Here is a 56,900-nt window from a genome sequence, read left to right as displayed (position 1 = left end):
GGACGGCGAGGACGGCGGTCGCCTCCTCCGCGTCGCCGTCCGTGACGGCTACGACGTGATCAGCGAGTCCGCCGACTGCGGCGCGGGCACGGAAGCCGTACTCGACACCCTGCGGGACACGCCCCTCGGCGCCCTCCCCGCCACGGCCCGGGAAGCGGTACGCGCACAGGTCACCGAGACCCTCGCCGGTCCGGGCCTCGGCTGAGGCGGTGCGGGGAAGCCGAACCGGCGCGCCCCGCCCGTTCCTCCCGCGCAGCGAACCCCCCGTCACCCGGGGCTGTTTGACGTGCGGGTGAGCGGCAAGGCGGAGTTCATGACTGCATCGAACTCCAAACCCAACAACACCACGCAGGCGAAGTCCGGGGCGGCCGCGGCCACCCGTGCCAAGGCCCGGGGGACCGCCGACAAGGCGACCGCCCCCGCCTCCGGGGCCGCGAAGGCCGCCGCGGGCAAGGCGTCCGACGCCGCGTCGGCCGCTCGGGCCGGGACCGAGCGCGCGGCCGGCGCGGCCGCGCAGGCCGCCCAGACGGCGGCCAAGGGCGTCGAGGCGGGCCGGCAGGCGGTCGTCGCCACGACCGGGCAGGTCGCGGCCACCGCGCGGACGGCCTGGACGGTCATCGCCCAGCGCAAGGCCGTCGCCGCCGGCGTCGGCGCCGGGCTGACCGCGCTCACCGCCGCCTCGTACGCGGTGGGCCGCCGCTCGGCACGCCACACCCACGGCCCCCTGACCCGGCTCACCGGCGGCCGCTTCTGAGGGGCCGCCCCCGGGGCGTGCCCGGCGCTTCGCGCTCTGCCCCGGTCCCTCCGTCCGGCCGCCGGCGGGCCCTGCCCGCCGGCGCCCGGCCCCACCCGCGCCACGGCCGGCGTCCGCCCCGTACGTGCACATCACCCCGGCGGGGGAAGATGAGAGCGCGAGCGAACGCACGACCGATGCGGAGGAGTGGGCGCATGCTGCACGAACGAGCCGGCAAGCCGGCCGAGCCCGAGGACCTGATCGACGTCGCCCGGCTGGTGACCGCGTACTACGCGCTGCACCCCGACCCGGCCGAGCCCGGGCAGCGCGTCGCCTTCGGTACGTCCGGACACCGGGGATCGTCCCTGGCGACGGCGTTCAACGAGGACCACATCGCCGCCACCAGCCAGGCCATCTGCGAGTACCGCGCCGACCGGGGCACCGACGGCCCGCTCTTCCTCGGTGCCGACACCCACGCCCTGTCCGAGCCCGCCCGGGTCACCGCGCTGGAGGTGTTCGCCGCCAACGACGTCACCGTCCTCATCGACAGCGCCGACGGCTACACCCCCACCCCGGCCGTCTCGCACGCCATCCTCACGTACAACCGGGGCCGCACCTCCCACCTCGCCGACGGCGTGGTCGTCACCCCCAGCCACAATCCGCCCGCCGACGGCGGCTTCAAGTACAACCCGCCCAGCGGCGGCCCGGCCGGCTCGGACGCCACCTCCTGGATCCAGGACCGCGCCAACGAGATCATCGCCGCCGGCCTCAAGGACGTACGCCGGCTTCCCTACGCCCGCGCGCTTGCCGCCCCCGGCACCGGCCGTCACGACTTCCTCGGTGCCTACGTCGCCGACCTGCCGAGCGTCCTCGACCTCGACGCGATCCGCTCGGCCGGGGTCCGCATCGGCGCCGACCCGCTGGGCGGGGCCTCCGTCGCGTACTGGGGCCGTATCGCCGAGGAGCACCGGATCGACCTCACCGTGGTCAATCCGCTGGCCGACCCCACCTGGCGGTTCATGACGCTGGACTGGGACGGCAAGATCCGCATGGACTGCTCCTCGCCGCACGCCATGGCCTCCCTCATCGCCCAGCGAGACCGGTTCCGCATCGCCACCGGCAACGACGCCGACGCCGACCGGCACGGCATCGTCACCCCGGACGCCGGGCTGATGAACCCCAACCACTACCTCGCCACCGCGATCTCCTACCTCTACGCCCACCGCCCCGACTGGCCCGCCCACGCGGGCGTGGGCAAGACGCTGGTGTCCTCCAGCATGATCGACCGGGTCGCCGCCGACCTCGGCCGCCGGCTCGTCGAGGTGCCCGTCGGGTTCAAGTGGTTCGTCGACGGGCTGGCCGACGGCTCGCTCGGCTTCGGCGGCGAGGAGTCCGCCGGGGCCTCGTTCCTGCGCCGGGACGGTTCGGTGTGGACCACCGACAAGGACGGCATCCTGCTGGCGCTGCTCGCCTCCGAGATCACCGCGGTCACCGACCGCACGCCCTCCGAGCACTACGCCGCGCTCACCGCGCGCTTCGGCGAGCCCGCCTACGCCCGCATCGACGCGCCCGCCACCCGCGAGCAGAAGGCGCGGCTCGGCAAGCTGTCCCCGGCGCAGCTCGGCGCCGACACGCTCGCCGGGGAGCCGGTCACCGACGTCCTCACCGAGGCCCCGGGCAACGGCGCCGCGCTCGGCGGCATCAAGGTCGTCACCGAGAACGCCTGGTTCGCGGCGCGCCCCTCGGGCACGGAGGACGTCTACAAGGTCTACGCGGAGTCCTTCCGCGGCCCCGACCACCTGCGGCAGGTCCAGGAAGAGGCCCAGTCGGTGGTCAATCAGGCACTGGACGACTGACACGCAGGCGCCGGGCACCGTGCGGCACCCCCGCACGGTGCGGTGCGGCGGTCAGTCCCCGCCCGGCAGGGTCACCCGCAAGTCCCGGATCTCGTACCCGTCGATCGCGGGTCTGAGGGCCGCCCGGGGATGGCCGGTCATCCGTACGCCTTCCAGGGCGAACAGGCGGCCGAGGAACACGTCCGTCTCCAGGAGGGCGATGTGGGCGCCGGGGCACCGGTGCGGCCCGTCCCCGAAGGAGAGTCCGGCCCGTCCGGGGCCGAAGGAGAGCGTCCGGTCGGGGCGGACCCGCAGTGGCTCGGCGCCCACCGCCGTCGGATCGGCGTTCGCCTCGTCCAGCAGTACCTCGACGCACTCCCCGGCGCGCACCGCGACCGGACCGCCGGACGCGGGCAGCTCCAGGTCCGCCGTGGCCCGGCGGCGCAGCGAGCCGACCACCGGCTCCAGCCGCAGCAGCTCCTGGAGGACGACGAGGCGCCCGGCCTCGTCCGCCGCCCGGTACCGCGCGCGCAGCGCGTCGTCCGTGAACAGGTGCCAGGCCGCCAGGCAGACGAACTCGCGCGTGGTGACCATGCCCGCCGCCGCGAACGTCAGGCACTCGCCGAGGATCTCCACGTCCGAGCAGCCCTCCGAGAGGAGGTGGGAGATCAGGTCGTCGTGCTCCCGGCGGCGGTGCGCACGGATCGCGGGGCGCACGTCGGCGAGGTGGATGCGCAGCCAGTTGACGTTCTGCCGGACCAGCCAGTACAGACCCCGCGCACTGGTCAGCCCCGGCTCGCCGAACTCCTCGGGAAAGAACCGCTCCAGCCGCCGCCGGATGCCCGGCCGGCCGTACCGCAGCCCGACGACCTCGCTCACCACGCCGATCGCCAGTTCGAAGGCGAGCTCCGGCAGCGCGGCCTCCCCGGCCGTGCGCAGCACCGCGAGCTGCTCCTCTGCCAAACGTTCCATCACCGGGCGGTAGTGCGTGTCCACCCGGCGGGGAGTGAAGTAGCGGGCGGTCTGGCGCCGGTGCTCGCGGTGTTCGGGACCGTCCCGGTAGAGCACGGGCCGCCGTACGCGTCGCGGCAGCTTCTCGACGGTCTCCACGCCGAGCCCGGCCTGCACGGTGCCGGGGCCGCGCAGCAGGGCCCGGGCCGCGCCGTACTCGCGCACCTGCCACGTACCGTCGTCCGCCCGCCCGACCGGGCACGCCGCCGGGGAGCGGCCCCGGTCCGCCTTGCGCGCGCCACCCCGTCCGTCGCCCTGTCCGCCGTCCCGCCCGTCGCCTTGCGCGTCGTCCACCGGAGCACCCCCTGAGCAGGGCCCGGCCGGCCGCCGGCCCCGTACGCCATGTGACCCACAGGATCGGGGACGGACGGGTGCGGCGGCCAGGTCTGTTTCCGGCCGCCGCCGACGGAGACCGTCTCAGACTGGGGCGGGCGCGGCGACCAGCGCGCCGAGGACGAGGGACGCGTCGCGCCGCCGCGTGGCGACGAGCACCCTCTCGTCGCCGTTCCGGCACTCGATGACGATGCCGTTCACCTTGTACACGCTCGACCAGCCGGCCGGATCGTCGGGCCGGAAGGACCGTACGCGCTGGACGACGAGCGACGGCGCGAGCGGCACGAGGCCGTAGCGCCCGGACGGATCCGGGGTGACGGCCGGGCGCCCGTCGCCCACCAGCAGGTACCCGAGGCCGGCCACGCCTGCCATACCGTCGGCGACGTCTCCCCGGACGCTGGCCCGTACGCACTTCCTGCGCACCGGCACCATCGGAACGATGTCCCGCACGTCCGCCGCCCGCCGCAGCCGGCGCCGCGTCCACGCCACGAACAGACCGCCCACGGCCGCCGCCGGGAGAACACCCACCGCCGTGATCAGCAGCGCGTGCGGGACGTCGCCGCCGGCGGCGCCCGCGAAGAACCCCACGGGGCACAGCACCGTCGCGGTCACCCAGGCCCCGACCAGCAGCCACGGCCAGGACCGGTTCCCCCGGGCGCGGTAGCGGCGGAACCCCCATGCGGACCACAGCATGACGAGGCCGAGGGGGAGCACCGCGAGACCGACGCCCAGGGGGATCTGCCAGTCGTCGACGGGGGAGAGGCGGGTGTCCTGGACGGCATTCCCGGACCGTACGGACCGGATCGCGCCGTGCCAGGAGGTGAGCGTGACCGTGTCACCGGCGCGGACCGCGTCGTACACCGGAGCGTGTCCGTCCATGTGCAGGCGTCGCTCACCGCCGGGACCGGGTGAGGTGACCACGAGGTAGTAGTCGGGGGTCTTCCCGTCGTGCACCTCCACCTTCTCCTCGACGGAGGCCCCGACCGCCGCCCGGCAGTCGGCGGACCGTGCGCCGGCCGGGCAGGCGGGCGCGGAGAGGTAGGCGTCCTTGTCCGCGATCTTTCCGGGCACCAGCGCGAACATCCCGGCGGACAGCAGGAGCAGCAGCACACCGAAGCCGTACCGTGCCCGCGTTCCCCAGTCGCGCGGCGTGCCGCTCGCCGTCCCCGCCATCGCCGTCGCTCCCTCCGCGGCCCCCTTGGCCGATGGGTGCATCATGCACCCACGGCCGGTCCGCGCTCGCTGCCGGGACCCGGCAGTCTTCACCGCCGCCGGTTGCCGGGAGGAGCCTCGCGATGCCGGGGTCCGGCGGCGACCGCCTCAGCGGGTCACGCGGCGCCCCGAGCGGCGTCCGAGGCGGAGCCCGCCCAGGAACAGGGCACCGATGAACACGACGATGCCGATGATCAGCAGATAGATCAGACCCTCGACGAGTGTGCCGATCAGGCCGAGGGCCACGGCGACCAGGACGAGGAAGAGGAAGACGGCCATGGCCGTGCCTTTCTTGTTCGTGTCGGGGACGGAACCCGCGGGCCCGGACCCCGTGGGCGGTCAGCGCCGGGCCAGCCGGCGTTCCCCGGTCGCGCCGGGCCGGTGTTCGAGCTCGTAGTGGGCGAACACGGCGGGCTCGTCGGTGGCGAGCAGCTCACCGTCGGTGTCGATGCTGGGCGCGCCCTTGATCTGCCTCTTGTCCCAGGCCACCCGGATGTACTCCGGCCCCACCTGCGCCTTGGCCAGCGGTACGAAGGCCAACCGGTGCCGGGTGGGCATCCCCACGCGCACGGTGGCGAAGGCGGGCTCGTCCGTGGTGGTGTCCACGTAGATCGCCTCCAGCGTGCCGAGCTTCTTGTCGGATGCGTCGAGGACGTCACGCCCTCGCCATTCGCGGATGTCGGTGACGGTGAACACGTCCACGCCTTCCTTTCTGCTGCCGGGATGCACCTGGGTGCACCGGAACACGCACCGGGGGTGCGCGGGTACCGCACGACGGCGAGTACCTCGCCACCCTCCGGTTACCCCGATCCGCCGCCGGGACCCCGCCGGCCTGCACCGGACACCGCCGGGACCGTCCGGCGCGGCCGGGTCCGGCGGTGCCGCCAGTAAACGCGCGCCGGACGCACGACGCATCCCGGGCGGCACGCCGCGCACGTCGCGGAAGCGGCCCGGAACCGTGCCCGTACGCCCCCAACTCCCCTCGGTGCGCACACCGTTGTCAGTGCCGGCCGCTAGTGTCCCCGGCAACAGGAACGACCAGGGACCGACGCCCGGGAACGGCCGGGCGGTGGCCCGCACAAGCGTGAGGAACCGCAGATGGACTCTGCCTTCGCCGTATTCGCCGATTTCGGCTCCCGCCCCGCCGAGCTGTCGAACGCCGTCGTGCGCCACCACCGCTGCGCGGTGGCCTCCTCGTACGTCGTGGTGACGGCCGGCGGCCACCTCAAGGCCGACTTCGTGGTGCCGGACCAGCTGGACACCGCCGAGGCGGTCCTGCGGCTGGAGACGCTCGGCACCACCGCGCCGGTGGACGTCGTACTGAACGGCGAGACGGTGGCCAAGGAGCTCCGGCTGCCCGAGGCGGACACCCCCGACGCCCCGCGGGAGTACGTCCTCACCGTGCCCCGCGCGGCCCTGCTGCTTGGCGTCAACGTGCTGCACATACGCAACGCCGACGGGGGCGGCGGCCTGATCCGGCTGCGCTCGCTCGCACTGGACCCCGTCGAGACCGCCGAGCGCGCCCAGCGGGCCCGCGCGGGCGGCGCCCCGGCGCGGACCTATGCCACCGAGCGGCGCCCGCTCGGCGCGCCCGTCTGGCACCCGGGGCCGCCCCTGCTGCTCCACCTCGACCAGGGCGAGACCCCCACCGGCGGGACCGGCCCGGCGCAGCAGCCGCCGACCCGGCTGTCCTGGCGCGGCACCGACGGCGCCGAGTCGGCCGTCGCGTTCCGCACCGACCTGTCCGGCTTCCACGGCCACGTCCGCGCGGCCGACGGCTCCCTCGGCGAGGTGCGCGGCACGCTCGCCGGGCAGCAGGCCGGCCCGGACGCCGCGCTCGCGGCCCGGTCGCGGCACTTCGTCACCGAGGAGGAGCACGACGGCGTCTGGCGCCCGGCCGGCCGCCTCGCCCTGCTGCTCGACGACGGCGGCGCCCCGGTGGAGCGCGTGACCTGGAGCGACCGCCGGGGCGGGGCCACCTCGCTCTCCCTGGTCACCGGGGCCGCCGGCGGCGCCGGCACGCCCGCGGGCGAGCGCCGTGACATCACCGGACAGGTGCGCGAGGTGGAGGCCAGCGACGAGTTCGAGGCGGCCGGCGAGATCGCCCAGAACCTGCTGCGCACCGCCCGCACCAAGTGGCTCGCCCACGAGGACGACCCCGAGGTGACCTTCACCTTCGAGAACCCCGTCGCGGTCACCGCCTACAGCCTGACCTCCGCCAACGACTTCACCGGACGCGACCCCTCGGACTGGACCCTGGAGGGCTCCCACGACGGCCGCACCTGGACGACGCTTGACACCCGCGAGAACGAGCACTTCCAGCGGCGGTACGACACCAAGGAGTACGTCCTCGCCACCTCCGGCGTCTTCCGTCACTACCGGCTGAACATCAGCGACAACGCCGGTGACCATCTGACCCAGCTCAGCGCCGTGCGGTTCTTCGACGGGGGCGAGGCGCCCGCGACGCCCGGCACGTCCGACTTCATCGGCTACCGGCAGGAGCCCGGCGCCGAACCGGTGGGCTACCGCGGCACGCGCGTCCCCGCGCCCGCCACCGGGACCCCGCTGGAGAAGACGGACGGCGAGGACGGGGAGGAACTGCTCGCCGGGGACTTCTCCGACACCGCGCAGAGCCTCCAGGAGGCCGCCCAGCTGCTGGAACGGCTGACCCGCTACCTGCGCCACTGAACCGGTCCGGCACCGGAAGGCCGTGCCGCACCCCGCACGAGGCGGGGTGCGGCACGGCCGGTTCAGCGGCTCGCCTCAGTCCTGCTCAGCACTGACGCAGACCGGGCGCCGGGTCGACCCGGGTGTGGACGTCGGCCGCCGGGACGTTGCCCCACTGGCCGTTGTCCAGCTTCGTCCAGTACCAGACGTTGTTGCCGCCGAGGTGGGTGTCGCCGGGGCCCCAGCACTGGAACCAGCTGAAGCCCGTGGTCAGCGTCCCGCGCACGTTCGAGCCGTAGGAGCGGTGCTCGTACCCCTTGGCCCCGACGCGGTTGCCGCACCACAGCTTGCCGTCGGAGCGCACCCCGCACTCGGCGGCCGGCGCGGCGTGCGCGGCCCGGGCGGCGTGGCCGGCCGGGGCGGCCGCGGCGGGGGCCGTGACGGTCAGGCCGCCGAGCAGGGCGGCCCCGGCGAGGGACAGGGCGATCTTCTTGAACGCGGACATGCTTCCTCCTGGAACGTGGCTCCCCGTGGAGCCGGGTGAGGTGGTTGTGGTGGAGCGGAAGGAGTGACGGTGCTCGCCGTCAGCGGCAGGTGGGCACGCCGTCCAGCCAGGCGGGGCCCTTGAGGTAGATGTTGGTGATCCACGCCCGGTACTCGGGCAGATAGGACCAGGCGTCGTTGGTGTAGCCGTCCGCCGTCACGGTCTGGGCGTGCTTCTGGCATTCCACGCGCACCATGGTCGGCCCGTCGAACCGGTGCACCCGCGCACTGGTCGTGGACGCCTCGGTGTGCGTCCACACCCCCGTGCCCCACGTGCTGAAGGTGCCCGAGGGCGCCGAGCCGGTGCCGATGCGGACGGCGCCGGCGTAGTCGCCGCCCAGCCGCACATCGCTGACCATGACATGGGTGCCGGACTGCCGGGCCTCGACCATCTTCCCGGCGCCCAGGTAGATCGCGATGTGGTGGATCCTGCCGCCCGAGCCCCAGGCGAGCAGGTCGCCCGGGAGCAGCGGGGCCGTGCCCTGCCCGGCACTGAACCGCTGGGTCACCCGCGAGGAGTGGAACTGGTGGTACGAGTTGCCGTTCAGCGGGTCACCGCCGAGGGCGCGGGCGTAGGCGTAGCGGACCAGCCCCGAGCAGTCGAAGCCGCGCCGCTCCGGGTCGTGGGCGCTGGCCGGGTCGCTCGGGTCGACCTGGCCGTACGTCGGCCCCGGCTGCGCCCCGTGGCCGCCGCCCCACGTGTACCAGACGCCGATCTGCTCGCACGCGGCCCGCACGGCGGCCTGCGCGGCGGCGGAGGCGCCGGGGGAGAGCACGGCGCAGTTCCCGGCCGCCGCCGGGGCGGCGGGCGCCGCGGCGGCCACCGGTGCCGTCAGGGCGGCGCCCCACAGGGTGAGCACCGCCGTCGCGGCGGCGGCCGCTCTGCGGGGCAGCGGCTTCGCCCGCGCCGCCGCGAAGACCTCGCGTGTCGTCATGTCCGTTCCCCGTTTCCCGCGCTCACGGCTGCCGTGAGCGTCGTGGGTGTCGTCGATGTCCGGCCGGGCGTACGAGACCGGCCCGGCCGGCCGCGGCCGGCGGTCACCGGTGGTGTACCGGCGACTGCCGTCCGTCGGCATCTCGAGACTGGGGCGCCGCCGGGCCCGCTGTCGAGGGAGCACGGGTCGCCCACCGCGACGGGAAACGGGAAACCCCCGGGAAACCCACGGGCTCCGGGGTGCCGACGAGGGCCCGGATCGCCGCCGCGCGTGCGGCCGGGTCGAGGGACCACCGGCGGACGGCGCCGTCGGTGCCGCAGCTCACCGGCCGCCTCCCGCCCGGGGCGAACGTCACCCCCCACACCGCCCCGCCCCGCCCGACGAGCACCGCACCCGGCCGGTACCGCACGGCGTCCCACAGCCGCAGCGTGCCGTCGATCCCGCCGGAGGCCAGGGTGGAGCCGTCGGGTGAGAAGACCACCGCGCGCACGGAACCGGTGTGCCCGGTCAGCCTGGCCACCGGGCGACCCGAAACGGTGTCCCACACCCGGATCGTGCCGTCGTTGCCGCCGCTCGCCAGACGGCGCCCGCCGGGGGCGAACGACACGCTCCGTACCGCCCCGCGGTGCCCGCGCAGCACGGTGCGGGGCGTGCGCGAGGCGACGTCCCACAGCCGTACGGTCAGATCGTCGCTGCCGGAGGCGAGCGTGCGTCCGTCCGGGCTGAACGCCACCGCGTTGACGAAGTCCTGGTGCGCGGCGAGCGTGCCCAGCTCCCGGTGGCGGCGGACGTCCCACAGCTTCACGGTCCGGTCCGCGCTCGCCGAGGCCAGGGTGTGCCCGTCGGGGGAGAAGGCCACGGCGAACACCGAGCCGTCGTGCCCGCGGAGCGTGGCCACCGGCCGGCGCCGGACCGGGTCCCACAGCCGTACCGTGCGGTCCGCGCCCGCGGCGGCCAGCAACCGCCCACCGGGGGAGAACGCCACCGTGAACACCGCGCCCCGGTGGCCCCGCAGCACCCCGGCGGGCCGGTGCCCGCGCCGGTGCCACAGCCGTACCGTGCCGTCCGCGCCCGCCGCCGCGAGCAGCCCGCCGTCCGGGGCGAACGCCGACTCCCGCAGCTCGGTGAACGGACGCGCCGTCCACGCCCCGCGCCCCGGGTCCCACAGCGCCGCCGAGCGGTCGAAGCTGCCGGTGGCCAGCCGGTTTCCCGGGCCGACCGCCACCGCGAGCACATAGTCGGTGTGGCCCGTGAGGGTTTCGGTGACCCGGTCGCCCGCCGTGTCCCACACCTTCGCCGTGCCGTCGCCGCTGACGCTCACCACGGCGGTGCCGTCCCGGGTGTAGGCGACCGCGTTGACGTCGTCGCTGTGCCCCCGCAGCACCGTCTCCGCACCGGGGTGCGCGCCGCCGGTGACGTCCCAGATCCGTACGGTCCGGTCGGCGCCGCCCGACGCCACGCCGTGCCCGTCCGGGGCGAACGCCACCCCGAGGACCGCGTCGGCGTGACCGCGCAGCACGGTGGAGCGCCCGTCCCGCACCCGCCACAGCCGTACGGTGCGGTCGGCCGAACCGGAGACCACCCGCCGCCCGTCCGGGCCGAACGCCACCGCGTGCACGGCGTCGGTGTGCCCGCGCAGCACCGCCCGCTCCTTCCGCGTCCGTACGTCCCACAGCCGTACGGTGCCGTCGGCGCCGCCCGAGACGAGGGTCGAGCCGTCCGGGGAGAAGGCCACCGAGCGCACCGCCCCGGCGTGCCCGTACAGCACGCCCGCCGCACGCCGCTCGGGCAGCCGCCACAGCCGTACCGTGCCGTCCCCGCCGGCCGCCGCCAGCGTCCGGCCGTCCGGCGCGAACGCCACCGACAGCAGGGGAGCGCCGTACCCGGTGAGCGTCGCCACCGGCGCGCGCAGCCCGGGGCCGCCCCACAGCCGTACGGTCGCATCGGTACTGGCGGTCGCCAGCAGCCGTCCGCCGGGGGAGAAGGCGACCCCGTTCACCGGCCCGGTGTGCCCGGAGAGCCGGCCGGCGAAGGCCCCCGACTGCGTACTGAGCAGGGCACCGCGCGCCTGCGTGGTGGGCGCGGTCCGGTAGGCCCGGGCCGCCATCAGCATCGACGCCTCGGGACGTCCGGCCGCCATCGCCAGCGAACGCACCGCCAGCGCCTGCGACTGCGCCACCCGCCGCTCCGCGAGCGCCCGCGACCGCTGGTGGAAGGCGAGCCCGCCCGCACCCACCGCCAGGGCCAGCAGTACGACCAGCGTCGCCAGCAGCCTGCGCTGGGCGCGGGCCCGGCGCAGCGAGGCCAGCCGCCGGCCGCGTTCCGCGCCGCGGCTCGCCGCCAGGAACTCCTCCTCCACCGGACCCGGCGGATCGCGGTCGCCCCGCGCGCCCGCCCACTCCTCCGCCGCCGCGAGCCGGTTGCCCCGGTAGAGCAGCTCCGGGTCCCGTCCGGCGCGCACCCAGGCCGCCGCCGCGTCGGCGAGCTGCTGGCGCAGCAGCAGCCCGGCACGGTCGGCGTCGATCCACTCCCGCAGCCGGGGCCAGGCGCGCAGCAGCACCTCGTGGGTGATCCGCACGGCGGACTCCCCGGCCGTCACCAGCCGGGCGCGCACCAGCGCGTCCAGCGCCGCGGCCGCCGCGGGCCGCTCCCGCACCTCCGCGAGCAGCCGCTCCGGGGCGACGGCCCTGCGGGTGGCCGCCTCGCCCTCGCGGACGTGCACCAGGCGCAGCAGCACCCGACGGGCGGCCTCGCGGCCGGCCCGGTCGAGCCCGGTGAAGACCTCCTCGGCCGTACGGGCCACCGCGCCGTGCAGCCCGCCGGTCGCCGCGTACCCGGCCACGGTGAGCGTGCGGCCGGCGCGTGCGTCCCAGGTGGCGAGCAGGGCGTGCGAGAGCAGCGGCAGCGCCCCGGCGGAACCGGCCGCCGTGCCGTCCTCGGCGCTCTCCTCGGCGCCCGCGTCGCGCGCCAGCAGTTCCAGCAGCCCGGGCTCGAGGAGCAGCCCGGCCCGCTCGGCGGGGCGGGCGACGGCGGTCCGCAGTTCCTCGGGCGTCATCGGGCCCAGGACGAACAGCCCGCCGGTGAACACGGAGGCCAGTTCCGGACGGGCCAGACAGTGCCCGCTGAAGTCGGCGCGGAGCCCCAGCACCACGCGCGCCGGTGCCTTGGGCCCCGTGCACAGCGCGGTCAGTTCGCGCAGATAGGCGCGGCGCTCGGCGTCGTCGCGGCACAGCGTGAAGAGTTCCTCGAACTGGTCGACCACGAGAACGAGCCGGTCCGGTCCCGCTCCCGGTGTCCCGACGTCCGCTGGTGTCCCGACGTCCGCTCCCGGTGTCCCGACCAGGGCGCGAAGATGGGCCAGGGGGCGCGCGGTCGGTGTGCACACCACCACGCGCGGCGCGGGCGCTCCCTCCGCGCCGGTCCGCGTGAGCGCCGGCACCAGACCTGCCCGCAGCAGCGACGACTTCCCCGCCCCCGAGGGCGCCACCACCGCCAGCGGACCCCTGCCCGACTGCCGCCCGAGCCGTTCGAGGAGGGCGGCCGTGGCCCGCTCCCGCCCGAAGAACCAGTCCGCGTCCTCGGGGCCGAAGGCCGCCAGGCCCCGGTACGGGCACTCGGTGGACGGCTGCTCGGGGCTCCGCGCCCGCGGCACCCCCGGGACCAGCCGGGAGAGCGCCCCGCCCGCCCGCAGCGCCTCGTCGCAGCGCCGTGCCAGGTCGGCGGTGGGCGGTTTGCCTCCGTTCTCGATCTTGCTGAGGTACCCCTTGCTGTAGTGCACGAGCCGCGCCAGCGCCGACAGCGACAGCCCGCGCTCGGTCCGCGCCCGCCGCAGCGCCGCCCCGAACGCCTCGGCGTCCGCCGACGGTTTCCGTCCCCCGCTCATGGGTGCCCTCCCCCCCCGGATGCGGGCGCTCACGCTAGCGGGGCCGGGCCCGCAACCGCGCGGGTCAATCACTCGTTGGGCTGAGGTGACCACCCTGTGGCGTGAACGGAGAGCCCCTTGCGCATGACCGACATCCAGCATTGCGAGATCCGTCCGGGACGGCTCGTGGAGTGGGCGCTGCACCCGGAGACGGTCGAGGCGGCGGCGGCCCTCCCGGAGGACTCCCGTCCACCGGCCTACGTCCAGGAGTCGCACGTACGGACGGCGCGAGCGGTGCGGGAGGACGGCCTCTTCGTACCGACCTGGACCGGCACCGCGTTCGACCTCCCCGGACCGGTCGACCTCGATGCGCTCGGGCGGGCCCTGCGCGCCTGGACCCTGCGGCACGAGACGCTGCGCAGCGGCTTCCGCTGGGCCGGCGACGAGATGCGGCGCTTCACCCTGGACGCCGACGCCGTCGCCCTGTACCGCGAGGACATCGGCGACTTCCCCGACGCCGCCGCGCTCACCCGCCACCTGGAGCGCCGTTTCGACGCCGCGGCGGACGCGCTCGTCTGGCCCAACTTCCTGTACACGGCGGTCCTCCGGCCGGACGGCGCGAGTCTCTACCTCGCCTTCGACCACAGCAACGTCGACGCCTACTCCCTCTACCGCATCCCCGCCGAGATCCACGAGCTCTACGCCGCGGCCCGCGCGGGCACGACCGTGCCGGAGCCCCCCGTCTCCAGCTACGTCGACTTCTGCGCCCTGGAACGCACCAACGCGGACCGCATCGACGACACCCACGCGATCGTCGCCCGCTGGCGGGAGTTCGTCGCCCAGTGCGACGGCAGGCTGCCCAACTTCCCCGTCGACCTCGGCCTCGAGCCCGGCGGTCCGCTGCCGGAACAGCGGCTGATGCGCGACATACTCGTCGACGACGCGGACGCGGCCGGGTTCGAGGCGTACTGCCGCCCGTACGGCGGGAGCCTCGTCGGCATCCTCGCCGCCACCGCGCTCCTCGTCCACGAGATCGGCGGGCAGCCGGTGTACCGCACGGTCGTGCCGTTCCACACCCGGGCGAAGTCGCAGTGGCGGGACTCGGTCGGCTGGTACGTGGGCGGGGCGCCGATCGAGGTGCCGGTGGCGCGGGCGCCGGACTTCGACAGCGCGCTGGCGATGGTCCGCGCGGAACTGCGCAAGAACCGTGCCCTGTCGTGGATGCCGCTGGCCCGCGTCCTCCAGCTGCTCGGCGACGACTTCCGGCCCACGTCACCGGACCGCTACTCGATCGTCTCCTTCGTCGACACCCGCGGTTTCCCCGGCTCGGACCGCTGGCAGGAGATGCGCGCCCACGGTCTGATCCGCGTCTCCTACGGCGATCAGGTCTGTGCGTGGATCTCCCGCTTCCACGACGGCCTCCACTTCGCCGCGCGCTACCCCGACACGGAGATCGCGCAGAAGAACATGCGCCGCTATGCGGAGGGCCTGCGGGAACACATCGTGGCGGCGGCGAGGGCGGGCCTCGACGCGCCCCGCCCGGCGGTGCCGGCCTGAGAGCCCCCGCGCTCCTGCTTCCAGGGGCGCGGGGCTGTGTTTGTCTGCGCGGCTCTGCCGCGGGGGCGCGAGTCACCGACCGTGCCCCGGCAGGGGCGCGGGGAACTGCGCGATCAACCCCCACCCACCCGCACGTGACACACAACCCCACCCACCCGCACGTGACACACAACCCCACCCACCCGAGCTCTTCCGGGGTCCAAGGGGCGGAGCCCCTTGTCAAGGACGGGAAGGGTAGGGGCGGCGGGGGCGAAAAAACCGGGCGCCCGCCGCAACGTGAGGTCAGCCCTCGGACGCCCGCTCCGCGTCGCGCGCCTTCAGCCGGGCCGCCTCCCGGCGAACCTCCGCCTGCGTCGCCCGCTCCTTCTCCAACCACTCCGGCCGCTCGGCCTTCAACGCCTCGATCTGCTCCGTGGTGAGCGCCTCCGTCACCCCACCCCGAGCCAGCCCCGCGATCGAGACCCCCAGCTTCGCCGCCACCACCGGCCGCGGATGCGGCCCCTCACTCCGCAACGTCCGCAGCCACTCGGGCGGCTCGGCCTGCAGCGCGTCGAGCTCGGCGCGCGTGACGACACCGTCCTGGAACTCCGCGGGAGTGGCGGGGAGGTACACACCCAGCTTCTTCGCCGCGGTGGCGGGCTTCATCGTCTGGGTGGTCTGCTGCGACTTCATGCCTCCCAGACTATCGGCCCCCCGCCGGGCCCCCGACCACGGTGGGTAACCTGGCGGCGTGACAGGCTCGGAAGAAACACCCCCCGCGTTCCGCCTCGCGTACGTGCCGGGGGTGACGCCGGCGAAGTGGGCGCGGATCTGGACCGAGCGGCTGCCCGGCACCCCGCTCACCCTCCTCCAGGTACCCGCCGCCGAAGCCCCCGGCACCCTGCGTGACGGTACGGCCGACGCGGGCTTCGTACGGCTTCCGGTGGACCGCGAGGTCTTCAGCGCGATTCCCCTCTACACGGAGACGACGGTGGTCGTCGTCCCGAAGGACCACGTCGTCACGGCGGCCGAGGAGGTCACCCTCGACGACCTCGCCGACGAGGTCGTCCTCCACCCCCTCGACGACGTCCTCGGCTGGGACACCCCGCCCGGGGAGCCCGCCTTCGAGCGCCCCGCGACCACCGAGGACGCCGTCGAGCTGGTGGCGGCCGGCATCGGCGTGCTCGTCGTACCGCAGTCGCTGGCCCGGCTGTACCACCGCCGGGACCTCACCTACCGTCCGGTCACCGACGCACCGCGGTCCGGCGTCGCCCTGTGCTGGCCGGAGGAGGCCACCACCGACCTCGTCGAGGACCTGATCGGCATCGTCCGCGGCCGGACCGTCAACAGCACCCGGGGCAGACAGCGGCCGCAGGAGGAACAGAGCGCACAGCGCAAGCCGGCCACGGGCGGAACCAGGACCGGCGGCGGCACCGGAGCGAAGGCAGGCAAGGCGAAGGCAGGCGGAGCGAAGTCCGGCGGGGCGAAGGCGGGCGGCGGGAAGTCCGGCGGCGGCCCCCGCACGGGCCGGACCGGCGGCGGCAAGCGCGGCGGCCGCCCACGCCGCGGCTAGACGCCCCTACGACGCTCAACCCCCGCGCACCTCACAGCGACCGCAGCCACTCCGCCGTCGCCCCCGGCCGGGGGAAGCGCAGTGTCCGCAGGGGCGCGAAGCGCGGGTCGCGCGTGCGCCGTTCGATCTCCCGCCGCCGGCCCGCGTGCTGCGACCACGCCCACCAGGCGGGATGCTCACGGCTGAACCACCCCGCCCACGTCTCCCGGTTGCCGCCGAAGAGGGACTCGCGGGTGACCGTGCGGCGCAGCGAGCGGCGCAGCACGCGGGGCATGACGACGCGCCGGGGGTAGTCGAGCCAGAGCACGGTGTCGGCCCGCTCCCAGAGCAGGTCGCGGACCTCGGGGTAGCCGAGCGAGTCGACGATCCAGCTCGGCCCGGCCGCCAGCCGCGCCACCGTCTCGGTCAGCTCACCGTTGACGGCCCAGCCGGGGCCCGTGAAGTAGAGCGCGTCCATCTCGTGGCACGGCACGTCCAGACGCCGTCCCACGGCCCGGGCGAGCGTCGACTTGCCCGCGCCCGTGACCCCCACCACCAGTATCCGCCGCACCCGCACACCCTATGGGGCAGGCCACCACACGCCGTACGCGGTGGCACTAGTCTGAGTGCCGCCGAACAGACGTATGGGTCACGTGGGGCACGAGCGCAGTGCAAGGGGAGAGGCGACCGGCGATGCCGTTGAGCACCGGGGAATCGGATTCCGTCGGGTCCGTGGGCGGTTACGAGCTGGTCGAACGGCTCGGCAGCGGCGGCATGGGCGTCGTGTATCTGGCGCGCGCGGCCTCGGGGCGGCTCGTCGCCGTCAAGGTGGTGCACGCGCAGTACGCGCAGGACGAGGAGTTCCGGGCCCGGTTCCGGCAGGAGGTCGCGGCGGTCCGCCGGGTGAGCGGGGCGTTCACCGCGCCCGTCGTGGACGCCGACCCGGACGCCGAACAGCCCTGGATGGCGACGATGTACGTGCCGGGCCGCACACTCGCCGGCGTCGTCGCCGAGGACGGGCCGCTCGGCGGACGGGCGCTGCGGTCGCTGGCGCTGGGGCTCGTCGAGGCGCTGCGGGACATCCACCAGGCCGGTGTCGTGCACCGGGACCTCAAGCCGAGCAATGTGCTGATGGCCGAGGACGGCCCGCGCGTCATCGACTTCGGCATCTCGCGCGCCGCCGACAATCAGGCGCTCACCGCGACCGGGCGGCTGATCGGCACCCCGCCGTTCATGTCCCCGGAGCAGTTCGCCGCGCCCCGGGACGTCACCGCCGCCTCCGACGTGTTCTCGCTGGGTTCGCTGCTCGTGTTCGCGGCGACGGGCAAGGGGCCGTTCGACGCCGACAGTCCGTATCTGACGGGATATCAGGTGATGCACGAGCAGCCGACCCTGGAGGGGGTCGCCGAGCCGTTGCGTTCCCTCGCCGAGCGCTGCCTGGCCAAGGACCCGGCGTCGCGGCCCCAACTGGCCGAACTGCACGAGCTGTTCCGCTCCCTGCCGGACACGCCCGCCGCCCCCGGCACCCCGGCCCCCGTCCCGCGGCCCGCGCCCCGCGGAGGCAGGGGCCGCCGTCTCGCCGTCCTCGGCGCGGCCCTGGTCACTGTCGTGGCGGGGGTGACGGCGTACCGGCTGGTGTCCGGCCCGGAGGACGACGACAAGACGCCCGCCGCCTCCGCCACCCACCCGGCCGCCGTGCTGCCCGCCGGCTGGCAGCCCTGGCGGACCGGTCTCACCCGCCCCGTGACGAACGAGTCCCCGAGCCACGACGTGGACGCGGTCGACGCCGGCTGCGTGGCGAGCGGCACCGCGCTGTACTGCGCGGGCACCGGCTTCACGGTCGCGCGCGTCGACGCCGCCACGGGCCGCCTCGGCTGGACGTACGGCAACAGCGCGGAGGCCGCCGAACGCCCCCTCGGCGTGCGTGACGGGCTCGTCTACACCTACGAGCAGCCCGACGAGAGCGAGGTGTACGCGGCCCGGACACTGGTCGCCCTCGACGCCGGCACCGGCAAGCGGGTCTGGAGCCGCGCCATCGACGCGAGCCACACCGCCGCCCTGTTCAACGGCGGCATCCTGGCGGTGCCGCGGGGATCGTCCGACGTCATGGCCCTGGACGCCAAGACCGGCAAGCCGAAGTGGCGGACCCCGGCCAAGTCGTCGGCCGGCACCGGCTGCGGCCCCCTGGTGCTGGGCGGCGCCCCCTACGCCGTCTGCGTGGACGCCGAGAATCCCGCCACGGGCCCGGCGGCCCTCGTCCATCTGGACCCGGGCGACGGCACGGCACACGAACTCACGCACCTCTCGCAGCGGGCCGTGCCGCTCGGCGCCGTCAGCGCACAGCCCCTGTTCGCCCTGCGCAAGCACACGGACACCGAGTCGGAGGGCGGGCGGGACGAGGAGTACGACGACCTCATCCGGGTCGACCCGATCAGCGGCGCCCTCATCCACGTCCGCCTCCCCGACACCCCGCGCGGTACCCCGACCCTCCTCAACGGCATGGTCTACTTCGTCCGCCCCGACGGCACCGTCACGGCCTACTCCTCCAACGGGCCCCGGCTGTGGCAGCGCGACACCGGGATCGAGAACCTGTCCGCCCCGGCCCGGTCGACGACCCGCGACGCCCTCTACCTCGCCAACCGCTACGGGCGCCTGGTCGCACTCGACCGCACCACCGGCGCCGTCCGCTGGACCACGGCCAAGCTCGACGGCCTCGGCACCGCGGCCGAGAACACGCTCCCGAACGTGCTGACGGTGAAGGACGCGCTCGTCGCGGTGGCGGGCGACACGGCCTTCTCCGTCGACCCGGACCACCCCTCGCACACCGCCGCGAAGTGAATCCCCCGGCGGTCCCGGCCCGGTTCAGCCGAGCAGCGCGGCCGCCAGCCGGCGCCACTGCGCACGCGGCAGGGCGGCGAGCGGGTCCTCGGTGACGACCTGGAGCGCGAGGTGGTCCGCGCCGGCCGCGAAGAACTCCTCCGCCTTGCGGACGACGGCCCCCTCGTCGCCGAGCGCGAACACCGCGTCCACCAGACGGTCGCTGCCGCCGTCCCGCACGTCGTCCTCGGTGAAACCCGAACGCAGCAGATTGCCGGTGTAGTTGGGCAGCGCCAGATAGCGCCCCAGGTACGCGCGGGCGGTGGCGCGGGCGCGGTCGGGGTCCGTGTCCAGAACGACCTTCAGCTCCGGTGCGAGGAGCGGCTCCGGGCCGAGCGCCTCACGGGCGGACGCCGTGTGCCCGGCGGTGACGAGGTACGGGTGCGCGCCGGCGGCCCGGTCGCGGGCCAGCTCCAGCATCCGCGGGCCCAGCGCCGCCAGGACCCGCCCGTCCGCCGGTACCGGCTCGGCGGCGCCGTCCAGCGCCGTCAGGTAGTCCCGCATCGCGGAGTACGGGCGCGCGTAGCGCGGGGCGAGCGCGCTGTGGCTCACGCCGAGCCCGAGCAGGAAACGCCCGGGGTGCGCCCGCTCGACCTCGGCGCGTCGGGCGGCCACGTCCGCCGCCTCGTGCTCCCAGATGCTCAGGATGCCGGTCGCCACGGTGATGCGGGGCGTCGCCCCGAGGACCCGGGCCGCGTACCCGACGGACGGGTTCCCGCCCAGCCAGAGCGTGCCGAAGCCGAGCGTGTCGAGTTCGGCGGCGGCCTCGTCGTAGGCGCCGGTGTACGCCGGGCCGTCGCCGCCGAGCGCACGGCTCCACGCGCCGCTCCACACGCCGATCCTGCCCATACGGTCACGCTGTGCCATGAAGGTTCTCCTTGTCGGTGTCCAGGCCGGGGGAGGTGGCGTCCGCCTTTCCCACCTCCACAACACCCGTGTCCCCCGATGTGTGCCGGGGACGCCGGAGGTGCGCGCCCGCGCGCGGGCCCTCAGGCTGGGTACCGGGGAGCGGGGGGCCGACACCGAGGGAACGGAGCAGGACCATGGCGAAGAGCCGGGACCAGGGCAAGAAGCTGAAGAAGGGCGACAAGGTCGCCTGGAAGAGCCACGGCAGCGAGGCCGAGGGCACGGTGGAGAAGAAGCTCACCGAACGCACCGAGGCTGCCGGACGCACGGTCGACGCCTCCTCCGAGGACCCGCAGTACCAGGTGCGCAGCGAGAAGTCCGGCAAGTCCGCGGTGCACAAGCCGTCCGCGCTGAAGACGCCGAAGAAGAAGTGAGCCGGACGTGGACGACAAGGAGCGCGAGGAGAGCCGCGAGGAGTTCCACGAGCTGGTGAACATGAAGCCGGCCGAGCTGGAGAAGTGGCTCGCCTCCGAGCCGTCCCGCGGCGCCGGGCAGCACAAGGACGGCGGCGAATCCACCGGCCACGCCTCCGGCCGCCGCATCGTGGACATCCTCCGTACGAAGCAGGGCGACCTGTCGGACGACGACTACCAGCACATGCGCAAGGTCGTCGGCTACATCCGCCGGCACCTCGCCCAGCGGCCCGACGGCGACGTGCGCGAGACCCGCTGGCGGTACTCGCTGATGAACTGGGGGCACGACCCCCTGGCGTGACGGTCACGGCTTGGTACCCGCCGGTATGCGGGCGCTGTGCGGTCACTAGGATCGGAGCCCGAAACAACCGATCGACCGGCAACGGGGTGAGTGCCGTGCGTGCCGGTCGGGGTCGCCGATGCCAGGGACCGCTCCCCGGGCTGCGGTGATCTTCCTGCCTCTGGGAGGACCTTCCGCATGTTCCGACGCATTGGGAACACCGTCGTCCGACATCCTGTCTGGACGATCGTGGCATGGCTGATCGCGGCGGTGGCGATCGTCGCCACCGCGCCGAGCCTGCCATCGAACAGTGACGAGAGCAGCTTTCTGCCCAAGAGCTACGAGTCGATCAAGGCCGCCGACCTCCAGGAGAAGGCGTTCCCCAGCGCCTTCACCCCGTCCGCGATCGCGCTCTACCAGCGCACCGACGGCGGCAGGCTGACCGCCGCCGACACGAAGGACGTCGCCCGCATCACCAAGGAACTGGGCGAGAAGCACATCGACCAGGTCCAGAAGGTCGTCCCCGGCCAGCCGTCCAAGGACGGCAAGTACACCATGACCCTGGTCCAGATGGACAGCAAGAGCGCCGGCCAGCCCGAACAGGCCGACGCCGCCAAGGACCTCCGTGACTCGGTCAAGGCACTGACCAAGGGCACCGATCTGGAGGCCAAGCTCGGCGGCTCCGCCGCGCAGGCCCTCGACCAGCAGGAATCGTCCACCCGGGGCGAGGCGCTGATCGGCATCGGCACCTTCGTGATCATCCTGGTGACGCTGCTGATCATCTTCCGGGCGCCGATCCTGGCCGTACTGCCGCTGATCCTGATAGGCGTGGTGTCCGCGATCGCCAACGGGCTCATCGCGTACGCCACCAAACTCTTCGATCTCCAGGCCAACAGCTCGATCTCGTCGATCCTCATCGTCGTGCTCTTCGGCGTGGGCACCGACTACTTCCTGTTCCTGATGTTCCGCTACCGCGAACGTCTGCGAGCCGGTGACGAACCCAAGCAGGCCATGGTCAACGCGGTCGCGCGGGTCGGCGAGGCGATCGCCTCGGCGGCGGGGGCGGTCATCATCGCCTTCCTCGCGCTGGTGCTGTCCACGCTCGGCTTCCTCAAGCAGATGGGCCCGGCGCTCGCCATCGCGGTCGCCGTCACCCTGGTCGCCGGCCTGACCCTGATCCCGGCCGTCGTCTCGCTCATCGGACCCAAGGTCTTCTGGCCGTCCAAGTCCTGGCAGACCGAGCCGGAGAACGCCCGCTTCGCCGCGCTCGGCCGCGGGGTGCGCCGCCGGCCCGGGCTGACCGCCGCGGTCTCCGGGCTGATCCTGGTCGCGCTGTCCCTCGGCACGCTCGGGTTCAATGCCACGTTCGACCTGGCCTCGGGCTCCATGCCCAAGGACAAGGAGTCCATGGTCGTCCAGGACGAGATGCAGAAGGCGTACTCGGCCGGCGCGGCCGCGCCCACCGACGTCTACCTCTCCAGCACCGACGGCAAGCCGCTGGACAAGGGCTCCTTCGACGCGTACGCCAAGAAGCTCGGCGCCGTGGACGGCGTCAGCAGCGCCAAGATGACCCAGGTCAGCAAGGACGGCGCCACCGCCGACTTCACCGTCACCCTCAAGTACGAGGCCTCCGCGGACAAGGCGATCGACGCCGTCGGCGACGTGCGCGACGTCGCGCACTCCGCCGCGCCCGAGGGCACCGAGGCCCTCGTCGGCGGCATGTCCTCGATCTACAAGGACATCGACACCGCGGTCAACCACGACTACCGCACGGTCTTCCCGGTCGCCGCACTCCTCATCATGGTGATCCTCGGACTGCTGCTGCGCAGCGTGGTCGCGCCCTGGTACCTGATGGCCTCGGTGGGTCTCGGCTTCGGCGCCACGCTCGGTGCCACCGTGTGGATCTTCCAGAACGGGCAGGGCCACTCGGGGCTGATGTTCATGCTCCCGGTGATCATGTACCTCTTCGTGGTCGCCATCGGCACCGACTACAACATCCTGATGATCGCCCGGCTCCGCGAGGAGGCCCGCGAGGGCCGCGACCCGCGCGAGGCCGCCGGCATGGCCCTGCGGCACGCCGGGCCGACCGTGGCCGCGGCCGGCTTCATCCTGGCCGCGACCTTCGCCACGATGATGCTCGCGGGCAACGCGCTGCTCACGGAGATGGGCTTCGCGGTCTCCTTCGGCATCGCGGTCGCCGCGTTCGTGATGTCGATGTTCTTCACCCCGAGCCTCACCGCGCTCATCGGGCACGCCGCCTGGTGGCCGGGCCACGGCGACCGGATCGAGGGCACACCGGACACCGCGGCCCCGGCCGTCGGCATGGACCGCGACACGCCCGCCCCCGACCCGTCGGGCCGCACCCACTGACCCTCCCACCCGCACCACACCACCGGCCCGCTCCCTCCCGGAGCGGGCCGGTGTGCGTCGTACCGTCGCGGGGCGCGGGACCACCCGGGTAGCGTGCGGCCATGACGAGCCACCCGCGCCACCGACTGGCCGCCACCGTCCTCGACGCACCGGACGCACGCGAACTGGCCGCCCACTACCGCGCACTGCTCGACTGGCAGGCGACGGAGGACGGACCCGACTGGGTCACGATCACCCCGCCCGGGGGCGGCACCGGCCTCTCCTTCCAGACCGAGCCGGACTACGTGCCGCCCCACTGGCCCACCACCCCCGACCGGCAGCAGATGATGCTGCACCTGGACATCGAGGTGGACGACCTGACCGCCGCCGTCGACCGCGCCGTCGCGCTCGGCGCCACGCCGGCCGAGTTCCAGCCGCAGGACGACGTGCGGGTGCTGCTGGACCCCGTGGGGCACCCGTTCTGCCTCTTCGTACGGGAGGCGGAAGCCGGTGGCTGAGGGCGCCCGGGGCCCTCAGATCCTGCGGCGCCTGTCCCCGTTAGGCGGATTCCTCACAAACTGAGGGGATACGGTGTGAGGGGTGAAGGTCACCCACGTGAAGCGGGCGTTCAGGTACCGCTTCTATCCGACTGATGCGCAGGCAGCGGAGCTGTCGCGCACGTTCGGCTGCGTGCGGAAGGTCTACAACCTGGCCCTGGCGGCGCGCACGGAAGCGTGGGTGCGGCAGGAGCGGGTGAACTACAACCAGACGTAGGCAATGCTGACGGCCTGGAAGAAGACCGAGGAACTCGCCTACCGCAACGACGTCTCCTGCGTCCCGCTCCAGCAGGCGCTCCGCCACCTTCAGACGGCGTTCACGCGTTTCTTCGGCAAGCGGGCCAAGTACCCCCGCTTCAAGTCGCGGAAGAAGTCGCGGAAGTCGGCGGAGTACACCACCAGCGCGTTCCGGTTCCGGGACGGCACACTGACACTGGCGAAGATGACGGAGCCTCTCGACGTCGTGTGGTCCCGTCCGCTTCCGGAAGGCGCCTCCCCCTCCACGGTGACCGTGTCCCAGGACGCGGCCGGACGCTGGTACGTGTCCCTGCTGTGCGAAGACCCCTCCATCCGTCCACTCCCCACCACCGACGCGGCCGTCGGGATCGACGTCGGGCTCGCTCACCTGCTGACTCTCTCCACCGGGGAGAAGGTCTCCCACCCCCGGCACGAGCGGCGCGACCGTGCCCGTCTCGCCAAGGCCCATGAGAACCAAACGATCGTGATCGAGGACCTGGCCGTTCGGAACATGGTGAAGAACGGCCGGCTGGCCCGCGCCATCAGCGACGCGGCCTGGTCGGACGCAGGACGTGGCGTGGCCGACGACGGTGAACAGCCGGAGCCCCACCCCCAGCGGCCGGAGGACCATCCCGAACGCCGAGTTGAGGGCGAAGTCGGTGACGATGCCGGGAGGAGTGGCCCGCCGAGGCCCGGCGCGGCCGGCCGCGCCGTGGGACGTGCCGTGCCGCGGTCGACAGGCCCTAGGAGGGCTGCTTCTCCGCCGCGGGCTTGTCCGCCTCGGCGGTGACGGCGGTGTAGAAGACGGACGAACCCTGCTTGGAGCGGTGCGCCTGGTCCTTGGCGACGAGGGCCTCCAGGGTGTTGCGCACGACGGTCGTCTTGACGGCGCGCTCGGGGTGCAGCTGCTCCAGCGCGGAGGCGATCTCGGCCGCGGACCGTGGCTCGCCCTGCCCGGCCAGGTGCTCCCGGACGAGGGTGACGAGGGTGGGCTGGGCGGGCTTGTCCGCCTTCGCCGCGCCCGCCGACTTCGCCGACGTCCTGGTGGCCGCCTTGGCCGGCGACTTGGCCGACGTCTTCTTCGCGGTGCTCTTCCGGGCGGCCGGCTTGCCGGTCACCTTCGGCGCGGCCTTCTCCGCGGGCTTCTCCGTCGCCTTCTCCGCGGACTTCTCCGTCTTCTTGGCGGGCTTGGCGGTGGTCTTGGCGGGCTTGCCCGTCGCAGCGCCCGACTTCTTGCGCGGCGCGGGCACCGGCGCACCGGGCGTCACCGCGGGCGCGGGCGCCGCGGGCACGGGCGCGGTGGGCGCCACGGGCGCCGGCGCGAGACCGAGCGCCTGACGCAGGCTGACCAGCACCGCGTGGTCCTGCTGCAATGCCGTCAACTGCTCCTGGAGGGCGGCGATTTCCGCGCCGATGCGTTCCTGTTCCTTGGCGTTGCGCTCGAGGTCGTCGGCGACCTGGGCGGTGTACTGCGAGGTCAACCCGGCCGCCGTGGTGGTGGTTTCGGACATGGATTCCTCCGACTTCCCTGCGGGGCCGCACACCGGGGACGTGAGGCGTGCGGACTGTGCGATGTCAAATGCCGCTGCGTTTCGAGCCGGTGTGCCCTGGGCCGCACCGATTACTGCTGCACAGCAGTGTGGCAGTGATACTACGGAAGTGGGATGTGTGGCGCGCTTTTCCCCATGTCCGAGAACAGCCCGCACACATGTCCGGGCAGGTGCCCCGACGTGTGTGCGGGCTGTGAGCGGGTCCGCATGAGGGGTGGGACGGGTGTCCCGGGAGGTCGGTGGGGGGTCGGTGGGGGGTCGGTGGGAGGTCAGTCCTCCCGCGGCGGCTTGGCCGCGACGTCCAGGTAGAAGGAGTCGATGCTGCGCACGGCCTCCTCGAACTCCGCGAGGTTCACCGGCTTGGTGACATACGCGTTGGCGTGCTGGCGGTACGCACCCGCCACGTCGTCCGGCGCCGAGGAGGTGGTGAGCACCACGATGGGGATGGTGCGCAGTTCCGGGTCCTCCTTGACGATGGCCAGGAACTCGCGGCCGTTCATGCGGGGCATGTTCAGGTCGAGGACGATGAGGTCGGGCCGCGGGGTGCCGGGGGCGCGCAGGTGGTCGAGGGCGGCCATGCCGTCCTCGACCTGGGTGAGGTTGCGGGCCCCGCGCTCGGCCAGGGCGTCCTGGATGAGCATGGCGTCGGCGAGGTCGTCCTCGACCAGCAGCACGTCGTGAGGGTGGGTCGAGGCGGGCGCAATCATGATCACGAGCTCCGGGTGATGGTGCGGGTGGGGGACTGGGGCATGGCGTTGGTCACAAGGCCCGGCCAGCGGCGGCGCGCGCCCTGGCGGCTCATGCTGGTGGCATCACCGATCTGCGGATAGCCGGCCCCGGCCGCGGCGGCCGCCTGTGCCGCGCCGTACTGGAGATGGTGCACGGCCTGCTCCAGATTGGCCAGTACGTGCAGGCGGGCCAGGGCCCGCGCGCGTGCGACGCCCGCCTCGTCGTCCGGGCCCGGCAGGGGGCGCAGCATCCGGTCGGCGAGGGTGTGGACGAGGGCGTCCGCGGCGTCGGTGACCAGAGCAGAGGTCTCCGCCGGGTTCATGCGGGAGGAGAAGGGGGTGCCGGTCATGAGGTCACTCTAGGGGCCCGTGACGCTGATCGACAACAAGCGTTGTCACCGCCCGGTACAGTTGCCCTGCCGTACATTCGACGCGGCGTTCGAGTGGCGGTGTTCGAATGAGGGAGCAGTCAGGCGTGACGGAGAACAAGGCGGCGGACGCCGGTGGCAGGGTGTCCGGCTGGACGACCCGGCGCTGGCTGCGGGTCGGGGTGGGCGTCACCCTGGCGGTACTGGCCGTCCTCGGCGGGCTCGGCGCGTGGAGCATGTCCCGCGCCTCGCAGCTCACCACCCAGGTCGTGGACACCAGCTCCCCGGCGCTCATCGACGCGGTGCGGCTGGAGGCGGCCCTGGTCAACCAGGAGACCGGCATTCGCGGCTACGGCCTCTCCGGGCAGCGGGACTTCCTCGACCCCTACCACCAGGGGGTCACCGACGAGAAGGACGCCCTGCGCCGGCTCCGCCCGCTGATCAAGGGCGACGACCTGGCCGCCAAGGACCTCGCCGAGGTGGAGAAGCTGGCCGGCCAGTGGCAGCGGCGCATCGCCCGCCCGGTGGCCGCCGCACCCGCCGGCGCCGCGGTTCCACTGGCCACGGAGCGCGCCGACGAGGGGAAGACCACCTTCGACTCCCTCAGGCGCGCGCTGAACCGGCAGCAGACCCATCTGCGGGACACCCGTGCGGCCGCGAGCGCGGACCTCAGCCATGCGGCCACCCTGCGCAACTGGGTCTTCGGCGTGATCGCCGTGAGCATCCTCGTCGTCGCCGCGCTGGTCTTCGAGGGACTGCGCCGGGGTGTGACCACCCCGCTGACCCGGATCGCCGCCTCGGCCCGTGAGGTCGCCCGCGGCCGCTTCGACCGGCCGATCACGGCCGAGGGCCCCGCCGATCTGCGCCGGCTCGGCACGGACGTCGAGGAGATGCGCCGCCGCTTGGTCGACGAGCTCGCCCTCGCCGAGCGTTCCCGGCTACAGCTCGACGAGCAGGCGGCCGACCTGCGGCGCTCCAACGCCGAGCTCGAACAGTTCGCCTACGTCGCCTCGCACGACCTCCAGGAGCCCCTGCGCAAGGTCTCCAGCTTCACCCAGCTCCTCCAGCGGCGCTACGGCGAGCAGCTGGACGAGCGCGCCGACCAGTACATCGCCTTCGCCGTCGACGGCGCCAACCGCATGCAGGTGCTCATCAACGACCTGCTGGCCTTCTCCCGTGTGGGCCGGGTGCACAACGAGAGCCGCGAGGTCGACCTGGACGCGCTCGTCGAGCGCACCGTCGGCACCCTCAGCATGGCCGCCGAGGAGACCGGCGCGGAGATCACCCACGACGAGCTGCCCACCGTGGTCGGCGACACCACCCAGCTCGGCATGCTCTGGCAGAACCTGCTCTCCAACGCCCTGAAGTTCCGCGAGCCCGAGCGCCCCCCGCGCATCCACATCGAGGCCCGCCAGGAGGGCGACATGTGGCACTTCGCGGTGCGCGACAACGGCATCGGGATCGCCCCCGAGTTCCGCGAGAAGGTCTTCGTCATCTTCCAGCGGCTGCACACCAAGGACGCCTACCCCGGCACCGGGATCGGCCTGGCCATGTGCAAGAAGGTCGTCGAGTTCCACGGCGGCACCATCGGCATCGACCCCGAGTACGGCCCCGGTACCCGGGTCTTCTTCACCCTTCCCGTCCTGCGCGCCGTTCCCCCGGCCACGACCGAGGAGCCGACCGCGTGACTCCCCTCCCACCCGGTGCCCGTGACACCGGCGGCCCGCGGATCCTGCTGGTCGAGGACGACGCGGGCGACGCGCTGCTGGTCGAGGAGCTGCTCTTCGACACCGATCTCGACCACACCCTCGTGCAGTGCCGCACCATCGCCGAGGCCCGCGCCGAGCTCACCGCCCGCCCGGCCGACTGCGTCCTGCTCGACCTGCACCTGCCCGACGTGTCAGGGCTCGAGACCATCGACGCGGTCCGGGACACCGGCACCCAGGCGGCCGTCATCGTGCTGACCGGCCTGGCCGAGTCGCACGCCGGGGTCGAGGCCCTGGCCGCGGGGGCACAGGACTACCTCGTCAAGGGCAAGGTCGACCCCGAGCTGCTGCAACGCGCGGTCCGCTACGCCGTCCAGCGCAAGCAGTCCGAGCTCGCCGGGGTCGCCCTGCACGAGGGCCGGCTGCGCGCCCAGGAGAACGCGCGCCTGGAGCGGGGGCTGCTGCCCCTGCCGCTGCTCACCTCGCCCCGCGTGACCACCACGACCCGGTACTTCCCCGGCCGCGAACAGGCCCTGCTCGGCGGTGACTTCCTCGACGTCGTCCAGACCGAGGACGGGCTCGTGCACGCGGTCGTCGGCGACGTCAGCGGCCACGGCCCCGACGCGGCCGCCCTCGGCGTCTGCCTGCGCATCGCCTGGCGCGCGCTGACCCTCGGCGGCCACCGCGGGCACGGACTGCTGCACCTGCTGGAACAGATCCACCTCGCCGAACGCGCCCACCACGACCTCTTCACCACCTGCACCCTCATCACCGCCGACCTGGCCGCGGGAACCGCCACCATCCACCTGGCCGGGCACCACGAGCCCCTGCTCCTCGACCGGGACGGCCCCCAGGTGGTCAAGGCCGCCCACGGCCTCGCCCTGGGCATCCTCCCCGGCACCGAGCACTGGCCGGCCACCACCGTCGCCCTGCCGCCCGCCGGCGCCCTGCTCGTCTACACCGACGGCCTCATCGAGGGGTACACGGACGGCGGCACCGGCGAGTTCGGCGCGGCCCCGGGCGGCGCGGGCGGTGGAGAGCGGCTGGGCACCGAGGGGCTGCTGCGCATCCTCGCCCGGACCACCGCGGACGACCCCGGCACCCACCTGGACCGCCTGATCAGCACCGTGCGGACGCTCAACGCCGACCGGCACACCGACGACATCGCCGTCCTCCGCCTGGACTGGTCCGCACCGGGACAGACCGGCTGAACGGCGCGGCCGAGCGAGTTGAACGGCGCGGCCGGGCGGCCGAGTTGAATGGCGCGGCCGACCCGGCGGCGGAAAAGATTCCGCGTCGCGAGGGTTGCCCCCGCGCTCAACTCATCAGTTAAATCAAGACGTGAACTAAGCGAACGGGGCGGCGTTCGCTCCTCTTCGGCGTGCCCGTTCGCGCTGCTGACCCCACATACCCCACCGCAGGGAACCAGATGAGACTCAGAGTCCTGGGTGTCGTGCTCGCCGCCGCGGCGGCGCTCGTCACCCTCCCCGCGCACGCGTCGGCCGCCGCGGCCGACACCCCCCTCTCCCAGGGCAGAACGGCCACCTCCTCCTCCGACGAGACCGGCGCCACCACGGCCGGCAAGGCCGTCGACGGCGACACCGGCACCCGCTGGTCCTCCGCCGCCACCGACGACCAGTGGCTCCGGGTCGACCTCGGCGCCACCGCCTCCGTCAGCAAGGTCGTCCTCAACTGGGAGGCCGCCTACGGCAAGGACTACAAGGTCCAGATCTCCGCCGACGGCAGTTCCTGGAACGACCTGAAGTCCGTCACCGGCGGCGACGGCGGCACCGACACCCTCGACGTCTCCGGGCAGGGCCGCTACGTCCGGATGCTGGGCGTCCACCGCGCCACCCAGTGGGGCTATTCCCTCTGGGAGTTCCAGGTCTTCGGCACCACCGGCGGCACCTCGGCCGGCTGCGACACGGCCAACGCCGCCAAGGGCCGCCCCGCCTCCGCCTCCTCCACCGAGAACGCCGGCACCCCCGCCTCCGCCGCCTTCGACGGCGACACCGGCACCCGCTGGGCCAGCCAGTTCGCCGACCCGCAGTGGGTCCAGGTCGACCTCGGCCAGGTCCGCGACCTGTGCAAGGTGGACCTCGACTGGGAGGCCGCCTACGGCAAGGACTTCCAGATCCAGGCGTCCGACAACGGCACCACCTGGAGCACCCTGCGCACCGTCACCGGCGCCACCGGCGGCCAGGCTTCGTACGACGTCAGCGGCTCGGGCCGCTACGTCCGCATCAACGGCACGGCCCGCGGCACCGCCTACGGCTACTCGCTGTGGGAGGTCGCCGTCCACACCGGCACCACCGGCACCCCGCCCGTCGAGGGCGGCGGCGACCTCGGGCCGAACGTGATCGTCGTCGACCCCTCCACGCAGAACCTGCAGCAGAAGTTCGACCAGGTCTTCGCCCAGCAGGAGACCGCCCAGTTCGGCTCCGGCCGCTACCAGTTCCTGCTCAAGCCGGGCACGTACAACGGCATCAACGCCCAACTCGGCTTCTACACCTCGATCTCCGGTCTCGGCCTCAACCCCGACGACACGCAGATCAACGGTGACATCACCGTCGACGCCGGCTGGTTCAACGGCAACGCCACCCAGAACTTCTGGCGTTCGGCGGAGAACCTCGCCATCACGCCGTCCAACGGCACCGACCGCTGGGCCGTCGCCCAGGCGGCACCCTTCCGCCGCATCCACGTCAAGGGCGGCCTCAACCTCGCCCCCAACGGCTACGGCTGGGCCTCCGGCGGCTACATCGCCGACTCCAAGATCGACGGCACCGTCGGCCCGTACTCCCAGCAGCAGTGGTACACCCGCGACAGCTCGGTCGGCGGCTGGACCAACGGCGTGTGGAACATGACGTTCACCGGCGTCCAGGGCGCCCCGGCGACCAACTTCGACAGCGGCCCGTACACCACGCTCGACACCACCCCCGTCTCCCGCGAGAAGCCCTTCCTCTACCAGGACGGCGGCGCCTACAAGGTGTTCGTGCCCGCCAAGCGCACAGGCGCGCGCGGCGTGTCCTGGCCGGCCAACGCGGGCACCTCGCTGCCGCTGGACCGCTTCTACGTGGTCAAGCCCGGCGCCACCGCCGCCACCATCAACGCGGCCCTCGACCAGGGCCTCAACCTGCTGTTCACCCCGGGGGTCTACCACCTCGACCAGACCCTGAACGTCACCCGGGCCGACACCGTGGTCCTCGGCCTCGGCTACGCCACGCTCGTCCCCGACCACGGGGTCGACGCGATGCACGTGGCGGACGTCGACGGCGTGCGGCTGGCCGGCTTCCTCATCGACGCCGGAGCCACCAACTCCGACACGCTGCTCCAGATCGGCCCGGCGGGCTCGAGCGCGGACCACGCCGCGAACCCGACCACCATGCAGGACGTGTTCGTCCGCATCGGCGGCGCGGGACCCGGCCTGGCCACCAACTCGGTCGTCGTCAACAGCGACGACGTCGTCATCGACCACACCTGGCTGTGGCGCGCCGACCACGGCGACGGCGTCGGCTGGGACACCAACCGCGCCGACTACGGTCGGCGCGTCAACGGTGACGACGTCCTGGCCACCGGCCTCTTCGTGGAGCACTTCAACAAGTACGACGTGCTCTGGAGCGGCGAACGGGGGCGCACGATCTTCTTCCAGAACGAAAAGGCGTACGACGTCCCGAACGCCGCCGCCGTCACCCACGACGGCATCGTCGGCTACGCGGCCTACAAGGTCGCCGACTCCGTCACCCAGCACGAGGCGTGGGGTCTGGGCAGCTACTGCAACTTCACGTCCGATCCGTCGATCGTCCAGCACCACGGCTTCCAGGTGCCCGTCACCGCCGGCGTGAAGCTGCACGACATCCAGGTCATCTCCCTGGGCGGCAAGGGCCAGTACGCCCACGTCGTCAACGACACGGGATCGCCCACGTCCGGAACGGACACGATCCCCTCCAAGGTCACGTCGTTCCCGTGATCCGGGTCGGGAGGGGGTGAGCGCGGCCCCTTCCGCGGCAGGTGCCCCGGGCGGAGCCGGCTCCGCCCGGGGCACCTGCGTGTGCCTCAGTCCGTGACCTCCGTGGACCTGCCCAGATACGTGAGCGGGCCCGGGTCCGGGACCGGGACGACGTGGAAGCCGAGGCGGTCGTAGAACGCGCGGGCCGGGGTGTTGGTGGTGACCATGCCGAGGTGTACCGCCGGGACGTCGCGGTGGTGCAGTGCGGTGAGGAACGTGTGCATCAACTGGCGGCCCCAGCCGCGTCGTTGCCAGGCGGGGAGCAGGTCGATGTGCAGATGGGCCGGGTAGTCCTTCAGGTCGGGCAGGATCATCCGTTCGGGGGTGTGGAGCAGGGCCACCATGTGCTCGGTGGGTGTGGTGGGTGTGTCCCGGGGCGGCGGATAGCGCTCGGCGACCAGTGGCAGCCAGCGGTCGCGGAAGTCGGTCACGAACCGTTCGGTGTCCGCGGTGCCCACGATGTAGCCGCCGACCCGGCCGTGTCCGTCGTCGAGGACGAAGGCGAGCTCCGGGTCGAAGTGGCAGTAGGGGTGGGCGAACAGAGTCGGCAGCAGCGCGAGGTCGGGGTACAGATGCCGGGAGTCGCCGCCGTTGTCGGCCGTGCGCACGCACACGTCGGCGACCCCGTCCCGGTCCGACCGGCGGTAGGGGCGCACCCTGGGCAGTGGGTCCATGTGTCGCAGTCTCCTGCATATGGGAGCGCTCCCACAAGGGTGGCGCCCGCCCCTATCGACCGCTGGGCGGCTTGCGCCAGACGGAGACGTGCTTCCTGCTCTCCGCGGTGAACGGCTCCCCGTTCCAGCCGCCCCACCGCTCGGTGCGCTCCAGCCCCGCGAGCCGGGCCATCAGGTCCAGCTCGGCGGGCCAGACGAAGCGCTGCGAGGTCCGGAACACCTCGGCCCGGTCGCCGTCGAGGCGGTAGTGGTGGGAGACGAGGCGCTGGTGCGCCAGGTCGTAGGTGTCGAAGCCGACGTGGTGCTCGCCGACGTGGAACGGCCGGGCCGTCTCGCCGGGCGGGAGCCGTCGCAGTTCGGGTACGCCAACCTCGATGACGAAGCGGCCGCCCGGCCGCAGATGACGGGCCGCGTTGCGGAAGCACTCGACCTGCTCGTCCTGGGTGAGCAGATTGCCGATCGTGTTGTAGACCAGATAGACCAGCGCGAACTCGCCCGGCGCCCGTACCCGTGCCATGTCGCCCCGCGTCACCGCGACGGCGTCGCCGCCGGGCTTGCGCCGCAGTTCCCGCGCCATGTGCGCGGACAGCTCGATCCCGGCGACGTCCACTCCGCGTTCCCGCAGCGGCAGCGCCACCCGTCCGGTCCCGATCGCGAACTCCAGTACCCGCCCGCCCTCGGCGCGTTCGGCCAGGAAGGCGACCGTCGGCTCCAGCACCTCGGGGGCGAACATGAAGGCGGACGACTCGTCGTACGACCGGGCCACCCGCTCGCCCCACGGTTCGGGTTCGCCGGTTCCGCGGGTGTCGTGCTCCTCGTCCTGTGCCATGGCAGGACAGGCTGACAGCCGGGCGGCCGCCTTCGCCAGCGAATTACGCTCCGCCCGGCAGCGTCTGCTCAGGCCCGGGCGCCGCCGTCGACGCGCAGGACCGTGCCGGTCACGTACGAGGCGCGGTCGCTGAGCAGCCAGGCGGCGGCCTGGGCGATCTCCTCCGGGTCCGCCGCGCGCCCCAGCGGATGGTGCGCCGTGAGCCGGTCCTGGAGGCCGGGCGAGTGCGTCTCCCAGGTGCGGATCATCTCGGTGAGCGTGTTGCCGGGAGCGATGGCGTTGACGCGGATGCCCTCGGGCCCGTACGTCACGGCCGCCGACTCCGTGAGGCTGTTCACCGCCCGCTTCATCGCCCCGTACGCGGGCAGCTCCGGGTTGGCCATGAGGCTGCCGACACTGGAGTTGTTGACCAGCGCGCCCACCTTCGCGGTGGCCCGGATCGCGGCGACCTCGGCGGCCATGGCGAGCCAGACGCCCTTGAGGTTGACGGTGTAGACATGGTCGAAGTCGGCCTCGCTCATCCGGTCCAGCGGGCCCGGCGGCACGAAGGTCGCGCCGTTGTTGAAGGCGACGTCGAGCCGGCCGTACAGCTCCACGGCACGGTCGACGGCGGCGCGCACACTCGCCCCGTCGGCCAGGTCGCACAGCACGTACGCGGCGGTCCCGCCCGCCGCCCCGATCTCCTCCGTCACCGCTTTCAGCTGCGCCTCCGTACGGGCGGCCAGCAGCACCTCGGCGCCCTCGCGGGCGAACAGCCGGGCCGCCGCGGCGCCGATGCCCCGCCCGGCGCCGGTGATGAAGGCGACCTTGCCGGCCAGCAGTCCGATGCCCGGCGTGCCGTTCCTGTGGTTCGTCGTGTGGTCCATCGCGTTGTCCATGGCAGCGAGCCTGCGCCCGGCCGCTGGGCTCAGCCAGGCACCGGCGGTACCTGGATGACGCGCCGGGACCCGCGCACACTGGGGGAGTGGACCGACGAGAACTGGGCGAGTTCCTGCGCAGCCGACGCGCACGCATCACCCCCGCCGACGTGGGCCTGCCCGCCGGGCGGCGCCGCCGCACCCCGGGTCTGCGCCGCGAGGAGGCCGCGCAGCTGGCGTTCATCTCGACCGAGTACTACACGCGGCTCGAACAGGCCCGGGCCCCGCGCCCGTCACGGGAGGTGCTGGCCGGGCTGGCCCGCGCCCTGCGCCTGGACGACGCCGAGCGCGCCCACCTCCACCTGCTCGCCGGCGCGTCCCCGAGTTCGCCGCCCGGGCCCTGCCGCGAGGTGCGGCAGAGCATCCTGGAGCTGCTGAACCGGCTGCCGGGCACCGCCGCCCACGTGGTCTCCGCGACGTACGAGGTGCTCGCCTGGAACCCGCTCGCGGCCGCCCTGATGGAGGACTTCTCCGCCCTGCCGCCCCGCGAGCGCAACCTGCTGCGCAAGGTCTTCCTCGGCCCCCAGGGCCCGGGGGAGCGGCTGTACGGCGTGTCCGACGTGGACACCTTCGCCCGCTGCTCGGCACAGCAGCTGCGCGCCACCGCCGCCCGTTACCCGGACGACCCCGAGGTGCGGGCCCTCGTCGCCGAACTGCGCGCGGGCAGCGAGGAGTTCGCCGGGCTGTGGGACTCGCACGACGTACGGACGCAGCGCAGCCTGCGCAAGACGTTCCCGCACACGGGGGTCGGGCCGGTCACCGTCGACTGCGACGTCCTCGACATCACCGACCGGGACCAGCGGGTCGTGCTGTACACCGCGCCGCCCGGGTCCCGCTCGGAGGAGGCGCTGCGGCTGCTGTCGGTCGTCGGCACCCAGAACATGGACGTGAGCGAGGCATAGGGACTGCGGGGACCCCTCACGCCCCGAGGCGGTCGGCCAGACCGGTCAGGGTGGTGCCCAGCGGCAGGTCCAGCCGTACGGCGGCCAGGTCGTCGCCGCGGGTCGGGCCCTGATTGACGACGGCGACGGGCTTGCCCGTCTTCGCGGCGTGGCGCACGAAGCGCAGACCGGACATGACGGTCAGGGAGGACCCGGTGACCAGCAGCGCGGACGCCGCGTCGACCAGGTCGAAGCAGTGCGCGACGCGCGGCTTGGGCACGCTCTCGCCGAAGAACACCACGTCCGGCTTGAGCATCCCCGTGCCGCACACCTGACAGGACACCGTACGGAACGCCGCCTCCCGGTCACGGGCCAGCTCCGCGTCACCGTCGGGGTTCACCCGGGCGGCGAGATCGCGGAACTCCGGGTTGGCCTCGTCCAGCCGCTGGTGCAGCTGTCGGCGCGAGACGGTGTTCTCGCAGGTCAGACAGATCACCCGGTGCAGACTGCCGTGCAGTTCGACCGCCTGGGGCGTACCCGCGGCGGCGTGCAGACCGTCCACGTTCTGGGTGATGACACCGGAGACCAGACCGGCCGCGACGAGCCGGGTCACCGCCCGGTGCCCCGCGTTCGGCCGCGCCCGCCCGATCGACTCCCACCCGAGGTGACTGCGCGCCCAGTAGCGACGGCGGTTCTCCTCGCTGCCGGTGAACTCCTGGTAGGTCATCGGCGTGTGCCGGCGCCGGCTGCCCGAGGGGCCGCGGTAGTCGGGGATCCCCGACTCGGTGGAGAGACCGGCCCCGCTCAGCACGAGGACGCCCCCGCCGGCGAGCATCCGCTCCACCACCGCGAGCCCGTCGGCGGACTCGGTACGGAGCGGGGGATCCGGGGTCACGGCTGTGTCCATGCAGGCAGGGTACGTCGCCGCCCGCGGCAGCGGCGGGGCCCGGCCCCAGGGGCCGCCGCCTCACTCCCAGACGACGACGTTCCGCCGCACCGGCACCGCGTCCGAGTTGGACGCGAACAGCTCGGGGGAGCGACTGCGGAGCTGCTCGATGTCCTCGAAGACCGCCCGCAGATGCCCGCGCATGGTCCTGCGGGCGCGCTCGATGTCGTGATCGAGGACCGCGCGGAGGATCTCCTCGTGCTGGTCGGCGAAGAACCGCGGCGAGCCCACCTCGTACAGCCCGAGGCGCCGCGCCCGGTCGAGATGGCCCTTGGCGGAGACCACCGTGGACCACGCGCTGCCGTGGCTGCTCAGCCGCAGCAGCCCGCGGTGGAACTCCTCGTCGAGCCCGAAGAACTCCTCCACGTCGATCCCGGGCCGCTGCTGCCGGGCGATGTTCTCGCGCAGCTCCGCGACGAGCTCGGGGTCCGGGTCGGCGGGCAGGTCGTCGAGGGCCGCCAGCTCCACCGCCTCGCGCAGGAACTGGGCGTCGGCGACCCGCGCCGGGTCGACCCGCGAGACGAACGAGCCCACCTGCGGGAACACCTGGACGAGCCCCTCTTCGGCGAGCAGGATCAGGCTCTCGCGCACGGGGGTGCGGCTCACGCCGAGGGCGGCGGCCAGCTCGTTCTCCGACAGCGCGCTGCCGGGGGGCAGCTCCAGCGTCAGCACCCTGCGCCTGAGCGTCTCGTAGACGACGCGGCGATTGGTGCGCCGCCTGTCGGATCCAGCCATGCGGTCACTGTAGTCGACAGCTCCGGTGCACTAGTACTCCACTCTTGACCGACCCGTCGGCCAGTGCTTGTATACAAGCACTGTTATGCCACTGCGACGGGAGTAGCACATGAGCCGGATCGAACGTGCCGAGGTGTTCGTGGCGTCACCCGGACGCAACTTCGTCACCCTGCGGCTGACGACCTCGGACGGCGTCACCGGCCTGGGCGACGCCACCCTGAACGGCCGCGAACTCGCCGTCGCCAGCTACCTCCGCGACCACGTCGCCCCCCTGCTGATCGGCCGCGACCCGGCCCGCATCGAGGACGTCTGGCAGTACCTCTACCGGGGCGCGTACTGGCGCCGGGGCCCGGTCACCATGACCGCGATCTCCGCCGTCGACACCGCCCTGTGGGACATCAAGGGCAAGGTCGCGGGGCTCCCCGTCTACCAGCTCCTCGGCGGCCGCTCCCGCGACGGCGTCCTCGTCTACTCCCACGCCAGCGGCACCGACGTGCCCTCCCTCCTCGACGACGTCGCCCGCTTCCGCGAGCTGGGGTACAAGGCGATCCGCGCCCAGGCCGCCGTCCCCGGCGTCCCCGGCAGCTACGGCGTGCGCGTCGGCCCCGTCTACGAACCCGCCGCCCACTCCCTGCCCGAGGAGCAGCCCTGGTCCACCGAGGCCTATCTGGACTTCGCGCCCACCTACCTGGAGGCCGTCCGCGACCGCTTCGGGTTCGACTTCCACCTCCTGCACGACGTGCACCACCGGCTCACCCCGATCGAGGCCGCCCGGTTCGGCAAGCGGGTGGAGGACTGCCGGCTGTTCTGGATGGAGGACCCGACCCCGGTCGAGAACCAGGAGTCCTTCCGCCTCATCCGGCAGCACACCACGACCCCGCTCGCCGTCGGCGAGGTGCTCAGCTCCATCTGGGACGTCCAGCACCTCATCACCGAACAGCTCATCGACTACGTCCGCACCACCGTCGTGCACGCCGGCGGCATCACCCACCTGCGCCGCATCTTCGACCTCGCCGCGCTCTACCAGGTCCGCACCGGTTCCCACGGCGCCGCCGACCTCTCACCGATCACGCTCGCCGCGGCCGTCCACCTCGACACCGCCGTCCCCAACTTCGGCATCCAGGAGTACATGCCGCACGTCGAGGAGACCGGGGAGGTCTTCCGCAGCGAGGTGCGCTACGCCGACGGCATGCTGCACGTCGGAGAGGCCCCCGGGCTCGGCGTCGAGTACGACGAGAAGGCCGCCGAACGCTTCCCCTACGACCCCCGCTACCTGCCCGTCGCCCGCCGCCTCGACGGCTCGGTCCACGACTGGTGAGGGCCCCGTGACCCAACAGCACGCCCCGAGCGACCTGAGCCGGGACACCCTCTCCCGGCTCGCCCCCGCACACCGCCCGCTCGTCGACCCCCGCGAACTGCGGCCGCGCACCGTCCACTTCGGGCCCGGCGCCTTCCACCGGGCCCACCAGGCCCTCTACACCGAGACGGCCGCCGCGCGCTCCGGCGCACCCTGGGGCATCGTCGCTGTCGCCCCGCGCTCCGCCGGGACGGCCGCCGCCCTGCGCGCACAGGACTGCCTGTACTCGGTCACCGACCGCGCGCCCGGAGGGGCCCGTACGCGCGTGGTCGGCGCCCTGGTCGACGCGCTGACGATGCGCCCCGACGCCGACCGGGTCGACGCGCTGCTCGCCTCGCCCGAGGTCACCACGGTCACGCTCACCGTGACCGAGAAGGGCTACGCCCGTGACGCCGACACCGGCGGACTGGACGCGGGGGCAGCCGGCATCGTCGCCGACCTGGCAGCCACCGGTGGGACGGGCACCGCGGACATGGTCACCGTCGTCGGCCGGCTCGCCGCGTCCCTCGCCGTCCGCTTCCGCGGCCCGGCGGCCCCGCTCTCCGTCGTCTCCTGCGACAACGCGGCCGGGAACGGGGCGGCACTTGCCCGTGTCGTACGCGAGTTCGTCGAGCGTTCCGCCTGGCCCGACCGGCGGGCGCTGCTGGACTGGCTCGCCGCCGAGGTCGCCTTCCCCGACACCGTCGTCGACCGCATCGTCCCCGCCACGACCGGTGAGGACCGCGAGGCCGCGGCTGCGGCGCTCGGCCTGCGCGACGCACTGCCCGTAGCCGGGGAGCCCTACCGGCAGTGGGTCCTCCAGGACTCCTTCCGCGCGGAGCGCCCGCCCTGGGAACACGGCGGTGCGCTCTTCGTACCGGACGTCGCCCCGTACCAGCTCACCAAGCTGCGCCTGCTCAACGGGGCGCACTCCGCCATGGCGTACCTCGGCGCCGCCGCCGGGTGCCGGACCGTGGCCGAGGTGATGGAGACGGAGTGGGGTGAACGGCTGGTCCGCGCCTACTGCGCGGAGGTCGCCCCCACGCTGCCCCCGGGCGGCCCCGACCCGGCGCGCTACACCGACGACCTCGTCGAACGGTTCCGCAACCCGGCGATGCGGCACCTGTTGCGTCAGATCGGGTCCGACGGGTCCCTGAAGATCCCCGAGCGGTGGATGGGACCGTTGCGGGCACTTCGGGTGGCGGGGGCCGCCACGCCGGTACTCGAGCTGGCGCTGGCGGCGTGGGTGGCGGCCACGCGGCCCGGGGCCGACGGTGGCCAGGTCCACGGAACCACGGACCCGGCGGCGGAGGCGCTCGCGCGGTGCGGGCATGCCGGTGATCCGGCATCCGTCGTCGGCCGGCTGCTGACGACGATCGGCGCGGCGGATCTGGCGGGCGCGCCGGATCTCGTCGCGGCCGTGGCCGCGAGGCTTCCCGCGCTGCGCGCGGGGCGCGTCGAGCTCTGACGCGGGGAGTCGGGGGCGGTGCCGCGCGTGGGCGGGTGCGGGGGCGCGAGTGTCGACGCCCTCCTCACGACCCCGGCCAACCCGACCAACCCAGGGGCGCGGGGAACTGCGCGAGCAACCACGACGTACCCGCACCCGCCCACCCGCCGTACCCCACCCCCTTTGGCGACTCACGGAGGCACACGATGACCCACACCACCCACGCCCCGCCCGGCAGGGCGACCCGGACCACCCGGGATCTCACCCGCGCCGCCGTGTCCGGGTGGCTCGGTACCGCGATGGAGTTCATGGACTTCCAGCTCTACTCACTCGCCGCGGCCGTCGTCTTCAACCAGGTCTTCTTCCCCGACGTCAGCCCCGCCATCGGCCTGATCGCCGCGATGGCGACCTACGGCGTCGGGTACGTCGCCCGCCTCGCCGGCGCCGTCCACTTCGGCCGCCTCGGCGACCGGATCGGTCGCAAGAAGGTGCTGTTCCTCACCATCGTGCTGATGGGCGCGTCCACCACCCTCATCGGCGTCCTGCCGTCGTACGCCACCCTCGGCATCGCGGCCCCGATCCTGCTCGTCGCGCTCCGCCTGATCCAGGGCTTCGGCGCCGGCGCGGAGATCGCGGGCGCCACCGCGATGCTGACCGAGTACGCCCCGTCCGGCCGCCGGGGACTGATCTCCTCCCTGGTCTCGCTGGGCACCAACTCCGGCACACTGGCCGCCTCCGGGCTGTGGGCCGTGCTCCTCGCCACCCTCTCCGAGGACCAGATGCTCGCCTGGGGCTGGCGTCTGCCGTTCCTGTGCAGCTTCCTGCTGCTGCTCTTCGCCGTGTGGCTGCGCACCCACCTCAAGGAGAGCCCGGTCTTCGAGCAACGCCCCGACGTGGTCGACGGTGTCGCGCTCTCGCGCAAGGAACTGCAGGCCGACGGCGGTCCCGGGACGGAGCCCGGCGCGGCCGGTGCGCACACCCTGGAGGCCGGGCTGCGCCAGCGCAAGGGCCGGGCCTTCTTCCTCGCGCTCGGTCTGCGCTTCGGCCAGGCCGGCAACTCGGGGCTCATCCAGACCTTCCTGGTCGGCTACCTCGCCACCACCCTCATGGTGGACCGCTCCGTACCCACCACCGCCATCGTCTACGGCTCACTGCTCGGCTTCGTCACCGTGCCGGTCGTCGGCCTGCTCGGCGACCGCTTCGGCCGCCGGCCCGTCTACCTCGCGCTGACCGCGCTCACCATGGTCGTCGCCGTACCACTGATGTACGTCATCGCCAACGGCGGCACCGTGGCGCTCACGATCGCGGTCGTCCTCGCCCTCAACATCGGTGTCCTCGGACTGTTCTCGCTGGAGAGCGTCACCATGGCCGAACTCTTCGGCTCCCGCACCCGGTTCACCCAGCTCGCCGTCGCCAAGGAGATCGGCGGCATCCTCGCCACCGCCGTCGGACCCGTCATCGCGGCGACGCTCACCGCCGCCACCCACCACTGGTGGCCCATCGCCGCGATGCTCGTCGGCTACTCCCTCATCACGCTCGTCTCCGCCTGGGTCGCACCCGAGACGAAGGGGCGCGACCTCGTCCGATGGGAGGACGCGGCATGAAGGCCGTCGTCGTACACGGTGCCGGTGATCTGCGCATCGACCAGCTGCCCGATCCGGTACCCGGCCCCGGTGAGGTGCTCGTCGCCATGGAGTGGGGCGGGATCTGCGGCTCCGACCTGGCGTACTGGCGGCACGGTGGGTCCGGTACGGCCGTGCTCAAGCACCCCATGGTGCTCGGGCACGAGGTCGCCGGGCGGGTCGTCCGCACGGGGCCCGGTGTGCGCGGGTTCGAGGGCGGGCAGCCGGTCGCCGTCCATCCGGCCCGGGTGGTCGGGGACGAGGTACTGCCGGAGCGGATCGCCGGACGCACCAACCTCCACGCACGGGTACGGTACTTCGGCTCCGCCGCCTTCGATCCGCACACCGACGGGGGGTTCAGCGAGCTCAAGGCCGTGCCGGCCGGGCAGCTCAGGGTGCTGCCGGACGGGGTGAGCACGCGGGACGGGGCGCTGGCCGAGCCGTTGGCGGTCGCGCTGCACGCCGTGCACCGTGCCGGTGACCTGCGGGGGCGGACCGTACTGGTCAACGGGGTGGGGCCCATCGGGTCGTTGGTCGTCGCCGCGGCGAGGCTGCGGGGTGCGGGGGCCGTGGTCGCCGCCGACATCGCGGAGTCCTCGCTCGGTGTGGCCCGGGCGTTGGGCGCGGGGGAGGTGCGGAACACCGGGCGGGGCGAGCGGTTGCCGGACGACGTGGAGGTGGTGTTCGAGGCGTCGGGGGCGCCGGGCGCGCTCGGGCCCGTGCTGCGGGCCACTGCCCGTGGGGGGACGGTGGTGCAGGTGGGTAACTTGCCGGGGGCCGAAGTTCCCGCGGTGCTGGGGGAGTTGGTGACGCGGGAGATCACGTGGGTGGGGTCGTACCGGTTCGTCGACGAGATCGGTGAGGCGTTGCGGGCGTTGGGGGAGGGCTTGGACCTGTCGCCCTTGGTGACGCATGAGTTCGGGATCGAGCGGGCGGGGGAGGCGTTGGTGGTCGCGGGGGACCGGGGGAGTGGGAGTGGGAAGGTGATGTTGCGGCTCGGGGGTGGTGCGGGGGGTGTGGGGAGTGGGGTAGAGTAGATCTTGGAAGTGCCGCCGGGGTAACCGGGCGGTGAACTCCAGGCGTTGGTCGTCCAAGGAAAGACGCCCCGCTTCCTGCGGGGAGATGCAGGTGCAAGGCCTGCCCAGCGCTCGGTGAGGCCCATTCCGACGGTTGTCGGGGTGGGCCTCTTTTTGGTTTTCGCCCCCGCCGCCCCTACCCTCCCCCAAGCTCTCAACTTCGTTCGAGCAGGGGGGACCCCCATCCTCCCTTCAAGGGGCTCCGCCCCTTGGACCCCGGGAGTGCTTTGTCGGCTGACCGCCGGTGGGGGCTGGTCGCGCAGTTCCCCGCGCCCCTTACGGGCGCGCTTCTCGCGCCCCCGCGGCGGAGCCGCAGATGCAATACAGCCCCGCGCCCCTTACGGGGCGCTGGTTCGTGGCGGGTGGGGTTCTTGTACGCTGCGGGGGCCAGTCGTGCCGCACCATGGCCAGGGAATCCGGTGGGAATCCGGAGCTGACGCGCAGCGGTGAGGGGGACGGGCGGGGCATCTCTACGCCACTGGGAGTGGGAGGGTGCCGGCGGTACACCGCCGGTGTCGACCTCTCCTCGGGAAGGCGCCTCGTCCGGACGAACCCGAGTCCGAAGACCTGCTGGCACCTCCGCGCCCGTGCGCGGGGGAAGTCCACCGGCCAGGCTCCGCGTTCGAGCCCCGACAATCGAGGCGTTCCATGTTCCGTCGTGCCGCGCTGTTCGTCGCCCCTGTCCTTCTCGTCACCGCCTGCGCCGGCTCCGGCGTCCCAAGCGGCGGGGACACCGAGGGCGCCGTCACCCTCACCAACTGCGGGCACAAGGTGACCCTGAAGTCGCCGCCGCAGCGTGCCGTCTCCCTCAATCAGGGCACCACCGAGATCCTGCTCGCCCTCGGTCTCGCCGACCGCATGGCCGGGACCGCCACCTGGACCGACCCCGTGATGAAGGGACTGGAGAAGCAGAACGCCACCGTGCCGAGGCTGGCCGACAACAACCCCTCCTTCGAGAAGGTGCTGGACGCCGAACCCGACTTCGTCACCGCCTCGTTCGTCTCCACGCTCGGCAAGGGCGGCGTGGCCACCCGCGGCCAGTTCGAGGAACTCGGCGTGCCCACTTACGTCTCGCCCTCCGACTGCGCCGCCGGCAAGGACAACGACAGCGGCGGCGACGGCTCCCGCAGCACGCCGCTCACCCTCGACACCGTGTACGGGGAGATACGCGACCTGGCCCGTGCCTTCGGCGTCGACGCGCGGGGGGAGAAGCTCGTGGCGCGGCTGAAGAAGCGGGTCACGGACGCCACCGACGGGCTCGACGCCTCCGGTGTCTCCCTCATGTACTGGTTCGCCAACTCCCAGTCGCCCTATCTGGCCGGCTGCTGCGGCGCCCCCGGCGCCATCACCCGTGCCGTCGGCGCGGAGAACGTCTTCGACGACACGCACGACGAGTGGCCGCAGATCAACTGGGAGACCGTCGCCGACCGCGACCCGGACGTCCTGGTGATCGGCGATCTGACGCGCAAGTCGCAGACGGCGGAGTCCGCCAAGGCCAAGATCCGGTTCCTGGAGAGCAACCCCGCCACCCGCCATCTCACCGCCGTCCGCGAGAAGCGCTACGTCCTGCTCAGCGGGCAGGCGATGAACCCTTCCCTGCGCACCGTCGAGGGCATCGAGCAGGTCGCCGCGGGGCTGCGCGACTTCGGGCTCGCGAAGTGAGCGCGCGGGTCGCGCTGCTGACGGGTGGGGGGCTGCTGGCGCTGGCCGTGTCGGTCGCGCTCGCCGTGACCATCGGGCCCGCCGACATCTCGGCGGCGGACGTGTGGGCGTCGGTCGCCTCGCACGTCGGCCTGGGAGAGAGCGCGCTCGCGCCGCTGCGGGACGGCATCGTGTGGAACCTGCGGATGCCGCGCACGCTGCTGGCCGCGGTGTGCGGGGCGGGGCTCGCGCTGTGCGGGGCGGTGATGCAGTCGCTGCTGCGCAATCCGCTGGCCGACCCGTTCGTTCTCGGCGTCTCCTCCGGTGCCTCCACCGGGGCGGTCGCGGTGGTCGTCCTCGGGGTGGGCGGAGGAGCGGTGTCGCTGTCGGCGGGCGCGTTCGTCGGGGCGCTGCTGTCGTTCGCTCTGGTGCTGCTGCTCAGCCACAGCCTGGGCGGCAGCACGGACCGGGTGGTGCTCTCCGGGGTCGCCGCCATGCAGCTGTTCTCCGCACTGACCTCCTTCGTCGTGCTGACGTCGGCGGACGCCGAGACCACCCGGGGCGTGCTGTTCTGGCTGCTCGGCTCGCTGACCGGCGCGGGCTGGTCGGAGGTGCTGCTGTGCTCCGGCGTGCTCGGCGTCGTCCTGCTGGTCTGCCTCGGCCACGCCCGCACCCTGGACGCGTTCGCCTTCGGTGAGGAGGCCGCCGCGGGGCTCGGCGTACGGGTGGCGCGCGCCCGCCTCGTCCTGCTGTGCGCGACCGCGCTGCTCACCGCCGCCCTGGTGAGCTGCGCCGGGGCGATCGGCTTCGTCGGCCTGGTGCTGCCGCACGCCACCCGGGTGCTCACCGGCTCCGGGCACGCCCGACTGCTGCCCGTCACCGCGCTGGCGGGCGCCGTCTTCCTGGTGTGGGTCGACACCGCGGCCCGTACGGTGCTGGACCCGCAGGAGGTGCCGGTCGGCGTCGTCACCTCCCTCATCGGCGTCCCGGCCTTCGTGGCCGTGCTGTACCGGGACCGGAGGAAGGCATGAGCGGGCAGGCGGGGGAGTGTACGGAGGGACTGGCCGCCGAGCGGGCCACGCGCCGCACCGACGGCCGGCTCCTGGTCGACGGGGTCACGCTCACCCTGCGCCCCGCGGAGACCGTCGGCCTGCTCGGCCCCAACGGCTCCGGGAAGTCCACCCTGCTGCGGCTGCTCGCCGGGGTCCTGGCCCCGACCGCCGGTGTCGTCACCCTCGACGGGCGGGAGCTGTCCCGGGTCGGCCGCCGTGCCGTCGCCCGCCGGATCGCCACCGTCGAACAGCACGCGCACACCCAGACCGAGCTGACCGTCCGCGAGGTCGTCGCCCTGGGCCGCATCCCGCACCGCCGCGCCTGGACGACGCCCACGGACGCCGACGCCCGGGCCGTCACCGAGGCCCTGGAACGCACCGGACTGACCGGCCGGGCCGGCCAGTCCTGGCACACCCTGTCCGGCGGCGAACGCCAGCGCGCCCAGATCGCCCGGGCGCTGGCCCAGGAGCCGCGCGAGCTCCTGCTGGACGAGCCCACCAACCACCTCGACATCCAGCACCAGCTCGACCTGCTCGACCTCGTCGCCGGGCTGCCCGTCACCACGGTGATCGCCCTGCACGACCTCAACCTCGCCGCGATGTACTGCGACCGGCTGCTGGTCCTGGCGGAGGGGCGCGCGGTCGCGGAGGGGACCCCGGGAGAGGTGCTCACCCCCGCGCTCATCAAGCGGGTGTACGGGGTGCGTGCCGAGGTCCAGGAGGGGCCCGGGCATCCCGTCGTCCGCTTCCTGCGGCGGGCGGGCGGTGGCCGGGGTCAGCCCTGACCGGGGTGGGCGTGGCTGTGGGACACCTCGGGCGCGCAGGGGTCGTGCTTCTCGGCCCTGCGGTCCCGCAGCCAGTCGAGTACGGCCAGGACCAGCGCGCCCAGTATCGGCAGCAGGCCGGACCCGATGGCGACCGCGACGGCGGTGCGGTAGTGGTGGCCGGCGTGCCCCAGCACCATGTAGAACAGCCCGGGCAGGGCCGCCGTACCGACGGCTCCGCCCAGCCGCTGCCCGGTCTGCAGCGCGCCCCCGGCCGCGCCCGCCATCCGCACCGGCACGTCCCGCAGCGTCATGGTGATGTTGGGCGAGATGACGCAGCCACTGCCCAGCCCGCCGACGAGGAGCGCCGGGGCCGCCCACCACACCGCGGCCCCGCCGGACATCAACCGCAGCACGGCGACCGCCGTGCCCAGGCCCACCAGGACACCGACGAGCCCGCACACCGTCAGCAGCCGGCCGAGCCGTTCCACCAGCCGTCCGGACACCACCGCGCCGAGTGCCGAACCGAGGGCGAACGGGGTCACCGCGAGCCCGGAGCGCAGCGGCGAGTAGCCCTCGCCGTTCTGGAAGAACAGCGCGAACACCAGCCACACCCCGCTGAAGCCCACGAAGTACAGGGTGGCGATGGCCGCCCCCGCCGCGTACCCGCGGGTGGAGGTGACCAGCCGGGGATCCAGCAGCGGCTGCCCGTCACGGGCGCCGACCCGCCACTCCCAGCGGGCGAAGGCCACAAGGAGCGCCACGCCGACGAGGAACAGCCACCACAGCCGCCGTACGCCGCCGGACTCGGCCATCACCAGCGGCAGCATCACGGCCAGGACGCCCGCGCCGAGCAGCGCGATCCCGGGCAGGTCGAGCCGTTCGCGCCGGCCGGGCTTCACGTGGGGCAGCAGTCGCAGGCCGAGTACGAGCGCGAGGGCGCCGACGGGCACGTTGAGGTAGAACAGCCAGCGCCAGCCCTCCTCCCCGCCGGCCAGGGTGAGGACCAGCCCGCCGACCACGGGGCCGACCGCGCTGGAGATGCCGACGGTCGCCCCGAACAGACCGAACGCCCGGCCGCGTTCGGCGCCCCGGAACAGCTGCTGGATGAGCGCCGAGTTCTGCGGCGCCAGACAGCCGGCGGCGGCGCCCTGCGCCAGCCGGGCCACGACCAGCAGCGTCACGTCGGGTGCCGCGCCCGCCGCCGCGCTGCACAGCACGAAGGCGGTGAGGGCCAGCAGGAAGATGCGGCGCCTGCCGAGGGCGTCCCCGAGCCGGCCCGCGGCGACCAGGACCAGGGCGAACGTCAGCGCGTAACCGGAGACCACCCACTGGATGGCCGGGGCCGAGGTGTGCAGCTCGCGCTGCATGGAGGGCAGGGCGACGGCGACGATGGTGACGTCCAGCAGGCTCATGAAGCCGGCCACCAGGGTCACCGACAGGGCCTTCCACCGCCTGGGGTCGGCCCCCTCGGCCGTGTCCGCGGGGTGCCCGCCCCGTTCCTCCGCCTGCGCGCGCACGCCCACCCGAGCTCCCTTTCGCCGTCGCGGCACCGGCCGCGGGGTGTCCGTACCCCGCGGCCGGTGGGCCGCGCTCCACATTCCGCGACGGGTATCCCGTGACCACGGCTTACACTCCGGTCCACCGCGGTCACGGGGAAGGGCGGGCGGTCAGCCGACCTCGGCGTGCTCCTCGGAGCGGGCCTCCTCGGCGGGCTGCCCGTCCGCCGCGCGGGCCCTGCGGCCGGGCAGCACCGCGAGGACGATCAGCGCACCGGCGGCCATGATGATCCCGCCGATCAGGCTGGTGTGCGCCACGCCGTGGGCGAAGGCCTCGTGCACGGCGTCGACCAGGGCCCGGGCCTGCTGGGGTCCGCCGCTCGGGTTCTTGGCCACCTGTCCGGCGACCGCGAGCCCGCCGCCCACCGACTCCCCGGCGGCGTCCAGCGCGGCGGCCGGCAGCCGCCCGCCGATCAACTCGCCCAGCCGGTCCTGGTACGCCGTGCCGAGGAGCGAGCCGAGGACGGCGATGCCGAGCGCGCCGCCCAGCTCCAGCGAGGTGTCGTTGGCGCCGCCGCCCACGCCCAGCTCCGACTCCGGGAAGGAGCCCATGATCGTGTCGGTGGCGGGGGAGACGCTCAGGCCGATGGCGAAGCCGAGCAGCAGCAGCGACGGCACGAAGTCGGCGTAGGTGGCGTCCGCGCCGATCGTGGTGAGCAGGAAGACGCTCACCGTGCCGATGACCATCCCGGGCACCACCATCGCCTTCACCCCGAGCCTCGGGGTGAGCCGGCCGGTCACGGCGGCGCCGACGAACACCGCGCCGGCCAGCGGCAGCAGCCGGACGCCGGTCTCCAGGGGACCGTAGCCGAGGACGAACTGCAGGAACTGCGTGAGGTAGTAGATCGAGCCGTAGGCGCCGAAGAAGAAGAACAGCACCGCGATCATAGAGCCCGCGAAGGGGCGCCGGGTGAACCGGCGGACGTCCAGCATGGGGTGCGGGTGCCGCAGCTCCCACAGGGCGAAGACGACGAGACCCACGCCCGCGACCACGGCCGCCGTGACCGGCCCCGCGCCCCAGCCGAAGTGCGGGCCCTCGATGATGGCGTACACCAGGGCGCCGACGGAGACGATGGACAGCAGACCGCCCACGTAGTCGATCCGGCCCATGTCCCGGGCCCGGGACGGCGGGACGAGGACGAGCGCGCCGAGCACGGCGACGACGGCTATGGGCACGTTGACCAGGAACGTCGAGCCCCAGGCGTGACTCTCCAGGAGCCGTCCCGCGACCAGCGGGCCGACCGCGATGGCCAGCCCCGAGGTGGCGGTCCAGGCGGTGATCGCCCGGGCCCGCTCCCCCTTGGGGAAGACCGCGACCAGCAGCGAGAGCGTGGCCGGCATGACCACGGCCGCGCCCACGCCCATGACCGCGCGGGCGGCGATGACCAGCCCGGTGTCGTGCACCAGGCTGCCCATCACCGAGCCGCCCGCGAAGATCAGCAGCCCGGTGACGAGCGCGCCCCGGCGGCTGTACTTGTCGCCGATCGCGCCGAGCACCAGCATCAGCGCGGCGTACGGGACGGTGTAGCCGTCGATGACCCATTGCAGGTCGCTGCTGCTGAGGTGCAGATCGGCGGTCATGTCCGGGGCGGCGACGATCAACGACGTGTTGGCCATGACCACGAGCAGCAGGCTCAGACACAGCACGAGCAGTGCCCACCAGCGCCGTGGGTAGGGGCCGGTCATCTTCTCCACCGGTGTGTTCGCCATGAGCGGCATCGAGGGCTCCAGAAGCAGAGTGAGCGTCGGACAGTAAGTTGCCCATCGATGTGCAGATTAGTTTGTTGCCCACGAGTGTGCAAATAGAGCCGGTCTCGGCGGGTATCGGGTGCGAGAGCCCCGTAAACACCCGACCGGCCGCCCCCGTGACGGGGACGGCCGGTCCGGAAAGCGATCGGGCGGTCAGGCGCCGACGTACGCCGCGAGGTGCTCGCCGGTGACGGTGGAGCGGGCCGCGACCAGGTCGGCCGGGGTGCCCTCGAAGACGATCCGGCCGCCGTCGTGACCGGCCCCGGGACCCAGGTCGATGATCCAGTCGGCGTGCGCCATCACCGCCTGGTGGTGCTCCACGACGATCACCGACTTGCCCGAGTCGACCAGCCGGTCCAGCAGACCCAGCAGCTGCTCGACGTCGGCGAGGTGCAGGCCGGCGGTCGGCTCGTCCAGGACGTACACACCGCCCTTGTCGCCCATGTGCGTGGCCAGCTTCAGCCGCTGCCGCTCGCCGCCGGACAGCGTGGTCAGCGGCTGGCCCAGGGTGAGGTAGCCGAGCCCGACGTCGGACAGCCGCTGAAGGATCCGGTGCGCCGCCGGGGTGCGCGCCTCGCCCGCCGCGAAGAACTCCAGCGCCTCGGACACCGGCAGCGCCAGCACCTCGCTGATGTCCCGGCCGCCGAGCCGGTACTCCAGCACCGACGCGTCGAACCGCTTCCCGTCGCACTCCTCGCAGGTGGTCGCCACACCGGCCATCATCGCCAGGTCCGTGTAGACGACACCGGCGCCGTTGCAGGTGGGGCAGGCGCCCTCCGAATTGGCGCTGAACAGCGCCGGCTTCACGCCGTTGGCCTTGGCGAACGCCTTACGGACCGGCTCGAGCAGCCCCGTGTACGTCGCCGGATTGCTGCGCCGCGAGCCGCGGATCGCGCCCTGGTCCACCGACACCACGTCCGCGCCGGCCGGGATCGACCCGTGGACGAGGGAACTCTTGCCGGACCCGGCGACGCCCGTGACGACGGTGAGCACACCGAGCGGGATGTCCACGTCCACGTTCCGCAGGTTGTGCGCGTCGGCCCCGCGGACCGGGAGCGAGCCGGTCGGCGTGCGCACGCTCTTCTTCACGGACGCCCGGTCGCCGAGGTGGCGCCCGGTGAGCGTGCCGCTCGCCCGCAGCCCCTCGACGGTGCCCTCGAAGCACACGGTGCCGCCCGCCGCGCCGGCGCCGGGGCCGAGGTCGACGACGTGGTCGGCGATCGCCACGACCTCCGGCTTGTGCTCCACGACGAGCACCGTGTTCCCCTTGTCCCGCAGCCGCAGCAGCAGGGTGTTCATCCGCTGGATGTCGTGCGGGTGCAGCCCGGTGGTGGGCTCGTCGAAGACATAGGTGACATCGGTGAGCGAGGAGCCCAGGTGGCGGATCATCTTGGTGCGCTGCGCCTCGCCGCCCGACAGCGTGCCCGCCGGCCGGTCCAGGGAGAGGTAGCCGAGACCGATCTCCGTGAACGAGTCGAGGGTGTGCCGCAGCGAGTCGAGCAGCGGGGCCACCGAGGGCTCCTTCAGACCGCGCACCCAGGTGGCGAGATCGCTGATCTGCATCGCGCAGGCGTCCGCGATGCTCACGCCGTCGATCGTCGACGACCGGGCCTCGGCGCTCAGCCGGGTGCCGTCGCACTCGGGACAGGTGGCGAAGGTGACCGCGCGGTCCACGAACGCCCGGATGTGCGGCTGCATGCCCTCGCGGTCCTTGGCCAGCATCGACTTGCGGAGGCGCGGCAGCAGACCCTCGTAGGTCATGTTGATGCCCGCGATCTTCATCCTCGTCGGCTCGCGGTGCAGGAAGTCGGCCAGCTCCCGCTTGGTGTACGCGCGGATCGGCTTGTCCGGGTCGACCAGGCCCGACTCGCTGTACAGCCGGTGGTTCCAGCCGCCCGACTTGTAGCCCGGCACCTCCAGGGCGCCCTCGTTGAGGGACTTGGTGTCGTCGTAGAGCTGCGTCAGGTCGAAGTCCTGGACCGTGCCCCGGCCCTCGCAGCGCGGGCACATGCCGCCGGTGATGCGGAAGCTGCGGCGCTCCTTCACCTTCTGCCCGCCGCGCTCGACGGTGACCGCGCCCGCCCCGCTGATCGAGGCGACGTTGAAGGAGTACGCCTTGGGGGAACCGATGTGCGGCCGCGCGAGGCGGCTGAAGAGGATGCGGAGCATCGCGTGGGCGTCGGTCGCGGTGCCGACGGTGGAGCGGGGGTCGGCGCCCATCCGCTGCTGGTCGACGATGATCGCGGTGGTCAGCCCGTCGAGCACGTCGACCTCGGGACGGGCGAGGGTCGGCATGAAGCCCTGCACGAACGCGCTGTACGTCTCGTTGATCATCCGCTGCGACTCCGCGGCGATCGTGTCGAACACCAGCGAGCTCTTGCCCGAGCCGGAGACTCCGGTGAACACGGTCAGCCGGCGCTTGGGGATCTCGACGGCGATGTCCTTGAGGTTGTTCTCGCGCGCCCCGTGCACGCGGATCAGATCATGGCTGTCGGCGACGTGCGGCGTGGGCACCTGGTTCTGCGCGCTCGTGTCGATGCTCAAAGGTCTCTCCCTGTTCCCGTCCGAGGTCCCGGGGCCCCCGTCCCGGCCCCCGGCAGCCACACTATGCGGGCGCGGGCGGCCGGGGCTTCTCGAATACTGACCGGTCCGCACCCGGCCGACGCGACTCGGCGCCGGCCGGCGGCTACCGGACGTGGCCCTCGGCGCACTCCCGGGGACCGCCGCCCGCAGGCCGGTAGCAGGCCCGTACGACGGTGCCCGGGCCGGTCGCGGTCATGGCCGTGTACACATAGGTGTCCGCGTCGACCCGGTCGCGCACCTCGGCCCTCCGGGCGGGCCGGCCGTCGTCGCCCGCCTCCATCTCGATCCGGTCGCCGACGTCCGTGCCCCACGCGCGGGCCCAACTGGTCCCGCACACCGTGCTGTGGCGCAGCTCCATCCAGGCGCCGGTGGTCAGGTGACGGGAGGCGAGGGTGACCGGGGAGGAGGCGCAGCGCTGGCGCATCGGGCTCTTCCCCTCGCACCCCTCGCCCCGGCACAGCGGCCCGGTGGCGGGCTCGGCGGAGGGCGCGGAGGGCGCCTTGCGCTGGTGGGGGAGGAGCAGGAGGCCCACCGCCACGACGCCGAAGACGACGGCGCACAGCATCGCGAGCACCGCGAGCAGGGCCACGCCGCGGTGGCCGGACGGTGGAGTCTCGGCGGAGGGGGTCGGTCGGGACCGCGAAGCCCGTGGGGCCGGGTCGGCCTCCGCGGCCGGAGCGCCCGGAGCCGCCCGGGCGGCCGACGCGGCCGGCGGGGCCGACGGGGCGGCCGGTCGGGGCCCGTCCGCCGTCGCCCGCACCGAGGCGTTCGCGCTCGTCCTCCCGGTCGCCTCCCCGGCGCGGCCGCCCCACTCCGACTCCGCGATCTCCCACAGCGCCAGACAGCGCCCCTCCGGCTCGCCGGCCAGTCGGCACAGTGCTCGCACGGCGGGGCGAGGGGGCAGGGCCCTGGCGTTGAGGTACCGCTCCCAGGACGACTTGCTGTACGTGGTCTTCGCCGCGAGCGCCGCCAGGCTCAGTCCGGTACGGATCCGCAACTCCCGTAGCGCGAGCGCGAGCCGGGCGAGCGCGGGAGAAGCCGTCGCGGCCGGCGTGGAGGCCGCCGGCGTCGGCCCTGCCGTCCCGGTCACCCCCGCAGCGCCTTCCAGGTGTGCGGCCCGACCCGGCCGTCCACGACAAGGCCGGAGCGCTTCTGCAGGTCCTTGACCGCGCGCTGGGTGAGCGGGCCGAAGATGCCGTCGATGCCACCGGGCGAGATGCCCGCCCTGCGCAGCAGACACTGCGCCTCGGCCACCTCCGGTCCGACGCTGCCGTACGCCACCTCGGTGCGCCGGGTGCGGCTGTTGCCCGCGTACCAGCGGCCGTCGGCGCGGTGCGGATGGCAACTGTACGAGCGGGCCGACGCGGTCGCCGGCGCGGTGGCCGAGACCGGGCGGGCGGCGGCCGGCCCGCCGTCACCGCCCCGCAGCCGTACGGCCAGCAGGACGGCCGAGAGGAGGGCGAGGACGGCGGCGACGGCACACGCCACCAGCGCGATCCGCAGCGCCCGGGGAGCGCGCGAGGCGGGCGCCTCCGCCGTCACCCGCACCGTCAACTCGCCCTCGTCGGTGTGCCCTTCCGCCCCGTCCTCCGGTGCGACCCCGGGCGCTGCCGGTTTCCGCCCGCGGTCGGAGGCGCGGTTCGCGGCGGCGATCTCCTGGAGGGCCAGCAGGGGAACCGGGTCCGTGCCGGTGAGATGGGCCAGGGCGCGTACGGCCTCCGGGGGCGGGAGGGTGCCGCCGCCCAGGTAGCGTTCCCAGGACTTCGCGCTGTAGCCGGTCCGGTCCGCCAGCCGGGTCAGGCTCAGCCCGGCGCGGTCCTTCAACCGGCGTAATCGGATCACCAACTGCCGTGAGGACGGGTCGAGTTCTGCGGGCAACGGCTTCCAACGGGACATGATCCCCCCACTCGCGCGGACCGTGGTCAGTGGTCGTCGCTGCGTCGCATTCTGCATCAGTGCGCAACTCTCCGCACGGGTATACGACCCCCGGCCGCGTCCGGGAGCCGCCGTAGCCGCCCCGGCCGTCCCGCGGCACCGTCCCGCCGGGCCGCGTCCCCGCAGGTCGAAGGGCGGACCGTCCCGTGTCGTCGTCACGTGGACGTCGACCGTGGCGGTACCCGCTGCGGCCCCGCAGTCTTGCTCCCGTCACCTCCTCGCCGACGGCGCCGAGGTGACGGTCCACGGACCGATCACGACCCGTTCACGACCGATCCCGAAGGACGAAAGAGGCTCACATGCGATCGAACGTCATGGCCAGGACACTCGTCAGTCTCGCCGCCGCGGTCGGCATCGCGGCCGGCGGCCTGGCCACCGCGGGCACCAGCCAGGCGGCCTCCGCACCGGCGTCGCACCCGGTGGCGGGCCTGCAGACCGGTGTGCTCGCGACCCACAACTTCGGCCTGTCCAGCGCCCAGGCGAAGAACGTCCAGCGCTGGCTGCAGACCTACTGGGGTTACACCGACTCCATCGACGGGCAGCTCGGCACCAACAGCTGGAAGGCGTTCCAGCGCTGCCTCAAGGAGTACTGGGGTTACACCGGCGCCATCGACGGCGACCCCGGCACCAACACGATCAAGGCCCTGCAGCGGCTCCTGCAGAACTGGGGCTACACCGGCGCCATCGACGGTGACGCCGGCTCCGGCACCCAGGCCGCGTTCAAGAACTTCGCCAACAACATCTAGTGCCGGAGGCGGCGTCCTGTAGCGAAGGCGACGCCTGGTGTCGAAGGCCCGCTCCCCGCGGTCACACGTCCGCCGCCGCCCGCCGCCCCGGTTCGCCGGGGACGGCGGGCGGCGGCGGACGTCACGTCAGCAGGAGCCCTCGTCCTCCCAGGGGCCCCACTCGGCGGCGCCGGGCTTCTCGTTCTGGGTCCACCACTTGGCCTTCCAGTTGTGCGCGTTGTACGACACCTCGTCGCCCTTGACGTAGACCGCCGACGAGCTCCACGCCGACGTGCAGGCGGTGCCCGGCTGGGACGGCGTCGGGGTGGGCGTGGTCGTGGGCGGGGTGACCCCGGCGAACTTCACCGAGTACTTGGCGAAGTCCCACGCGTTCTGCGCCACGCTGGAGCAGGTGCCCGACGTGCGGCCCCCGTTGTCCGGCGGGCTGCACTGCCGGTCGCGGTTGAGGGACCAGAACGTGAAGCGGTCCATGTGGTGGTTGGTGGCGTAGTCCAGCACCGTCTGGAAGTCGGACTGCGCGAAGTACTCGCCGGTGTCGCTGCGGCCGTTCATGCCGGAGAAGCCCTCGTGGGCGTAGGCGGTCGCCTCGTCCCAGCCGAACGTCGACTGAAGGATCTTGTTGAACTTGGTCAGTGCGTCGGTCTGGGCGGCGGCGCCGTTGAAGCCGCCGTCGAACGGCATGATGGAGAAGTTGTTCGGGGTGAACCCCTGGGACTTCGCCTCGAGCAGCATCTGCTTGCCGAACCAGCCGGTGCCGTCCGCCGTGGTGCCCGCGGTGGTGACGGAGACGTAGAGGCCGGGGTTGTTCTGCTGAAGGATCTTGGCCGCGCCGATCTCGTTCCTGATCGCGGCCGTGTTCTCGTACTCCGGCTCCTCCAGGTCGAAGTCGATGGCGTGCAGCCCGTACTTGGTGATGACCTGCTGGTACGCGGCGGCGGTCGAGGCCGCGTCGGAGCAGGTCTGGCCGAGCTTGGTGCCGCCGTAGCCGCCGATGGAGACGGAGACGTCGCCGCCCTTGGAGCGGATCTTGTTGATCACCGCCTGCACGGCGGTGTCCGAGGAGACCGCGGAGGTGCCGCCCCAGGTGGGGGAGCAGCCGCCGCCGTTGGGCGCGAGGATGAACGCGAGCTGGAAGGCCTTGAGCCCGGTGGCGTCCATGATGGCAGCGGCGTCCGGCGGGTCGTTGTCCAGCGGCATCAGATAGGGGGCGGCCGCGTACCAACGGTTGCTCAGCGCGTTCGTCGCGCCCGAGGCGTTGCCCGCGAGCAGTGCGGTCGAGCCGGCCGCGGCGATTCCGACGGCGGCGGCCGCGCCCAGACATGCGCGAAGACGTCTCACTGTGTGCCTCCAGGTGGGGCTGTGGGGAGTCGTCCCAGCTTGCTGAGCCTGTTGGGGCCACGTCAATAGATTGGACTAGACCAAGTTCGTTTCTCTTCCTCCCGTCTGACCGCCGGTCGGCCCCGACGCCGTAGCACGGGACGGCGACCGGCCGGGCGAGGCCGCACGGCAGCGCGGCCGTGGCCAGCGCGCAGCCGGCCTCCGTCCGGCCGCCCGCAGGGGGCCGGAAAACGGCCGCGGTGCCCGGCGCCCACGCTTTCGCGTGGGGCGGGCACCGCGGTGGTGCTCACGGACGGAGCCGGCGGGGTGCCGGGGCCGTGCGGAGGGGGCGGGGTGGTCAGCCCCGCGTGATGTTCTGTGCCTGCGGTCCCTTCTGTCCCTGTCCGATGTCGAAGGTGACGTTCTCCCCCTCGATCAGCTCGCGGTACCCGCTGCCGTTGATCTCGGAGTAGTGCGCGAAGACGTCCGGGCCCCCGTCGTTCTGGGAGATGAAGCCGAAGCCCTTCTCGGAGTTGAACCACTTCACGGTACCGCTGGCCATACGTTTGGTCCTTCGTTGGTGTCCTGGGGCGAGCCCGTCATGGGCACGCCCCGGCTTCTGCGACGGCAGGAGCCCTGAGCTTTTTTACCCTCCGGCGCCGCGTTTATCCGACCGGCGACACGCCTTCCTGTCACGGTGGTCCCATTCGGACGCGGTCCGGCGTCCGGACCGGGCGGCGTCAGCGCGGCGGCCGGGCCAGCCCCGACCGGTAGGCGATGGCGACCAGTTGGGCCCGGCTGCGGGCGTCCAGCTTGGTCTTGGCCCGCTGGACGTGCGTCCGGACGGTCAGCGGGCTCAGGAACAGCTGTTCGGCGATCTCGGCGTTGGACTTGC

At 73.4% G+C, this 56,900-nt stretch carries 49 protein-coding genes, 2 pseudogenes and 1 riboswitch (2 of these 52 running past the window's edge); of the genes and pseudogenes, 24 read left to right on the top strand and 27 right to left on the bottom strand.

What is annotated here, in order from left to right:
- The 3 genes from OIE12_RS01910 to pgm all read left to right on the top strand — a co-directional run.
- Positions 1-205: the end of an FAD binding domain-containing protein gene (locus OIE12_RS01910; RefSeq protein ID WP_329130983.1), read on the top strand. It extends 521 nt beyond the left edge of the window; the window shows 205 of its 726 coding nt (coding positions 522-726); its start codon lies off the left edge, out of view; the stop codon is at positions 203-205.
- Between the two features lie 108 nt (positions 206-313).
- Positions 314-754, top strand: coding sequence for a hypothetical protein (locus OIE12_RS01905; RefSeq protein WP_329130981.1), 441 nt, complete (start codon positions 314-316; stop codon positions 752-754).
- A gap of 194 nt (positions 755-948) precedes the next feature.
- Positions 949-2,589: a phosphoglucomutase (alpha-D-glucose-1,6-bisphosphate-dependent) gene (gene pgm, locus OIE12_RS01900; protein ID WP_329130979.1), complete on the top strand. Its 1,641-nt coding sequence runs from the start codon at positions 949-951 to the stop codon at positions 2,587-2,589.
- Between the two features lie 51 nt (positions 2,590-2,640).
- Here pgm and OIE12_RS01895 read toward each other — a convergent pair whose 3' ends face one another.
- From OIE12_RS01895 to OIE12_RS01880, 4 genes are all read right to left on the bottom strand, one after another.
- A complete protein-coding gene (locus OIE12_RS01895) occupies positions 2,641-3,873 on the bottom strand; it encodes a cytochrome P450 (RefSeq protein WP_329130976.1) in 1,233 nt (410 codons plus the stop codon).
- Positions 3,874-3,996: 123 nt separating this feature from the next.
- Complete coding sequence (locus OIE12_RS01890; protein ID WP_329130973.1) at positions 3,997-5,130, bottom strand: hypothetical protein; 1,134 nt, start codon at positions 5,128-5,130, stop codon at positions 3,997-3,999.
- A gap of 102 nt (positions 5,131-5,232) precedes the next feature.
- Positions 5,233-5,403, bottom strand: coding sequence for a hypothetical protein (locus OIE12_RS01885; protein WP_329130971.1), 171 nt, complete (start codon positions 5,401-5,403; stop codon positions 5,233-5,235).
- A 60-nt stretch (positions 5,404-5,463) separates the two neighbouring features.
- Positions 5,464-5,820, bottom strand: a complete 357-nt coding sequence (locus OIE12_RS01880) for a PRC-barrel domain-containing protein (protein WP_329141700.1) — start codon at positions 5,818-5,820, stop codon at positions 5,464-5,466.
- A gap of 402 nt (positions 5,821-6,222) precedes the next feature.
- On the opposite strand from OIE12_RS01880, the gene OIE12_RS01875 reads away from it, so the two are divergent.
- Positions 6,223-7,812, top strand: a complete 1,590-nt coding sequence (locus tag OIE12_RS01875) for a discoidin domain-containing protein (RefSeq protein WP_329130969.1) — start codon at positions 6,223-6,225, stop codon at positions 7,810-7,812.
- An 85-nt stretch (positions 7,813-7,897) separates the two neighbouring features.
- On the opposite strand, the gene OIE12_RS01870 is transcribed toward OIE12_RS01875, so the two are convergent.
- From OIE12_RS01870 to OIE12_RS01860, 3 genes are all read right to left on the bottom strand, one after another.
- On the bottom strand, positions 7,898-8,296 hold the full coding sequence (locus OIE12_RS01870) for a hypothetical protein (RefSeq protein ID WP_030378217.1): 399 nt from the start codon (positions 8,294-8,296) through the stop codon (positions 7,898-7,900).
- A 79-nt stretch (positions 8,297-8,375) separates the two neighbouring features.
- Positions 8,376-9,269 carry a C40 family peptidase gene (locus OIE12_RS01865; RefSeq protein WP_329130967.1) on the bottom strand — a complete coding sequence of 298 codons (894 nt, stop codon included), beginning with the start codon at positions 9,267-9,269 and terminating at the stop codon, positions 8,376-8,378.
- Positions 9,270-9,372: 103 nt separating this feature from the next.
- Positions 9,373-13,152: an nSTAND1 domain-containing NTPase gene (locus OIE12_RS01860; protein WP_329130965.1), complete on the bottom strand. Its 3,780-nt coding sequence runs from the start codon at positions 13,150-13,152 to the stop codon at positions 9,373-9,375.
- Between the two features lie 123 nt (positions 13,153-13,275).
- Between OIE12_RS01860 and OIE12_RS01855 the strand changes: the two genes are divergently transcribed.
- The gene (locus tag OIE12_RS01855) at positions 13,276-14,688 is read left to right on the top strand and encodes a condensation domain-containing protein (protein WP_329130963.1); all 1,413 of its coding nucleotides are present in this window, start codon (positions 13,276-13,278) and stop codon (positions 14,686-14,688) included.
- Between the two features lie 282 nt (positions 14,689-14,970).
- On the opposite strand, the gene OIE12_RS01850 is transcribed toward OIE12_RS01855, so the two are convergent.
- On the bottom strand, positions 14,971-15,360 hold the full coding sequence (locus OIE12_RS01850) for a DUF5997 family protein (protein ID WP_329130961.1): 390 nt from the start codon (positions 15,358-15,360) through the stop codon (positions 14,971-14,973).
- A 58-nt stretch (positions 15,361-15,418) separates the two neighbouring features.
- Here OIE12_RS01850 and OIE12_RS01845 point away from each other — a divergent pair, with 58 nt between their 5' ends.
- On the top strand, positions 15,419-16,240 hold the full coding sequence (locus OIE12_RS01845) for a LysR substrate-binding domain-containing protein (RefSeq protein WP_329130959.1): 822 nt from the start codon (positions 15,419-15,421) through the stop codon (positions 16,238-16,240).
- Between the two features lie 31 nt (positions 16,241-16,271).
- Here the strand turns inward: OIE12_RS01845 and OIE12_RS01840 are convergent, their stop codons facing one another.
- On the bottom strand, positions 16,272-16,790 hold the full coding sequence (locus tag OIE12_RS01840) for an adenylate kinase (protein ID WP_329130957.1): 519 nt from the start codon (positions 16,788-16,790) through the stop codon (positions 16,272-16,274).
- A gap of 122 nt (positions 16,791-16,912) precedes the next feature.
- Between OIE12_RS01840 and OIE12_RS01835 the strand changes: the two genes are divergently transcribed.
- Complete coding sequence (locus OIE12_RS01835) at positions 16,913-19,057, top strand: protein kinase domain-containing protein (protein WP_443053746.1); 2,145 nt, start codon at positions 16,913-16,915, stop codon at positions 19,055-19,057.
- A 24-nt stretch (positions 19,058-19,081) separates the two neighbouring features.
- Here OIE12_RS01835 and OIE12_RS01830 read toward each other — a convergent pair whose 3' ends face one another.
- Positions 19,082-19,963 (bottom strand): LLM class F420-dependent oxidoreductase, encoded by an 882-nt coding sequence (locus OIE12_RS01830; protein WP_329130953.1) that lies wholly within the window; start codon positions 19,961-19,963, stop codon positions 19,082-19,084.
- Between the two features lie 176 nt (positions 19,964-20,139).
- Here OIE12_RS01830 and OIE12_RS01825 point away from each other — a divergent pair, with 176 nt between their 5' ends.
- The 5 genes and pseudogenes from OIE12_RS01825 to OIE12_RS01805 all read left to right on the top strand — a co-directional run.
- Positions 20,140-20,376: a DUF2945 domain-containing protein gene (locus OIE12_RS01825; protein WP_329130951.1), complete on the top strand. Its 237-nt coding sequence runs from the start codon at positions 20,140-20,142 to the stop codon at positions 20,374-20,376.
- Between the two features lie 7 nt (positions 20,377-20,383).
- Positions 20,384-20,716 (top strand): DUF3140 domain-containing protein, encoded by a 333-nt coding sequence (locus tag OIE12_RS01820; RefSeq protein ID WP_329130949.1) that lies wholly within the window; start codon positions 20,384-20,386, stop codon positions 20,714-20,716.
- 177 nt (positions 20,717-20,893) lie between these two features.
- Positions 20,894-23,065: an MMPL family transporter gene (locus tag OIE12_RS01815; RefSeq protein ID WP_329130947.1), complete on the top strand. Its 2,172-nt coding sequence runs from the start codon at positions 20,894-20,896 to the stop codon at positions 23,063-23,065.
- 101 nt (positions 23,066-23,166) lie between these two features.
- On the top strand, positions 23,167-23,562 hold the full coding sequence (locus OIE12_RS01810) for a VOC family protein (protein ID WP_329130945.1): 396 nt from the start codon (positions 23,167-23,169) through the stop codon (positions 23,560-23,562).
- 82 nt (positions 23,563-23,644) lie between these two features.
- Positions 23,645-24,403 (top strand): annotated as a pseudogene (locus OIE12_RS01805) (RNA-guided endonuclease InsQ/TnpB family protein); the annotation flags it as partial.
- Here the strand turns inward: OIE12_RS01805 and OIE12_RS01800 are convergent.
- The 4 genes and pseudogenes from OIE12_RS01800 to OIE12_RS01785 form a co-directional block, all read right to left on the bottom strand.
- Positions 24,401-24,511, bottom strand: a pseudogene (locus tag OIE12_RS01800) (ABC transporter permease); the annotation flags it as partial. The pseudogenes OIE12_RS01805 and OIE12_RS01800 sit on opposite strands and share 3 nt — an antisense overlap.
- A gap of 70 nt (positions 24,512-24,581) precedes the next feature.
- Positions 24,582-25,349, bottom strand: a complete 768-nt coding sequence (locus OIE12_RS01795) for a hypothetical protein (RefSeq protein WP_329130943.1) — start codon at positions 25,347-25,349, stop codon at positions 24,582-24,584.
- A 308-nt stretch (positions 25,350-25,657) separates the two neighbouring features.
- Positions 25,658-26,095 (bottom strand): response regulator, encoded by a 438-nt coding sequence (locus OIE12_RS01790; protein ID WP_329130941.1) that lies wholly within the window; start codon positions 26,093-26,095, stop codon positions 25,658-25,660.
- A 2-nt stretch (positions 26,096-26,097) separates the two neighbouring features.
- Positions 26,098-26,466, bottom strand: coding sequence for a hypothetical protein (locus OIE12_RS01785; RefSeq protein ID WP_329130939.1), 369 nt, complete (start codon positions 26,464-26,466; stop codon positions 26,098-26,100).
- 254 nt (positions 26,467-26,720) lie between these two features.
- On the opposite strand from OIE12_RS01785, the gene OIE12_RS01780 reads away from it, so the two are divergent.
- The 3 genes from OIE12_RS01780 to OIE12_RS01770 all read left to right on the top strand — a co-directional run bounded on the left by OIE12_RS01780 (position 26,721) and on the right by OIE12_RS01770 (position 32,157).
- Entirely contained in the window at positions 26,721-28,172 is a 1,452-nt protein-coding gene (locus OIE12_RS01780; protein WP_443054014.1) for a sensor histidine kinase, read from the top strand.
- Positions 28,169-29,401, top strand: a complete 1,233-nt coding sequence (locus OIE12_RS01775) for a PP2C family protein-serine/threonine phosphatase (protein WP_329130935.1) — start codon at positions 28,169-28,171, stop codon at positions 29,399-29,401. The genes OIE12_RS01780 and OIE12_RS01775 overlap by 4 nt, the downstream gene beginning before the upstream one ends.
- 218 nt (positions 29,402-29,619) lie before the next feature.
- The gene (locus tag OIE12_RS01770; RefSeq protein ID WP_329130933.1) at positions 29,620-32,157 is read left to right on the top strand and encodes a discoidin domain-containing protein; all 2,538 of its coding nucleotides are present in this window, start codon (positions 29,620-29,622) and stop codon (positions 32,155-32,157) included.
- Positions 32,158-32,243: 86 nt separating this feature from the next.
- On the opposite strand, the gene OIE12_RS01765 is transcribed toward OIE12_RS01770, so the two are convergent.
- From OIE12_RS01765 to OIE12_RS01755, 3 genes are all read right to left on the bottom strand, one after another.
- Positions 32,244-32,870: a GNAT family N-acetyltransferase gene (locus OIE12_RS01765; RefSeq protein WP_329130932.1), complete on the bottom strand. Its 627-nt coding sequence runs from the start codon at positions 32,868-32,870 to the stop codon at positions 32,244-32,246.
- Positions 32,871-32,922: 52 nt separating this feature from the next.
- Entirely contained in the window at positions 32,923-33,699 is a 777-nt protein-coding gene (locus tag OIE12_RS01760) for a methyltransferase domain-containing protein (protein WP_443053745.1), read from the bottom strand.
- A 68-nt stretch (positions 33,700-33,767) separates the two neighbouring features.
- Positions 33,768-34,565 carry an SDR family NAD(P)-dependent oxidoreductase gene (locus OIE12_RS01755; protein ID WP_443054012.1) on the bottom strand — a complete coding sequence of 266 codons (798 nt, stop codon included), beginning with the start codon at positions 34,563-34,565 and terminating at the stop codon, positions 33,768-33,770.
- A gap of 98 nt (positions 34,566-34,663) precedes the next feature.
- Between OIE12_RS01755 and OIE12_RS01750 the strand changes: the two genes are divergently transcribed.
- Entirely contained in the window at positions 34,664-35,518 is an 855-nt protein-coding gene (locus tag OIE12_RS01750) for a helix-turn-helix transcriptional regulator (protein WP_329130928.1), read from the top strand.
- Positions 35,519-35,534: 16 nt separating this feature from the next.
- Here OIE12_RS01750 and OIE12_RS01745 read toward each other — a convergent pair whose 3' ends face one another.
- Positions 35,535-36,404, bottom strand: a complete 870-nt coding sequence (locus tag OIE12_RS01745) for an NAD-dependent protein deacetylase (protein ID WP_329130926.1) — start codon at positions 36,402-36,404, stop codon at positions 35,535-35,537.
- A 60-nt stretch (positions 36,405-36,464) separates the two neighbouring features.
- Positions 36,465-37,178, bottom strand: a complete 714-nt coding sequence (locus OIE12_RS01740; protein ID WP_329130923.1) for a GntR family transcriptional regulator — start codon at positions 37,176-37,178, stop codon at positions 36,465-36,467.
- Positions 37,179-37,287: 109 nt separating this feature from the next.
- Between OIE12_RS01740 and manD the strand changes: the two genes are divergently transcribed.
- From manD to OIE12_RS01705, 7 genes are all read left to right on the top strand, one after another.
- Complete coding sequence (gene manD / locus OIE12_RS01735) at positions 37,288-38,496, top strand: D-mannonate dehydratase ManD (RefSeq protein WP_329130921.1); 1,209 nt, start codon at positions 37,288-37,290, stop codon at positions 38,494-38,496.
- A gap of 7 nt (positions 38,497-38,503) precedes the next feature.
- Positions 38,504-39,982, top strand: a complete 1,479-nt coding sequence (locus tag OIE12_RS01730; protein WP_329130919.1) for a mannitol dehydrogenase family protein — start codon at positions 38,504-38,506, stop codon at positions 39,980-39,982.
- Positions 39,983-40,167: 185 nt separating this feature from the next.
- Entirely contained in the window at positions 40,168-41,565 is a 1,398-nt protein-coding gene (locus OIE12_RS01725) for an MFS transporter (RefSeq protein WP_329130917.1), read from the top strand.
- Complete coding sequence (locus tag OIE12_RS01720; RefSeq protein WP_329130915.1) at positions 41,562-42,620, top strand: L-idonate 5-dehydrogenase; 1,059 nt, start codon at positions 41,562-41,564, stop codon at positions 42,618-42,620. The genes OIE12_RS01725 and OIE12_RS01720 overlap by 4 nt, the downstream gene beginning before the upstream one ends.
- Before the next feature lie 410 nt (positions 42,621-43,030).
- Positions 43,031-43,248: riboswitch (cobalamin riboswitch) on the top strand.
- Between the two features lie 59 nt (positions 43,249-43,307).
- Positions 43,308-44,321, top strand: coding sequence for an ABC transporter substrate-binding protein (locus tag OIE12_RS01715; RefSeq protein ID WP_329130913.1), 1,014 nt, complete (start codon positions 43,308-43,310; stop codon positions 44,319-44,321).
- Entirely contained in the window at positions 44,318-45,331 is a 1,014-nt protein-coding gene (locus OIE12_RS01710) for a FecCD family ABC transporter permease (RefSeq protein WP_329130911.1), read from the top strand. Before OIE12_RS01715 ends, OIE12_RS01710 begins: the two co-directional genes overlap by 4 nt.
- Complete coding sequence (locus OIE12_RS01705) at positions 45,328-46,137, top strand: ABC transporter ATP-binding protein (protein WP_329130909.1); 810 nt, start codon at positions 45,328-45,330, stop codon at positions 46,135-46,137. The genes OIE12_RS01710 and OIE12_RS01705 overlap by 4 nt, the downstream gene beginning before the upstream one ends.
- Here the strand turns inward: OIE12_RS01705 and OIE12_RS01700 are convergent.
- The 5 genes from OIE12_RS01700 to OIE12_RS01680 all read right to left on the bottom strand — a co-directional run bounded on the left by OIE12_RS01700 (position 46,128) and on the right by OIE12_RS01680 (position 53,903).
- Positions 46,128-47,642, bottom strand: a complete 1,515-nt coding sequence (locus tag OIE12_RS01700) for an MFS transporter (protein WP_443053744.1) — start codon at positions 47,640-47,642, stop codon at positions 46,128-46,130. The two genes, OIE12_RS01705 and OIE12_RS01700, sit on opposite strands and share 10 nt — an antisense overlap.
- A gap of 144 nt (positions 47,643-47,786) precedes the next feature.
- On the bottom strand, positions 47,787-49,394 hold the full coding sequence (locus tag OIE12_RS01695) for an MFS transporter (RefSeq protein WP_329130905.1): 1,608 nt from the start codon (positions 49,392-49,394) through the stop codon (positions 47,787-47,789).
- A gap of 183 nt (positions 49,395-49,577) precedes the next feature.
- Complete coding sequence (locus OIE12_RS01690) at positions 49,578-51,968, bottom strand: ATP-binding cassette domain-containing protein (protein WP_443053743.1); 2,391 nt, start codon at positions 51,966-51,968, stop codon at positions 49,578-49,580.
- A 142-nt stretch (positions 51,969-52,110) separates the two neighbouring features.
- The gene (locus OIE12_RS01685) at positions 52,111-53,097 is read right to left on the bottom strand and encodes a helix-turn-helix domain-containing protein (protein WP_329130903.1); all 987 of its coding nucleotides are present in this window, start codon (positions 53,095-53,097) and stop codon (positions 52,111-52,113) included.
- Positions 53,094-53,903 (bottom strand): peptidoglycan-binding protein, encoded by an 810-nt coding sequence (locus OIE12_RS01680; protein ID WP_329130901.1) that lies wholly within the window; start codon positions 53,901-53,903, stop codon positions 53,094-53,096. The genes OIE12_RS01685 and OIE12_RS01680 overlap by 4 nt, the downstream gene beginning before the upstream one ends.
- A gap of 338 nt (positions 53,904-54,241) precedes the next feature.
- Between OIE12_RS01680 and OIE12_RS01675 the strand changes: the two genes are divergently transcribed.
- Entirely contained in the window at positions 54,242-54,688 is a 447-nt protein-coding gene (locus tag OIE12_RS01675) for a peptidoglycan-binding domain-containing protein (protein WP_329130899.1), read from the top strand.
- 126 nt (positions 54,689-54,814) lie between these two features.
- On the opposite strand, the gene OIE12_RS01670 is transcribed toward OIE12_RS01675, so the two are convergent.
- The 3 genes from OIE12_RS01670 to OIE12_RS01660 form a co-directional block, all read right to left on the bottom strand.
- Positions 54,815-56,026 carry a carbohydrate-binding protein gene (locus OIE12_RS01670; protein WP_329130897.1) on the bottom strand — a complete coding sequence of 404 codons (1,212 nt, stop codon included), beginning with the start codon at positions 56,024-56,026 and terminating at the stop codon, positions 54,815-54,817.
- Between the two features lie 337 nt (positions 56,027-56,363).
- Positions 56,364-56,567: a cold-shock protein gene (locus tag OIE12_RS01665; RefSeq protein WP_329130895.1), complete on the bottom strand. Its 204-nt coding sequence runs from the start codon at positions 56,565-56,567 to the stop codon at positions 56,364-56,366.
- Positions 56,568-56,745: 178 nt separating this feature from the next.
- Positions 56,746-56,900, bottom strand: the end of a protein-coding gene (locus tag OIE12_RS01660) for a response regulator transcription factor (RefSeq protein ID WP_329130893.1). Its footprint extends 511 nt past the window's final position; only the last 155 of its 666 coding nucleotides appear in the window; its start codon lies beyond the right edge, outside the window; it ends in the stop codon at positions 56,746-56,748.

It is taken from the genome of Streptomyces sp. NBC_00670, assembly GCF_036226765.1.
GTDB lineage: Bacteria > Actinomycetota > Actinomycetes > Streptomycetales > Streptomycetaceae > Streptomyces.
The sequence above is the reverse complement of the archived record's forward strand: the minus strand, read 5'-3'. Positions and strand labels throughout refer to the sequence as shown.

Bases quoted from the DNA above. Each gene is read 5' to 3' on its own strand.
- OIE12_RS01675 (WP_329130899.1), top strand. From the start codon at position 54,242: ATGCGATCGAACGTCATGGCCAGGACACTCGTCAGTCTCGCCGCCGCG.
- OIE12_RS01815 (WP_329130947.1), top strand. From the start codon at position 20,894: ATGTTCCGACGCATTGGGAACACCGTCGTCCGACATCCTGTCTGGACG.
- OIE12_RS01860 (WP_329130965.1), bottom strand. From the start codon at position 13,152: ATGAGCGGGGGACGGAAACCGTCGGCGGACGCCGAGGCGTTCGGGGCG.
- OIE12_RS01705 (WP_329130909.1), top strand. From the start codon at position 45,328: ATGAGCGGGCAGGCGGGGGAGTGTACGGAGGGACTGGCCGCCGAGCGG.
- OIE12_RS01715 (WP_329130913.1), top strand. From the start codon at position 43,308: ATGTTCCGTCGTGCCGCGCTGTTCGTCGCCCCTGTCCTTCTCGTCACC.
- OIE12_RS01665 (WP_329130895.1), bottom strand. From the start codon at position 56,567: ATGGCCAGCGGTACCGTGAAGTGGTTCAACTCCGAGAAGGGCTTCGGC.
- OIE12_RS01780 (WP_443054014.1), top strand. From the start codon at position 26,721: ATGTCCCGCGCCTCGCAGCTCACCACCCAGGTCGTGGACACCAGCTCC.
- OIE12_RS01835 (WP_443053746.1), top strand. From the start codon at position 16,913: ATGCCGTTGAGCACCGGGGAATCGGATTCCGTCGGGTCCGTGGGCGGT.
- OIE12_RS01680 (WP_329130901.1), bottom strand. From the start codon at position 53,903: ATGTCCCGTTGGAAGCCGTTGCCCGCAGAACTCGACCCGTCCTCACGG.
- manD (WP_329130921.1), top strand. From the start codon at position 37,288: ATGAGCCGGATCGAACGTGCCGAGGTGTTCGTGGCGTCACCCGGACGC.
- OIE12_RS01825 (WP_329130951.1), top strand. From the start codon at position 20,140: ATGGCGAAGAGCCGGGACCAGGGCAAGAAGCTGAAGAAGGGCGACAAG.
- OIE12_RS01850 (WP_329130961.1), bottom strand. From the start codon at position 15,360: ATGAAGTCGCAGCAGACCACCCAGACGATGAAGCCCGCCACCGCGGCG.
- OIE12_RS01790 (WP_329130941.1), bottom strand. From the start codon at position 26,095: ATGATTGCGCCCGCCTCGACCCACCCTCACGACGTGCTGCTGGTCGAG.
- OIE12_RS01765 (WP_329130932.1), bottom strand. From the start codon at position 32,870: ATGGACCCACTGCCCAGGGTGCGCCCCTACCGCCGGTCGGACCGGGAC.
- OIE12_RS01885 (WP_329130971.1), bottom strand. From the start codon at position 5,403: ATGGCCGTCTTCCTCTTCCTCGTCCTGGTCGCCGTGGCCCTCGGCCTG.
- pgm (WP_329130979.1), top strand. From the start codon at position 949: ATGCTGCACGAACGAGCCGGCAAGCCGGCCGAGCCCGAGGACCTGATC.
- OIE12_RS01855 (WP_329130963.1), top strand. From the start codon at position 13,276: ATGACCGACATCCAGCATTGCGAGATCCGTCCGGGACGGCTCGTGGAG.
- OIE12_RS01785 (WP_329130939.1), bottom strand. From the start codon at position 26,466: ATGACCGGCACCCCCTTCTCCTCCCGCATGAACCCGGCGGAGACCTCT.
- OIE12_RS01720 (WP_329130915.1), top strand. From the start codon at position 41,562: ATGAAGGCCGTCGTCGTACACGGTGCCGGTGATCTGCGCATCGACCAG.
- OIE12_RS01870 (WP_030378217.1), bottom strand. From the start codon at position 8,296: ATGTCCGCGTTCAAGAAGATCGCCCTGTCCCTCGCCGGGGCCGCCCTG.
- OIE12_RS01830 (WP_329130953.1), bottom strand. From the start codon at position 19,963: ATGGCACAGCGTGACCGTATGGGCAGGATCGGCGTGTGGAGCGGCGCG.
- OIE12_RS01770 (WP_329130933.1), top strand. From the start codon at position 29,620: ATGAGACTCAGAGTCCTGGGTGTCGTGCTCGCCGCCGCGGCGGCGCTC.
- OIE12_RS01875 (WP_329130969.1), top strand. From the start codon at position 6,223: ATGGACTCTGCCTTCGCCGTATTCGCCGATTTCGGCTCCCGCCCCGCC.
- OIE12_RS01795 (WP_329130943.1), bottom strand. From the start codon at position 25,349: ATGTCCGAAACCACCACCACGGCGGCCGGGTTGACCTCGCAGTACACC.
- OIE12_RS01745 (WP_329130926.1), bottom strand. From the start codon at position 36,404: ATGGACACAGCCGTGACCCCGGATCCCCCGCTCCGTACCGAGTCCGCC.
- OIE12_RS01725 (WP_329130917.1), top strand. From the start codon at position 40,168: ATGACCCACACCACCCACGCCCCGCCCGGCAGGGCGACCCGGACCACC.
- OIE12_RS01865 (WP_329130967.1), bottom strand. From the start codon at position 9,269: ATGACGACACGCGAGGTCTTCGCGGCGGCGCGGGCGAAGCCGCTGCCC.
- OIE12_RS01905 (WP_329130981.1), top strand. From the start codon at position 314: ATGACTGCATCGAACTCCAAACCCAACAACACCACGCAGGCGAAGTCC.
- OIE12_RS01740 (WP_329130923.1), bottom strand. From the start codon at position 37,178: ATGGCTGGATCCGACAGGCGGCGCACCAATCGCCGCGTCGTCTACGAG.
- OIE12_RS01695 (WP_329130905.1), bottom strand. From the start codon at position 49,394: ATGCCGCTCATGGCGAACACACCGGTGGAGAAGATGACCGGCCCCTAC.
- OIE12_RS01810 (WP_329130945.1), top strand. From the start codon at position 23,167: ATGACGAGCCACCCGCGCCACCGACTGGCCGCCACCGTCCTCGACGCA.
- OIE12_RS01755 (WP_443054012.1), bottom strand. From the start codon at position 34,565: ATGGACCACACGACGAACCACAGGAACGGCACGCCGGGCATCGGACTG.
- OIE12_RS01890 (WP_329130973.1), bottom strand. From the start codon at position 5,130: ATGATGCACCCATCGGCCAAGGGGGCCGCGGAGGGAGCGACGGCGATG.
- OIE12_RS01760 (WP_443053745.1), bottom strand. From the start codon at position 33,699: ATGGCACAGGACGAGGAGCACGACACCCGCGGAACCGGCGAACCCGAA.